General features: G+C 72.3%; 39 protein-coding genes, 1 pseudogene and 1 riboswitch (1 of these 41 running past the window's edge). Of the genes and pseudogenes, 30 read left to right on the top strand and 10 right to left on the bottom strand.

Annotation, left to right across the window (positions count from 1 at the left end):
- From STRAU_RS18500 to STRAU_RS42390, 13 genes are all read left to right on the top strand, one after another.
- Positions 1–696: the 3' portion of a (2,3-dihydroxybenzoyl)adenylate synthase gene (locus STRAU_RS18500; RefSeq protein ID WP_310592258.1), read on the top strand. It extends 726 nt beyond the left edge of the window; 696 of the gene's 1,422 nt are visible here — the last part of the coding sequence; its start codon lies beyond the left edge, outside the window; it ends in the stop codon at positions 694–696.
- 38 nt (positions 697–734) lie between these two features.
- Positions 735–1,448 (top strand): isochorismatase family protein, encoded by a 714-nt coding sequence (locus STRAU_RS18495; protein ID WP_310592257.1) that lies wholly within the window; start codon positions 735–737, stop codon positions 1,446–1,448.
- Complete coding sequence (locus STRAU_RS18490; protein WP_016641881.1) at positions 1,445–1,684, top strand: phosphopantetheine-binding protein; 240 nt, start codon at positions 1,445–1,447, stop codon at positions 1,682–1,684. Before STRAU_RS18495 ends, STRAU_RS18490 begins: the two co-directional genes overlap by 4 nt.
- Positions 1,681–2,529, top strand: coding sequence for a siderophore-interacting protein (locus tag STRAU_RS18485; protein WP_016641880.1), 849 nt, complete (start codon positions 1,681–1,683; stop codon positions 2,527–2,529). Before STRAU_RS18490 ends, STRAU_RS18485 begins: the two co-directional genes overlap by 4 nt.
- 106 nt (positions 2,530–2,635) lie before the next feature.
- On the top strand, positions 2,636–3,631 hold the full coding sequence (locus STRAU_RS18480; RefSeq protein ID WP_016641879.1) for an ABC transporter substrate-binding protein: 996 nt from the start codon (positions 2,636–2,638) through the stop codon (positions 3,629–3,631).
- Complete coding sequence (locus STRAU_RS18475) at positions 3,628–4,650, top strand: FecCD family ABC transporter permease (RefSeq protein ID WP_016641878.1); 1,023 nt, start codon at positions 3,628–3,630, stop codon at positions 4,648–4,650. Before STRAU_RS18480 ends, STRAU_RS18475 begins: the two co-directional genes overlap by 4 nt.
- Positions 4,651–4,661: 11 nt before the next feature.
- Positions 4,662–5,660, top strand: a complete 999-nt coding sequence (locus STRAU_RS18470; protein ID WP_016641877.1) for a FecCD family ABC transporter permease — start codon at positions 4,662–4,664, stop codon at positions 5,658–5,660.
- A complete protein-coding gene (locus STRAU_RS18465; protein ID WP_016641876.1) occupies positions 5,657–6,442 on the top strand; it encodes an ABC transporter ATP-binding protein in 786 nt (261 codons plus the stop codon). Before STRAU_RS18470 ends, STRAU_RS18465 begins: the two co-directional genes overlap by 4 nt.
- 1 nt (position 6,443) lies before the next feature.
- A complete protein-coding gene (locus STRAU_RS18460; protein WP_016641875.1) occupies positions 6,444–13,415 on the top strand; it encodes a non-ribosomal peptide synthetase in 6,972 nt (2,323 codons plus the stop codon).
- 47 nt (positions 13,416–13,462) lie between these two features.
- A complete protein-coding gene (locus STRAU_RS43670; protein WP_016641874.1) occupies positions 13,463–16,672 on the top strand; it encodes a condensation domain-containing protein in 3,210 nt (1,069 codons plus the stop codon).
- Entirely contained in the window at positions 16,669–18,099 is a 1,431-nt protein-coding gene (locus tag STRAU_RS18455) for an MDR family MFS transporter (protein ID WP_016641872.1), read from the top strand. The genes STRAU_RS43670 and STRAU_RS18455 overlap by 4 nt, the downstream gene beginning before the upstream one ends.
- A gap of 392 nt (positions 18,100–18,491) precedes the next feature.
- Positions 18,492–19,571 carry a 3-deoxy-7-phosphoheptulonate synthase gene (locus tag STRAU_RS18450; protein WP_016641871.1) on the top strand — a complete coding sequence of 360 codons (1,080 nt, stop codon included), beginning with the start codon at positions 18,492–18,494 and terminating at the stop codon, positions 19,569–19,571.
- 503 nt (positions 19,572–20,074) lie between these two features.
- Complete coding sequence (locus STRAU_RS42390; RefSeq protein ID WP_203227429.1) at positions 20,075–20,362, top strand: hypothetical protein; 288 nt, start codon at positions 20,075–20,077, stop codon at positions 20,360–20,362.
- Between the two features lie 383 nt (positions 20,363–20,745).
- Here the strand turns inward: STRAU_RS42390 and STRAU_RS18445 are convergent, their stop codons facing one another.
- Positions 20,746–21,519, bottom strand: coding sequence for a DUF2470 domain-containing protein (locus tag STRAU_RS18445; protein WP_016641869.1), 774 nt, complete (start codon positions 21,517–21,519; stop codon positions 20,746–20,748).
- A gap of 339 nt (positions 21,520–21,858) precedes the next feature.
- Here STRAU_RS18445 and STRAU_RS18440 point away from each other — a divergent pair, with 339 nt between their 5' ends.
- The 7 genes from STRAU_RS18440 (at position 21,859) to STRAU_RS18410 (ending at position 32,927) form a co-directional block, all read left to right on the top strand.
- A complete protein-coding gene (locus STRAU_RS18440) occupies positions 21,859–23,325 on the top strand; it encodes a DUF4192 domain-containing protein (RefSeq protein ID WP_016641867.1) in 1,467 nt (488 codons plus the stop codon).
- 504 nt (positions 23,326–23,829) lie between these two features.
- Positions 23,830–25,785: a glycogen debranching N-terminal domain-containing protein gene (locus tag STRAU_RS18435; RefSeq protein ID WP_016641864.1), complete on the top strand. Its 1,956-nt coding sequence runs from the start codon at positions 23,830–23,832 to the stop codon at positions 25,783–25,785.
- Positions 25,786–25,904: 119 nt separating this feature from the next.
- A complete protein-coding gene (locus tag STRAU_RS18430) occupies positions 25,905–26,666 on the top strand; it encodes an NUDIX hydrolase (RefSeq protein WP_016641866.1) in 762 nt (253 codons plus the stop codon).
- 170 nt (positions 26,667–26,836) lie between these two features.
- A complete protein-coding gene (locus STRAU_RS18425) occupies positions 26,837–28,750 on the top strand; it encodes an ABC transporter ATP-binding protein (RefSeq protein WP_016641863.1) in 1,914 nt (637 codons plus the stop codon).
- 162 nt (positions 28,751–28,912) lie between these two features.
- On the top strand, positions 28,913–29,803 hold the full coding sequence (locus STRAU_RS18420) for a FadR/GntR family transcriptional regulator (RefSeq protein WP_203227428.1): 891 nt from the start codon (positions 28,913–28,915) through the stop codon (positions 29,801–29,803).
- Between the two features lie 521 nt (positions 29,804–30,324).
- Positions 30,325–31,875 carry an RNA polymerase sigma factor gene (locus STRAU_RS18415; RefSeq protein ID WP_016641861.1) on the top strand — a complete coding sequence of 517 codons (1,551 nt, stop codon included), beginning with the start codon at positions 30,325–30,327 and terminating at the stop codon, positions 31,873–31,875.
- Positions 31,876–32,102: 227 nt separating this feature from the next.
- Positions 32,103–32,927 (top strand): S1 family serine peptidase, encoded by an 825-nt coding sequence (locus STRAU_RS18410; RefSeq protein WP_037660276.1) that lies wholly within the window; start codon positions 32,103–32,105, stop codon positions 32,925–32,927.
- Between the two features lie 112 nt (positions 32,928–33,039).
- On the opposite strand, the gene STRAU_RS18405 is transcribed toward STRAU_RS18410, so the two are convergent.
- A complete protein-coding gene (locus tag STRAU_RS18405; RefSeq protein WP_016641857.1) occupies positions 33,040–33,267 on the bottom strand; it encodes a DUF7455 domain-containing protein in 228 nt (75 codons plus the stop codon).
- A 441-nt stretch (positions 33,268–33,708) separates the two neighbouring features.
- Between STRAU_RS18405 and STRAU_RS18400 the strand changes: the two genes are divergently transcribed.
- The 3 genes from STRAU_RS18400 to STRAU_RS18390 all read left to right on the top strand — a co-directional run bounded on the left by STRAU_RS18400 (position 33,709) and on the right by STRAU_RS18390 (position 38,470).
- Entirely contained in the window at positions 33,709–35,832 is a 2,124-nt protein-coding gene (locus STRAU_RS18400; RefSeq protein ID WP_016641856.1) for a DNA gyrase/topoisomerase IV subunit B, read from the top strand.
- Between the two features lie 524 nt (positions 35,833–36,356).
- On the top strand, positions 36,357–36,881 hold the full coding sequence (locus STRAU_RS18395; protein WP_203227427.1) for a DUF485 domain-containing protein: 525 nt from the start codon (positions 36,357–36,359) through the stop codon (positions 36,879–36,881).
- On the top strand, positions 36,878–38,470 hold the full coding sequence (locus tag STRAU_RS18390; protein ID WP_037660273.1) for a solute symporter family protein: 1,593 nt from the start codon (positions 36,878–36,880) through the stop codon (positions 38,468–38,470). The genes STRAU_RS18395 and STRAU_RS18390 overlap by 4 nt, the downstream gene beginning before the upstream one ends.
- Before the next feature lie 40 nt (positions 38,471–38,510).
- Here the strand turns inward: STRAU_RS18390 and STRAU_RS18385 are convergent, their stop codons facing one another.
- The 4 genes from STRAU_RS18385 to STRAU_RS18370 all read right to left on the bottom strand — a co-directional run bounded on the left by STRAU_RS18385 (position 38,511) and on the right by STRAU_RS18370 (position 43,255).
- Positions 38,511–39,188, bottom strand: a complete 678-nt coding sequence (locus STRAU_RS18385; protein WP_016641852.1) for a response regulator — start codon at positions 39,186–39,188, stop codon at positions 38,511–38,513.
- Complete coding sequence (locus STRAU_RS18380) at positions 39,185–40,855, bottom strand: sensor histidine kinase (RefSeq protein ID WP_037660272.1); 1,671 nt, start codon at positions 40,853–40,855, stop codon at positions 39,185–39,187. Before STRAU_RS18380 ends, STRAU_RS18385 begins: the two co-directional genes overlap by 4 nt.
- 189 nt (positions 40,856–41,044) lie before the next feature.
- Positions 41,045–41,950 carry a sucrase ferredoxin gene (locus STRAU_RS18375; RefSeq protein ID WP_016641849.1) on the bottom strand — a complete coding sequence of 302 codons (906 nt, stop codon included), beginning with the start codon at positions 41,948–41,950 and terminating at the stop codon, positions 41,045–41,047.
- A gap of 36 nt (positions 41,951–41,986) precedes the next feature.
- Positions 41,987–43,255: a citrate synthase gene (locus tag STRAU_RS18370; protein ID WP_037660271.1), complete on the bottom strand. Its 1,269-nt coding sequence runs from the start codon at positions 43,253–43,255 to the stop codon at positions 41,987–41,989.
- 120 nt (positions 43,256–43,375) lie between these two features.
- Between STRAU_RS18370 and STRAU_RS18365 the strand changes: the two genes are divergently transcribed.
- Positions 43,376–44,599 carry a citrate synthase/methylcitrate synthase gene (locus tag STRAU_RS18365; RefSeq protein WP_016641847.1) on the top strand — a complete coding sequence of 408 codons (1,224 nt, stop codon included), beginning with the start codon at positions 43,376–43,378 and terminating at the stop codon, positions 44,597–44,599.
- 185 nt (positions 44,600–44,784) lie between these two features.
- Here the strand turns inward: STRAU_RS18365 and STRAU_RS18360 are convergent, their stop codons facing one another.
- Positions 44,785–45,021, bottom strand: a complete 237-nt coding sequence (locus tag STRAU_RS18360) for a hypothetical protein (RefSeq protein ID WP_016641846.1) — start codon at positions 45,019–45,021, stop codon at positions 44,785–44,787.
- Positions 45,022–45,184: 163 nt separating this feature from the next.
- Entirely contained in the window at positions 45,185–45,733 is a 549-nt protein-coding gene (locus STRAU_RS18355) for a DUF6082 family protein (RefSeq protein ID WP_016641845.1), read from the bottom strand.
- A gap of 345 nt (positions 45,734–46,078) precedes the next feature.
- Between STRAU_RS18355 and STRAU_RS40360 the strand changes: the two are divergent.
- Positions 46,079–47,272 (top strand): annotated as a pseudogene (locus STRAU_RS40360) (CobW family GTP-binding protein); the annotation flags it as partial.
- Between the two features lie 39 nt (positions 47,273–47,311).
- Here the strand turns inward: STRAU_RS40360 and STRAU_RS18345 are convergent.
- Complete coding sequence (locus tag STRAU_RS18345; protein ID WP_016641843.1) at positions 47,312–49,765, bottom strand: DNA gyrase/topoisomerase IV subunit A; 2,454 nt, start codon at positions 49,763–49,765, stop codon at positions 47,312–47,314.
- 315 nt (positions 49,766–50,080) lie between these two features.
- Here STRAU_RS18345 and STRAU_RS18340 point away from each other — a divergent pair, with 315 nt between their 5' ends.
- From STRAU_RS18340 to STRAU_RS18325, 4 genes are all read left to right on the top strand, one after another.
- Positions 50,081–51,442: a M16 family metallopeptidase gene (locus STRAU_RS18340; protein WP_037660269.1), complete on the top strand. Its 1,362-nt coding sequence runs from the start codon at positions 50,081–50,083 to the stop codon at positions 51,440–51,442.
- Positions 51,439–52,824, top strand: a complete 1,386-nt coding sequence (locus tag STRAU_RS18335; RefSeq protein WP_037660268.1) for a M16 family metallopeptidase — start codon at positions 51,439–51,441, stop codon at positions 52,822–52,824. The genes STRAU_RS18340 and STRAU_RS18335 overlap by 4 nt, the downstream gene beginning before the upstream one ends.
- A 291-nt stretch (positions 52,825–53,115) precedes the next feature.
- Positions 53,116–53,276, top strand: a riboswitch (cyclic di-AMP (ydaO/yuaA leader).
- Between the two features lie 37 nt (positions 53,277–53,313).
- On the top strand, positions 53,314–54,153 hold the full coding sequence (locus STRAU_RS18330) for a M23 family metallopeptidase (protein ID WP_016641840.1): 840 nt from the start codon (positions 53,314–53,316) through the stop codon (positions 54,151–54,153).
- A gap of 330 nt (positions 54,154–54,483) precedes the next feature.
- Positions 54,484–55,170, top strand: coding sequence for a GntR family transcriptional regulator (locus tag STRAU_RS18325; protein WP_016641839.1), 687 nt, complete (start codon positions 54,484–54,486; stop codon positions 55,168–55,170).
- Between the two features lie 170 nt (positions 55,171–55,340).
- Here STRAU_RS18325 and STRAU_RS18320 read toward each other — a convergent pair whose 3' ends face one another.
- Positions 55,341–55,622, bottom strand: coding sequence for an HPr family phosphocarrier protein (locus STRAU_RS18320; protein WP_016641838.1), 282 nt, complete (start codon positions 55,620–55,622; stop codon positions 55,341–55,343).
- 178 nt (positions 55,623–55,800) lie between these two features.
- On the opposite strand from STRAU_RS18320, the gene STRAU_RS18315 reads away from it, so the two are divergent.
- Positions 55,801–57,671, top strand: a 1,871-nt coding sequence (locus STRAU_RS18315; RefSeq protein WP_037660265.1) for a GNAT family N-acetyltransferase, incomplete at its 3' end; no start/stop codon positions are given.

Raw genomic sequence — 57,671 nt, 5'->3', positions numbered from 1 at the left:
GCCAAATGCGGGCGCGAGCTGGCCGAACGCATCGGCCCCGCCCTCGGCTGCAAGCTCCAGCAGGTGTTCGGGATGGCCGAGGGCCTGGTCTGCTACACCCGCCTGGACGATCCCGAGGAGATCGTGCTCGGTACGCAGGGCCGCCCCATCTCGCCCGACGACGAGATCCGCGTCGTCGACCCCGAGACCGGAGCCGACGTGGCGCCGGGGGAGACGGGCGCCCTGCTGACCCGCGGCCCCTACACGATCCGCGGCTACTACCGGGCCGACGAGCACAACGCCACCGCGTTCACCCCGGACGGCTTCTACCGCACCGGCGACCTGGTGCGCCGGGCGCCCGGCGGACAGCTCGAAGTCGTCGGCCGGGCCAAGGAACAGATCAACCGGGGCGGCGAGAAGGTCGCGGCCGAGGAGGTCGAGAACCACCTGATGGCCCATCAAGGCGTGCTCGACGCCGCCGTCGTCGCGGTCCCGGACCCCTACTTGGGGGAGCGGACCTGCGCGTACGTCGTGCCCGCCGCGGGCGCGTCGCCCACCGGCCCCGAACTGCGCAAGTTCGTGCGCGAGCGCGGGGTCGCCGCGTTCAAGGTGCCGGACCTCGTCGAGGTCGTCGAGGAGTTCCCGGTGACCGGCGTCGGCAAGACCAGCAAGCGCGAGCTGAGGGCGGCCCTGGCTGCGCTCGCTCGGAAGCAGTGATGAAGCAGTGATGAAGCAGTGATGAAGGAGTGATGAGCGTGTCCCTGCCCGAGATCCGGCCCTATCCGCTGCCCGCGGCCGCCGAGCTGCCCGCGGGGCGGGTGGACTGGCGGCCCGATCCGGCCCGCGCGGCCCTCCTCGTCCACGACATGCAGCGGTACTTCCTGGCCCCGTACGCCGGGGCGCCGGTGCCCGAGGCGACCGCGAACATCGCGCGCCTCGTCGCGACCGCCCGCGAGCGGGGTGTCCCCGTGTTCTACACCGCGCAGCCCGGCAGGCAGGACCCCGCGGACCGCGGACTCCTCACCGAGTTCTGGGGCGACGGCATCGGCGCGGTGATCGACGCCGACCCGCGGGCCGCGGACATCGTGGACGCGCTCGCCCCGGCCGAGGCCGACACCGTGCTCGTCAAATGGCGCTACAGCGCGTTCCAACGCAGCACGTTCGCCGAGCAGTTGGCCGCGCTCGGCCGCGACCAGCTCCTGATCACCGGTGTGTACGCGCACATCGGCCTGCAGGCCACGGCCGTCGAGGCGTTCATGCGCGACGTCCAGCCGTTCCTGGTGGCCGACGCGGCCGCCGACTTCTCCCGCGAACGCCACGACCAGGCGTGCGCGTACGTCGCCGAGCGCTGCGGCGTCGTGACCACCACCGCCGAGGCGCTCACCGCGCTCACCTCCGCGGAAGCCCTCACTTCCGAGAAGGCCCGCCCCGCCGCGAAAGCCCCCACCCCCGCAGGAGCCGCCCGATGAACCAGACCCTGTCGCCCGAGCGCGTCCGCGCCGACGTCGCCGAGCTGCTCGGCTGCGACCCCGCCGACATCGGGCCCGATGACAACCTCTTCGACCTCGGCCTGGACTCCGTACGGATCATGACCCTTGTCGAGCGCTGGCGTACCGAGGGCGCGGCCGCGCTGGAGTTCCCCGACCTGGCCGAGCAGCCCGAACTCGCGCACTGGACAGCGTTGTTGACCGGGGGCACCGCATGAGTCTCGTCGACCACCGGCACCGGCACCTGGAACGGATCGCGGAGGTCCGCGCGGGCCGCGAGCCAGAGAAGGTGGGCTACCCGATCCGCATCCGGCAGACCGAGGTCGTACGCACCGCCATGGTGGGGGCCGGACTGCTGCGGGTGACCCTCGGCGGGCCCGGTGCCGAGGGCTTCGAGGCGCACGCGCCGGACGAGCACGTGAAGCTGATCTTCCCCGAGCCGGACGGATCGCTGCGGCTGCCCGAGCCGAACGGGACGATGCTGCGCTGGCCGCGCCCCGCGGGCACCTCGCGGGAGTACACCGTGCGCCGCTACGACCCCGTCGCCGCCGAGATCGACATCGACTTCGCCCTGCACGACGGCGGCCTCGCCTCCGACTGGGCGCGCGCGGTCGAGCCGGGCGCCGTCGTGCACGTCGCGGGGCCGCCCGGCGGGCTGATCGTCCCGCACGCCTACGACCGCTATGTGCTCGCGGGCGACATCACGGCGCTGCCCGCGATCGCCCGGTGGCTGGAGGAGCTTCCCCGGAGCGCGCGCGGCTGGGCCTTCGTCGAGGTCGCCGACGCGGCGGAGGAGATCGAACTGTCCGCGCCCGAGGGCGTCGAGGTGCGCTGGCTGCACCGCGGCGACCGCCCGGCCGGCACCGGCGACGTGCTGGCACGCGCCGTGATGGCGGTGACCGTGCCCGAGAACGAGCGGGCGTACGTGTGGGCCGCGGGCGAGGCCGGGCAGATCAAGCCGCTGCGCCGCTGGGTCCGCGACGAACTGCGCCTGGAGAAGGCCGACCACGACATCACGGGCTACTGGAAGCGCGGCGTCGCCGACTTCGACGACGACCACTGACCGGATTTCCCGCCGACAAGGCCGCGCAGCGGCGCGAGCCCTGCCTGACGGCGCCGTACGCAAACAGCGTCGTACCCGAACACCCCTGAAAAACAAGGAGCATCACATGTCCCTACGCAGATCCTCGGGCCTGGTCGGCGCCGTGGCGCTGGCCCTCGCCCTGACCGGATGCGGATCGTCCGACAGCAAGTCGGACTCCTCCGGGAAGGGCAAGACCCGGGTGTTCGCCGCGGACAACGGCAAGATCAAGATCCCGGCCGACCCGAAGCGCGTGGTGGCCACCGGCTATGCCGTGCCCGTCATGATCGAGGCGAAGGCGCCGCTGGTCGGGATCTCGTCGTGGAAGCGCGGCGAGCCGATGATGAACAAGAAGGACCTCGCCACCTACAAGAAGACCCCCAAGGTGGCGGGCGAGCTGGCGACCGAGACCAACTACGAGGCCATCGCCGAGGCCGAGCCCGACCTGATCGTCATCGGCGTGCCCGCCCCGGTGCTGGGCGACATCGACGTCAAGCGTCTGGAAGGCATCGCCCCGGTCGTCGCGATCGGCCCGACCGTGCCGTCCATGTGGCGCGATCAGTCCCGCCGGCAGGCCGACGCCGCGGGCGCGCTCGAGCAGTTCGACTCCGTCAAGGCGACGTACGACGCCAAGGCCGCCAAGCTGGCCAAGAAGTACAAGGACGTGCTGCCCCAGCTCAAGATGGGCCACGTCGGCGCGTACGGCGAGACCGCCAAGGGCACCTTCCAGCGCGAGTTCGGCAAGTCCTGGGGCACGAACATCGCCGAGGACGCGGGCGCGAAGTACTACGGCAAGGTCAAGAAGAAGGGCCCCGGTTCGCGCGCGGTCAGCGAGTACCCCTCGCTCGAGGAACTCCCGGAGTCGCTCGGCAAGGCCGACGCCATCACGTACTCGGTCAACCCCGACGGCAGCGTCCCCGAGCCGGTGAAGTACGTCATGGACTCGAAGCTGTGGAAGAACCTGCCCGCCGTCAAGGCGAAGAAGACCTTCCCGATCCGCTACACCGAGGCCGCCACCTACGGGCAGGGCACGCAGACCCTGGACGCGATCGACAAGTCGTTCGCGCCGCTCCTGAACCGGTGACCGTCGCAGGCCGCACGTCCGAGGCGGCGGGAGAGAGGCGGGCCGCGCCACAGATCGGCCTGCTCGTCGGCGGGCTCGTGCTGCTCGCGGCGGTCGCCGTGGTCAGCATCGGCGTCGGCGCGCGCTCGATCTCGCCGGCCGAGGTCGTGCGCGCCCTGCTCGACTACCGGGGCACCGACGACCACGTGGTCGTGCGCGACGTCCGGGCGCCCCGCGCGCTGCTCGCCATCGCGGTGGGCGCCGCCCTCGCGGTCTCGGGCGCGCTGATCCAGACGCTGGCCCGCAACCCGCTGGCCGAGCCCGGCATCCTCGGGGTCACCGCGGGCGCCGGGTTCGCCATCACCCTCGGGTCGGGGCTCGGCTTCGCCGCCGGGCAGGCGGGCCAGCTCGGCTCCGCGGTCGTCGGCTCGGTGCTCGCGGCGCTCCTCGTCACCGCGGTCGGGCGCCGCTCCCCGCTGCGCCTTGTGCTCACCGGCGTGGCCCTGACGGCGGTGCTCAGCGGCGTCGCCCTCGGCATGCGGCTGATGCTGCCGGACACGTTCGACGCGTACCGCTTCTGGTCGGTCGGGTCCCTCGCGGCCCGCGAACAGGCGCCGCTGGCCTGGCCGTTGACGGCGATCGGGGTGTGCCTGCTCGGCGCGCTGCTGCTGAGCCGCGCGCTCAACGCCCTCGCCCTCGGCGAGACCGTGGCGCACACCCTGGGCGCGGGCGTGGGCCGGGTGCGGGCCATGGCCCTTGTCCTGATCACCGTGCTCAGCGGGGCGGCGACGGCGGTGGCCGGGCCGATCCTGTTCGTCGGTCTGATGGTGCCGCACCTGGTCCGCAAGCCCGCGGCGGGTTCGGTGCCGTGGCTGATTCTGTACGCGATGGTGCTCGGCCCGATCCTGCTGCTGATCGCCGACATGGGATCGCGGGTGCTGCTGCCCACCGGTGAGGTGCCGGTGGCCGTCGTGACCGCGTTCCTCGGTGGACCCATGCTGATCTGGGCCGTGCGCCGCTATGGGGCGGGGTCGCTGTGAGCACACTCAAAATGGCCGGCACGCTCGGATGGCGGGTCGAACGCCGCACGGTGACGCTCGTGGCGGTCCTCGTCGTCCTGATGCTCGCCCTGGGCCTGACCGGCCTCTGCTACGGCACGTCCTGGTCCACACCCCGCGAGGTGTTCGCCGTGCTCAGCGGGGCGGAGCCCTCCGTGGTGATCTGGGACTGGCGGATGCCGCGGGTGCTCGCCGCCCTCGTCTTCGGCGCCGCGCTCGGCGTGGCCGGGGCGCTCTTCCAGAACCTCACCCGCAACCCGATGGGCAGCCCGGACGTCATCGGCCTCGACGCGGGCGCGTACACCGGCGCCCTGGTCGCGATCACCGTGCTCTCGGGCGCGTCCGCGCAGCTCGCCGTCGGCTCGGTGCTCGGCGGCCTGGTCGTCGCGGCCGTGATCTACGTCCTCTCGTACGACCGGGGCTTCTCCGGCCTGCGCCTCGTGGTGATCGGCATCGCGGTCAACGCGATGGTGACGGCGCTCAATTCGTGGATCGTGCTCCGCGCCGACCTGGAGGTGGCGATCGCCGCGGTCGGCTGGAGCGCGGGCTCGCTCAACGGCGTCGGCTGGGACGACCTGGGGATCCCGTTCACGGTGATCGGCGTGCTGCTCGCCCTGATGGCGACGCGGGCGCACGCCATGCACCAGGCGTCCCTCGGCGACGCGATCGCGGTGACCACCGGCGTCGGGCTCGACCGGCTGCGGCTCCTCATGGTCCTCGTCGGCGTGGGCTGTACGGCCACGGTGACCGCGGTGGCCGGGCCGATCGCGTTCATCGCGCTCGCCGCACCGCAGATCGGCCGCCGGCTCGCGGGCGCGGCCGGGGTGCCGCTGCTCCCGGCCGCGCTGACCGGGGCGGTGCTGCTCCAGGGCGCCGACCTCATCGCCCAGATGCTGCTCGCACCCGTCGCGCTGCCCGTCGGCGTCGTGAGCACCGCCATCGGCGGCTGCTACCTGATCTGGCTGTTGACCAAGGAGGTGGGGCGCGCGTGACCGCACGCCTGACCGCGCGGGAGATCACCCTGCGCTACGGAGACCGGGTGGTGTCCACACGGCTGAGCCTCGACGTCCCCGACGGCGCGTTCACCGCCATCGTGGGGCCCAACGGCTGTGGGAAGTCGACCCTGTTGCGCGCTTTCGTACGGCTGCTGCGCCCCGCCGACGGGCAGGTGGAGCTCGACGGCCGAGAGGTCGGCGGCTACCCCGCCAAGGCCCTGGCCAAGCAGCTCGGCTTCCTGCCGCAGGACCCGCAGGCCCCCGACGACATCAAGGTCCGCCAACTGGTCGGCCGGGGACGGTTCCCGTACCAGTCGCTCCTCGCCCTGTGGTCGAAGCAGGACGAGGAGGCCGTGACCGGGGCGATGGCCGCCGCCGGTGTCACCGACCTGGCCGACCGGCCGGTGCAGGAACTGTCCGGCGGACAGCGGCAGCGGGTCTGGATGGCCATGGTGCTCGCCCAGGAGACGCCCTACCTGCTCCTCGACGAACCGACGTCCTTCCTGGACATCACCCACCAGTACCAACTGCTCGGCCTGCTCGCCAAGTTGCGCGACCAGGGCCGCACGGTCATCGCCGTCCTGCACGACATCAACCAGGCGTGCCGGTTCGCCGACCACCTGGTCGCCATGAAGGACGGCCGCGTGGCCGCCGAGGGCGACCCCACGGACATCGTGGACGCCGCGCTGATCAAGGACGTGTTCGACCTGCCGAGCGTCATCGTCCCCGACCCGGTGACGGACACGCCGATGGTCGTCCCCACCCTGCAAGGAGAATGAGTTGAGCACCGCACCGCTCGCCCTGACCGGCGCCCAGGTGGGCATCTGGAACGCGCAGCGCCTCGAACCGGACTCGCCGTACTACGTGGTCGGCGACGTGGTGGAGATATCCGGTGCCGCGCCTGTGGACGTCGACGCCTTGGTCGAGGCGGTCCGGGCCACCACCGAGGAGGCCGAGACGCTGCGGCTTCGGGTGTACGACACCCCGGACGGGCCGCGCCAGGCGGTCAGCGACGAACCGGTCGAGCCGCCCCGGGTGGTCGACGTCAGCGGCGAGGCCGACCCCGTGGCCGCGGCGAACGCGCTCGTCGAGGCCGAGCGGGCGCGGGTGGGGGAGGCGTGCCGGGGGATGGTCGACCGGCCGTTGTACGCCCGTACCGTCATCCGGCTCTCCGAGCACGAGGTCTGGTACACGCAGCTCGGCCACCACCTGATCTTCGACGGCTACACGGCGGCGATGCTCGCCCGCCGCACCGCCGCCCGCTACACCGCCCTGGTGCGCGGGACCGAGCCGCGGCCCTCGGCCTTCGGCTCCTTCGCCGACCTCGTCGCCGCCGACCGGGCCTACCGGGACAGCGACCGGTGCGCCGAGGACCGCGCGTACTGGGTCGAGCGGTTCACCCCGCTCCCCGACCTGGGCGACGCCGACACCGCCGCGGGGCCGCCCGACCGCACCCTCACCGCCCGCACCGTTCTGCCGCCCGAAGAGCTGGCCCGGCTCCGCGAGTTCGCCGACCGGGAGGGCGTCACCTGGGGCGAGGCCCTCATCGCCGGGTACGCCGCGTTCCTGCACCGCGTCCTCGGCCGCACCGACGTGGTGTTCGCGCTGCCGCTGATGTGCCGCACGGGCTCGACCGAACTGCGCACCCCCGCCATGGCCGTCAACGTGCTGCCCATGCGGGTGACCGTGCGCGGCGGCGACGGACTCGGGGAGCTGAGCCGACGGGTCGCCGCCGCCATGAAGGAGATGCGCGACCACCAGCGCTACCGTGGCGAGGATCTGCCGCGCGACCTCGGCGTGCCCGGCGCGGGCGCGCTGCTGCACGGACGCGGGATCAACCTCAAGGCGTTCGACCTGGCGATCGACTTCGCCGGGGCCACCGGCGTGATGCGCAACGTCGCGGGCGGCCCGCCGGAGGACATGGGCCTGAGCGTCCTGCCGACCCGTGACGGCGGGCTCCTCCTCGGCTTCGAGGTCGACGCCCGCACCAGCGACCAGGCCATGGTCGACGCCAAGTTGTCCGGCCTGCGGTCCCTGCTGTCCGGGCTCACCGAGGGCCTGTCCGTCGGACGGGTCGCCCTGGCCGACGACGTGGAACGGCTCCTCGCGGAGTGGTCGCCGCCGGCCGTGCCCGGCACGCCGGTGGACGTACCGACCGCCCTCGACGCGATGGCGGCCGCCGATCCCGGGCACACCGCCCTCGTGTGCGGTCCCGACCGGCTGTCCGCCGCGGAGCTGGCGGGACGGGTGCACCGACTCGCCCGTGCGCTGCGGGCCCGCGGGATCGGGCCCGACGACGTCGTGGCGCTCGCGCTGCCGCGCTCGGCGGACTCGGTCGTCGCCCTCCTCGCGGTCATGGACGCGGGCGCCGCGTTCCTGCCCCTGGACGCGGCGCACCCGGCGGAGCGGCTGCGCGAGTTGATCGCCGACACCCGCCCGGCGCTGGTCCTTGCCGACGGTGGTCTTTCGGCGCTGGTGCCGACCGACGGTGCGATCACCACGCTGCCCTGGGCCACCCTCGTCGACGAGGCCGCCGGCCTCTCCGACGCCCCCCTTCGGGCCGACGAACTGGCCGCGCCCCGCCACCCCGAGCACCTCGCGTACGTCATCCACACCTCCGGCTCGACCGGCCGCCCCAAGGGCGTGCTCGGCCGCGTCGGCGGTCTCGCCGCGCTCCTGCACCACCAGCGCTCCACGGTCGTCGCGGAGACCGAGGGGGCCACGAGGGCCACGGGCAGGCGGCTGCGCGCCGCCCACACCTACTCGTTCGCCTTCGACTCCGCGTTCGAGCACCTGGTGTGGCTGCTGTGCGGGCACGAACTCCACGTGTACGACGCCGAGACCAGCCGCGACGCCGACGCCCTGCTCGCCGCGTACGCCCGCGACGGCATCGACATCATCGACACCACGCCGTCGATGGCCGCGCCGCTGATCGACGGCGGCCTCCTCCGGCGGCCCGCGCCCGCGCTCCTCGTACTCGGCGGCGAGGCCACCCCGCCCGCGCTGTGGCGACGGGTCGTCGAGTCGGGCGTGGCCGCGCGCAACATGTACGGGCCGACCGAGGCGACCGTCACCAGCACCACCGCGCGGATCGCCGCAGGTGAGCCGACGATCGGCCACCCCCTCGCGGGGACCCGTGTCCGCCTCCTGGACAGCGCGCTCCAGCCCGTACCGCACGGCACGCCGGGCGAGCTGTACCTGGCCGGGCCGCACCTGGCCCGCGGCTACCTCGGCAGACCCGGAGCGAGCGCCGAGCGCTTCGTCGCCGACCCGTTCGGCGCGCCGGGTGAGCGGATGTACCGCACCGGCGACCTCGCCCGATGGGTGCCCGGACGCGGCCTGGAGTACCTGGGCCGCGGCGACGGACAGGTCAAGATCCGTGGCCATCGGGTGGAGACGGGCGAGGTCGAGGCCGCGCTCGGGGCGGTGCCGGGCGTGACCGCGGCGGCCGCCGCGGTGCGCTCGTCCCGCTTGGTCGGATACGTCGTGGCCGCATCCGCATCCGCATCCGCACCCGCTTCTGATTCCGCCCCCGCCTCTGCCTCCGCCCCCGTCACCGGTGACGCGGTGCGCGCCCACCTCGCCGAGCGTCTGCCCGAGCACATGGTGCCCGCCGCCGTGGTGGTCCTCGACGCACTGCCCGTCACACCCAACGGCAAGCTCGACCGCGCCGCCCTGCCCGCGCCCGCGTCCTCCGGCGGAGGCAACGGCCGGGAGCCGCGCACCGAGCGGGAACGGCTGCTGTGCGCCGTCCTCGCCGACGTGTTCGAGGTCGAACGGGTCGGCGTCGACGACGACTTCTTCGCGCTCGGCGGAGACAGCATCACCGCGATCACCGTCAGCAGCAGACTGCGCGCCCAGGGCGTCGAACTGCGGCCGCGGGACCTCCTCGCCCGCCGCAGCTTCGCCGCTCTGGCCGCCTCCGCCGACGTGGTGGCCGACGCCCCGCAGGAGTCGGACGACCCGACCGGGCCGGTGCCCGCGCCACCGATCGTGCGCGGACTGCTCGACCCGCACCCGGACGTCGACACCGTCGCCGGCTACGCCCAGTGGACCGCCCTGCGTGTCGCCGAACTCGCGTACGACGACCTGGTCATGGGCGTACAGACGGTCCTCGACCACCATGACGCGCTGCGGTTGCGGGCGGACGACGGCGCGCTGGAGGTCCTTCCGGCCGGGGACGTACGGGCCGTCGTCAACGAGTTCCACGGCGAGGACGCGACCGCCGTCGCCCAGCGCCTCGCCGGGCAACTCGACCCGCGCTCGGGCGACTTGGTGCGCGTCGCGCTGCTCCGTACCGGCGACGGCACGCCGGACCGGCTTGTCGTCGTCGTACACCACCTCGCCATGGACGGAGTCTCCTGGCGCGTCCTGCTGCCCGACCTGCACACGGCCTGCGCGGGCGGCTCGCTCGCCCCGGCCGGCGCGTCCTGGCGGCGGCACGCGCTGCTCCTCGCCGAGCAGGGCGCGTCCGGCGCGCGACGCGGCGAACTCGACCACTGGCGCACCGCGTTGGGCTCCGCGTCCCGTCTGGGCGCCCGTCCGCTGGACCAGACGCGGGACACGGTGTCCACCGCCCACCGCTCCGTCACCGTCGCCTCGCCCGAGGTCACCGAGGCGCTCCTGACCACCCTGCCCGCCGCCTACCGCGCCGGTGTCGACGAGGTGCTGCTCGCCGCGCTCGTGCTCACTCTGCGCGAGTGGGGCGTGAGCGGCGACGCGGTGACCGTCACGATGGAGGGCCACGGCCGCGAACACCTCGATCTGGCCCGTACGGTCGGCTGGTTCACCAGCGAGTACCCGGTGCGCGTGCCGACGCCCGGCGACGTGGGACGGGTCCTCCGCGCGGCCAAGGAGGCCAGGCGCGGCGTCCCCGACGGCGGCGTCGGCTACGGCGTCCTGCGCTCCCTCGACCCGGTGGCAGGCGCCGAGCTGTCGGCCACCCCGCCGCCGGACGTGCTCCTCAACTACCTGGGCCGGTTCGCCCCACTGACCGGAACCGGATGGCGGCTGCCGGAGCGGGACGCCTTCGCGGTGACCGAGCCCGACGCCAAGGCCCTGGAACAGGTCCTCGCCCTCAACTGCTTCGTCCACGAGGAGGGCGCGCCCCGCCTCGCCGTCGAGTGGACGGCCGCGACCGAGGTGCTCGGCACCGACGCGGTGGCGGCCCTCCAGTCGGCCTGGGCCGCGTCGCTGGACGCGCTGGCCGCGCACGCCCTCCACACCCCCGGCGGCCTCACCCCCTCCGACCTGCCGCTCGTCGACCTCGACCAGGCCGCCATCGACGCCCTCGAACGCACCGGCCGCATCGCCGACGTACTGCCCGCCACACCCCTCCAGGTCGGCCTCTCCTTCCACACCCTGGTCCGCGACGAGGACGCCACCGATGTCTACGTCGTCCAGGCCGTGACCACCCTCGTCGGCGACCTCGACCCGGACCGGATGGCCGAGGCAGCCCACGAACTCCTGCGCCGCAACCCGGCGTTGCGTGTGTACCTGGGCACGGCCGGGGACGACGTGGTGCAGGTGATCCCCGCCGACGTGACCCTGGAGTGGCGGCAGGACGACCGGTTCGACGAGGCTGTCCGTACCGAGTTGGAACGAGCGTTCTATCCAGAGCGGCCGCCGTTGATCCGCTTCCTGCTGTCCCGCGTCGGCCCGGCCGAGCACAAGCTGGTGATCACCAATCACCACGCCCTGCTCGACGGCTGGTCCATGCCGCTGGTCGGCCGCACCCTGCTCGCGATCTACGCCGAGCTGGGCGGCGGCCCGGCCGCGCCCGTCGCCCCGCACCTGCCGGAGTACTTCCGCTGGCTGGCGGGCCGGGACCACAAGGCGTCCCTCGCCGCGTGGCAGCACGCCCTGGCCGGCGTCGACGAAGCGACCCGCCTCGCACCCGCGGCCACCGGGACCGGCGTCGAGCGGCCCGGCCGCGTCGGCGTGGGACTCGGCCAGGAGTTCAGCGACCGGCTGCGCGCGTTCGCCCGCGAACAGGGCGTCACCCTGACCACGGTGCTCCAGACGGCCTGGGGCCTGCTCCTCGGCAGGCTCACCGGGCGCCGCGACGTCGTGTTCGGCTGCCCGGTGTCGGGGCGCCCCGCCGAGGTCGACGGCGTCGAGTCGATGATCGGCCAGCTCGGCACCACCATCCCCGTACGCGTCCGGCACACCCAGGACCGGACCGCGCGGGACCTGATGGCGGACGTACACGCCGAGAGCGTGGCCCTCGCCGAGCACCACCACGTCGGCCTGCCCGAGATCCAGCGGGCCGTGGGCATCGGTGAACTGTTCGACACGATGCTGGTGATGGAGAACTTCCCGCTGTCCAGCCGGAAGCGCACTCCCCTCGCCCCCGGCCTCGACCTGGCCGGCGTGGACATCACCGACGCCACCCACTACGCGCTCACCGTCATCGTCATCCCCGACGACGAGATCACCATCGGCCTCGGCTACCAGCCGGGCGCCTTCGCCGAGGCGACCGTGCGCGACTACGGCCGCTGGCTGCTCAACCTGCTGCGGGAGATCGTCGACGACCCGGCGCGCCCCGCGATCCGGCTGCCCGCCCTCGACCCCGACGAGCGGCAGCGGATGCTGCGCACCGGCACCGAGATCGTCTCGGCCAAGGAACGCGGCCACTGGCTGGAGGAGTTCGCCGCCTGGGTGCGCCGCAAGCCGGACGCCGAGGCCCTGGTCTGCCGCGACCGCAGCCTGTCCTACGCCGAGCTGGACGGGCGGGCCAACCGGCTCGCCCACGCCCTGATCGCGCGCGGCGTACGGCCCCAGGACCCGGTCGCGGTCCTGCTCGGACGGGACGTCGAGATGACAGTGGCGCTGTTCGGCGTGGCCAAGGCGGGTGCGGTGTACGTCCCGTTGGACCCGAGCTATCCGCGCGAGCGCCTCGCGTACATGCTCGACGACATCGCCCCGGCGGCCGCGGTGACGACTGGCGCGGTGGCGGGGGCTGGGGTGACGACCGGCGCGGAAGTGCTCGCCGACCGCGAGCTCCCGGTGCTGCGCCTCGACGACCCGGCGACGCTCGCGTCCGCCCCCGACACCGACCCGGCCGACGCGCGCGCCAAGCTCACCGACGACGCCCTCGCGTACGTCATCTACACCTCCGGAACCACCGGGCGCCCCAAGGGAGTCGGCGTCACCCACCGCGGCGTGCCCGACCTCATCGCGCTGCAGGAGGAGGTCGTCGGGATCACCGAGCACGACCGGTATCTGCACTTCGCCTCGACCAGCTTCGACGTCGCGTTCTGGCAGACCATGGTGCCGCTGCTGTCCGGCGGCACGTCCGTCATCGCGCCCGAGGAGGTGCGCGTACCCGGCGACGAACTCCTCGACTACATCGTCGAGCACCGGGTGACCGGGGTGAACCTGCTGCCGTCGTTCCTCGCCGCGATGCCCGACGACCGCACCGTCGACCCCGACGTGTTCTTCGTCGTCGGCGCGGAGCGACTCGACCCCGCCCTCGCGCGGCGCTGGGGCGCCGGCCGCAAGGCGCTCTTCAACGCCTACGGCCCCACCGAGGTCACCATCAACTCCGTGACCTGGCACTACGACCCGGACGACCCCGGGCCGCTGCCGATCGGCCGCCCCGACCCCAACGTCCGCGCCTACGTCCTCGACGGCGGACTCCAGCCCGTCGGCGTCGGCGTGACGGGCGAGCTGTACCTCGGCGGGCCCAGCCTGGCCCGCGGCTACCTCGGCCGCCCCGGGCCCGCGGCTACCTCGGCCGCCCCGCCCTGACCGCGTCGGCGTTCGTCGCCGACCCGTACAGCGCGCCGGGAACGCGGATGTACCGCACGGGCGACCTGGTGCGATGGCGGGCGGACGGGCAACTGGTGTTCCTGGGCCGCGTCGACCACCAGGTCAAGGTCCGCGGCTTCCGCGTGGAGCTGGGCGAGATCGAGTCCACCCTCACCCGCCACCCCGACGTGCGCGCCTGCGCGGTGATCGTGCGCGAGGGCAGGCTCGTCGGCTACGTCATCCCGACCGACGGCGCCGACCTGGACACCGCGAGCGTACGCGCGTACGTCGCCGGGGAACTGCCCGACCACATGGTGCCCACGGCGCTCGTACCGCTCGACCGGCTGCCGCTGAGCCCCAGCGGCAAACTCGACGCGGCCGCGCTGCCCGCCCCCGAGACCGCCGCCGCCGCGCGGCGCGAGCCGGCCACCGAGGCCGAAGCGGTGCTGCTCGGCGTGTTCCAGGACGTCCTCGGCCGCGACGACATCGGCCCCGACGACGACTTCTTCGCCATCGGCGGCGACAGCATCGTGTCGCTGCAGGTCGTGTCCCGGGCCCGGCGCCGGGGGCTCGGTCTCACCGCGCGCGACGTGTTCGAGGGCGAGACGGTCGCCGGGATCGCGGCGCGCGCCCGCGCCCTCGGCGACGGCGACGGCGACGCCCCGGCGGTCGGTGACGCGCCGCTGACACCGATCATGCGGGATCTGCTGCGGCGTGCGGGGACCGCCGCGGACGGTTTCTGCCAGTGGGTGGAGATCTGCGTGCCGGCGGGCGGGGACGAGGCGCGCTGGCGGGGGGTGCTGGACGCGGTGCTGGCGCGGCACGACGTGCTGCGGGCCCGCCTTGCCGGTGATGTGTCGCGGGACGGCCTTGCCGGTGGTCTGCCGCGGGACGGCCTTGCCGGCGGCGTGCTGCGCGTACCGCCGGTCGGCGCCGTGACCGGGGCCGACGTGCTGACCTGCGTACGGACGGAAGGAGATCCGCGTACCCAGGTCGATTCCCACATCGCCGCCGCCCGCGCGTCGATGGACCCCCGCACCGGCCCGCTGCTGCGCGCGGTGTGGGTGGACGCCGGGCCCGAACGGCCGGGCAGGCTCGTCCTGATCGCCCACCACCTGGTCGTCGACGGAGTGTCCTGGCGCGTCCTGCTCGACGACGTGGAGCACGCCTACGGCGGCGGGACCCCGGCCCGGCACGGCCAGTCGTTCCTCGGCTGGGCGCGCTCGCTGCGCGACGCCGACCGGCGGGCCGAACTGCCGCACTGGCAGCGGATGACCGCCACCCCGGCGCTCACCCGGCCGCTCGACCCCGCCCGGGACACCGTGGCCACCGCGGCACACCACGAGATCCGGCTCGACGCCGACCCGACCCGCGCCCTGATCGCGACCCTGCCCGCCGCCCACCGCACCACGCCGGACGCCGTGCTGCTCACGGCGCTCGCCCGCGCGGTACGGGACTGGCGCGGGACATCGCAGCTGTTGGTGGCACTGGAGAGCCACGGCCGCCCGACGCGGGTCGACCTGTCCCAGACCGTCGGCTGGTTCACCGCCGTGCACCCCGTACGCCTCGACGCCGACGACGACGTGAAGGCGGTCGCGGAGCGGCTGCGCGCCCAGGGCGACGGCCTCGGCCACGGCATCCTCACCGCGGCGGGGCTGCTGGACCCCGTGGTGCCCGAGGTCGCCTGGAACTACCTCGGACAGTTCCCCGGCGCCCCCGCCGAGGAGACGCCCTGGCAGGCGCCCCCGGACGCCGACCCGCTCGGCTCCGGCGGCACCGGCGAACTGCCCCTGCCGCACAGCCTGATGGTCAACGCGCTGGTACGCGACGACACACTCGGGGTCCGGATCACCTGGCCGTCCGCGCTGTTCACCGCCGCCGAGATCGAGGAGCTGGGGGAGCGGCTGCGGGCCGCGTTGCTGCGGACCGCCGCCGCGCCGGAGATCCGGGCGCTCGACGCCCTCGACCGCGACCGCGCGGTCGCCGAGGTGCAGCCGCTCACTCCGCTGCAGGAGGTGATGCTGCGGCACTCGCGCGCCGAGCGCCCCGACCCGTACACCGTGCAGTCGGCGTTCTCCCTCGCCGGCGCGCTCGACGTCGACGCGCTGCGCGCGGCCGGCGCCGACCTGCTGGCCCGGCACCCGAACCTGCGCGCGGTGTTCCCCGCGGCCGGCTTGGCGGTGATCCCCGAGTCGGCCCGGCCGGAGTTCCGGGTGGTCGACGGGGCGGCGGGGTCCGATGGGCCCGGGCCCGCCGAGGAGGTCCTCTCCGCCGAGGAGATCCTCGCGGCCGACCTGGCCGAGCCGTTCGACCTCGCCGAGGGCCCGCTCGTCCGCCTGACCGTGATCCGCCGCGGCCCCGAGCTCGCCGACCTGGTCCTGACCACGCACCACGTGCTGTCCGACGGCTGGTCGGCGCCGCGCATCCTCACCGAACTGTTCGCCCTCTACACCGCACGCGTCCAGGGCCGGGAGCCGGACCTGCCCGCACCGGTGCCGTTCGCCGACTACCTGAACTGGCGCGCCGAGCACGAACCCGAACTCGGGGTGTGGGCCGCCGAGTTGGACGGCCTGCCCGAGGGCAACCACCTGGTGGACGGCGCCGCCGAGCCCGGCGCGGCCTGGCAGGAGCCCGAGCTCATCGAGTTCGACACGGCCCTCGTGTCCGACCTCACCGACCTCGCCCGGCGCCGCGGCCTGACGCTCAACACGCTGGTGCAGGGCGCCTGGTCGGTGCTGCTCGCACGCCGCTCCGGCCGCGCGGACGTCTGCTTCGGCGCCATGGTCGCCTGCCGTCCTCCGGAACTGGAGGGCGTCGAGGAGATCATCGGGCTCCTGGCCAACACCGTTCCCGTACGCGCACGACTCGGCGGCACCCTCGCCGAGACGCTCGCCGGCCTGCAGGCCCGCCAGCGGGCGCTGGTCGAGCACCAGCACGTCGCCCTGCCCGACCTGGAACAACTCACCGGACGCCGGAGGCTGTTCGACAGCCTCGTGGTGTTCGAGAACTACCCGGTCGACCCGGACCGCCTCCGCGAACCCGCCCCCGGCCTCACGGTCGTCGGCACTCGCTTCCGCGAGGCCACGCACCACCCCGTGACCCTGACGGTCATGCCGGACGGCGACGGCTGGACGGGCGTGCTCGCCCACCGCGCCGGGGTGGACGTCGCCGGTCTCGCCGAGGAACTGCGGGACCTGCTCACCAACTTGGGCGGCCACCTCGACAAGGACGTACTCGATCTCGTGGAGCACCGATGACCGAGAAAGTCCCGGACGCTCCGGCGGCGAAGAAGGCAGCCGCGCCGCCGGCCGAACGGATCGACGGACAACTCCTGCGCATCGCGTTCATCCTGGTCCTAGGCACCTTCATGGCCACCGTGGACGCGACGATCGTCAGCGTCGCAATGGACACCCTGGCCGGCGACTTCGGCGCCTCCGTCACCGAGATCCAGTGGGTCTCCACGGCGTACCTGCTGGCTGTCGTCGCCGCCGTACCCGCGTCCGGCTGGCTGGCCGACCGGTTCGGCGGCCGCCGGACCTGGCTCGCCGCGGTGGGGGTGTTCCTGCTCGGCTCGCTGCTGTGTGCGCTGGCCTGGTCGGCGACCAGCCTGATCGTGTTCCGGGTGATCCAGGGCCTCGGCGGCGGTCTCCTTCCCGCGACCGGGCAGGCACTCCTCGCCCGCGTCGCGGGACCGGGCCGCACCGGGCGGGTGATCAGCGTCGTGGCGGTCGTCCCGCTGCTGTCTCCCGTACTCGGCCCGCTGGTCGGCGGCTCCCTCCTCGCTGTGGCGTCGTGGCCGTGGCTGTTCCTGGTCAACCTGCCGATCGGCGTGGTCGCGGTGCTGCTGGCCCGTCGGTACGTGCCCGACGTACCGCCGTCGACCCGGCGCACGCCGTTCGACCTGCGGGGGGCCGCGCTGCTCTCGCCCGGCCTCGCCGTGCTGGTGTTCGGCCTGACCGAGGTCTCGCACCACCGCACCCTCCCGGCCGCGATCGGCGTCTCGGCGGGCCTGGCGATGCTGGCCGCCTTCACCGCGCACGGGCTGCGGACCAGCCGGGCACCGCTGATCGACCCCCGCCTCTTCGCCCGGCCGCCGTTCGGCGCCGCCGCTCTCGCGCTGCTGGTCCTGGGCGCGTCGGTGTTCGGCACGATGTTCCTGCTGCCGCTGTACTTCCAGACCGGCCGCGGCCTTTCGCCGTGGGAGGCCGGACTGCTGCTCGCCCCGCAGGGGTTGGGCGCGGCGGCCGGGTCGGTCCTCGTCAACCGCACCATCGACAAGGTCGCCCCCCGGACCCTGGTGGTCACCGGCATCGCGCTCATCGTCGCGGGCACGGTCCCGTTCACCCAGCTCGGCCACGAGCCCCCGGACGCCGTGATCGCCGCGGCGCTCGCCGTCCGGGGCGTCGGGATGGCCATGATCGGCGCGCCCGTCATGAACATCGTCTACAGCCGCATCGAGCCCGAACACCTCCCGCGCGCCTCGGGCGCGCTGAACCTGCTCAACACCGTCGGCGGCTCGGTCGGCACCGCGGCGCTCGCCGTGGTCCTGCAGGACCGGCTGACCGCCCGCGGCCCGGACATCTCGTGGGCGTTCGCCGACACCTTCTGGTGGGTGCTCGGCCTCTGCCTGCTCGCCGCCGCCGGGGCCACGAGGCTGCCCCGCACTCACGTCAGGAACCCATGATGCACCCCCTGCCCACCCCCACCACATCCGATCCCATCCCCACCCAACTGACGGACCTGGCCGCGGACCAGCCCGCGCACGCAACGGGCCGACCAGCAACGGCCCAGTCGTCAACGGCCCAGTCGGCAACGGCCGAGCCCGCGCCGGCACCGGCCGACTTCGCCGGGGCCCAGGCCGTGCCCGCCCCGCGTGCCCGCCCCGCCCGGGTTGGCCGCAACCAAGCCCGAGCCGGCACCGGCCGACCTCGCTGGGGCCCAGGCCGTGTCCACCCCGCCCGGGTTGGCCGCATCCAAGCCCGCGCCGGCACCCGCCGACTTCGCCGGGGCCCAGGCCGTGCCCGCCCCAAGCCCACGCCGACACCGGCCGACCTCGCCACGATTCAGCCCCTGGTCGTGCCGAGGCGCCTCGCCGCAGCTCGCCCTCTGTCCTCCCCGGCGCCCCTCGCCGAAGCCCACCCCCTCCCTTCCCCGGCCGAACTCGCCGCGGCCCACCCCCTGTCCGGGGCGACCGCCGAAGCCATCGCCCAGCACCGCGACACCGTCGCCGCCGTCCTCGCCCGCCGGGACCCCCGCCTGCTCGTGGTCGTCGGTCCCTGCTCGGTCCACGACACCTCCGCCGCCCTGGAGTACGCGGACCTGCTCGCCACCGCCGCCCGGCGCCTCGGCGACGACCTGGTCATCGTTCTGCGTGCCTATCTGGAGAAGCCCCGCACCATCACCGGCTGGACCGGCCTGCTCGCCGCCCCCACCCTCGACGGCAAGGGCGACCTGGCCACCGGCCTGAGACTCGGCCGGTCCTTCCTGACCGAGGCGGCCGCCACGGGCCTGCCCCTGGCCTACGAGTTCGTGGACCCCGCCCTCGCCCCGTACGTGGCCGACACGGTGTCGTGGGCAGCCATCGGCGCGCGTACCGTCGCCAGCCAGCCCCACCGCCACCTGGCCTCCTGGCTCCCCATGCCGGTCGGCATGAAGAACTGCGTCTCCGGCCGTCTCGACACCGCGGTCGCCGCCATCCAGGCCGCCGCCCACGCGCACACCCTGCCCGCCGTCTCCTCCGACGGCCGCCTCACCACCCTCCAGAGCACCGGAAACCCCGACGCCCACCTGGTCCTCCGGGGCGGCCCGACCCCCAACTACGACAAGGCGAGCGTCGCGCAGGCCCGCTCGGCCCTCACAGCGGCCGGCCTGCCCCAGCGCATCGTCGTCGACGCCTCCCACGGCAACAGCGGCAAGGACCACAACCGCCAGCCGACCGTAGTCGCCGACCTCGCCGAGCAGATCTCCCAGGGCGACTCCTCCCTCGCCGGCGTCATGATCGAGTCCTACCTCTCTGACGGCAGACAGGACCCCGAAACGGCGCATCCCCGCCCCGACCTCAGCGTCACCGACGCCTGCCTCAGCTGGTCCCGCACGGCCCCGCTGCTCGACACCCTCGCCCTGGCCTCCCGCCGCCGGAGCCGCCTCGGCGGATGAGCCAGCCCCGACCCGGGCGGTCAGGGCGCCCGGGTCGGCATCCGGCCCGAACACACATCGGCGGTGGGGCCCGTGGCGGCGCGCACGCCGAGTTGCTTACGTGCGAAGGCAGCGAGGGCGCGGGTGGCTGCGGTGTCGCACGCCCGGCTTGCGACACCGCCACCTGGCGTGCGGTCACCGTCGCGTGGGTGAGACGTCTCGCACCAGATCGCGGCAGGCGTCAGCGGCATGGCGCCGAGCAGCGAATCGATGGCTGGCCGGGACGCCGGATCACCGACGGCGAGGCACGGGACCGGCAACCGTCACCGGCAACCCGCCGTCCCCGGCAACTTGTCAGTAGCTGTGCTCAATCCTCGGATCTGTGACGTTCTGTGACCGTTGGCAGAGTCGTTCAAAGATGTGCCGGGATTGGGTGCGTGTTCGGGGGTACCGGGATGGTTCGGTTGCCGGTGACCATCTAGGTTGGTCATCGTTCTCCGGCTATGACCGCTCGTAGGACAACCATGTCGTTGGCGATCACCGCAGCAGGCATCGGAACCGGTCTCATGGCCGCGTCCCCGGCAGCAGCAGGCGGGATCATCGTCATCGGAAGCCCGTCGTTCAACAACGGCTGCGCCAACCACCAGACACACACCCAACCTCGCGGCACCACTTCAGAAGGAAGTGGCCCTGCGCAAGGACTCTTGGCACAGGTCCCAGTCACCGACCCCTTGAACCACTGCGGTGGCGCCGACCTCCCCATTCCTTCCTATGACAATGACATCAAAGTGAAGCTTCTGTCGTTTCCGTGACCTGCGATTACAGTGTTCAAAAACCGCTCTTCAGCGAACTCGCGTCACCGCCACGTCGCGTGCCGACGGCGACCTCACCACGAGCCCGGCCCCGGTCGTCGTCGTGCGCTCCTCCCCGTCATCCGTCCATGCCCGCTGCCCGGGCCTGACCCGGCGGCCAGGCGCGCCACTGCGGCTACGAGGGGGCCCGTCAGCGCCTGGGCCAGCCCGCGTCGTCCGTCAGTAGCTGTGCCATATCCCGTGATCCGAACACCCGTCCATCCCGGCACCCCCGAATGACTCTGCCGACCGTCACCGAACGTCACAGGTCCAGGGATTGAGCACAGCTACTCACCGGCGAACCGTCACCGGGCCGGGTGGACGCGCCCGCCACCGGTCACGGCTCACGACCGCGGCGACGGCGACGGGTGGTGGAGGTGAGCCGTCGCGGCGGGCGCCACGAGGAGGCGGCAGATCCGGTCGCCGGCTTCCGCGGCGTTCCCGGCCGGTGTCGGGAACAGCAGGCGCAGGTCGCAATGGCCGCTGGGGTATTCGTGGCGCAGCGTTATGCCGTGCCGATCCAGGGCCAGGGGCACGGCTCGTATGAAACCGTGCGGCACTCGAGGTGCGGAGAGGGTCACCAGCCCGGCCACCATGTCCTCGTGCGCGTCGGCGAGATGAGTCAGCATCGCCGCCTCCTCGGCCGCGAGCGGATCGGGAGCCGCCAGAGTCATCTCGTCGAGCCCCACCTCCACCGTCTCGGCCGGAGTGCGAAGGGTGACGCGTGCGGTGTCGAGGGCCAGGGCGGTGGGAGCGGTGTCGGCAGTGCCAGTGGCGTCCCCGAGCCGGTCCGGCGACAGCCATCCCGAGACCGTGACAGAGGCCCTGACGCGGGCGCGGACGGCGGTCGGCGCTATGTCCGTGAACTCCAGGAGGGCGGCGAGACCACCGCGCGGGGCTCGCGCCACTTGGGCGGTGAGAGGGCTGTCGGCCTGCGGGTGGAGGGTGATCCGCCCTCTCCGGCTCACGGAGTGCATGCCGATCAGGTCGTACGCCTGACCATCCGTGGTGAGCGACAAGGACTCCGCGCCGGCGATGACGGAGCGGACCCGCTCCGCCGCGGTCGGCTCCGTCGGTTCGCTCGGCTCGGCGGGTGATGTCTCGGCTGCGGTGCTCAACGGGCCTCCATGCGGTAGAGGTTGAATCGGTAACCCTCCATCCGGCGCCGGCGCAGGGCGGTCAGGGTGGTGGACGGCCTTTCGTCCACAATGCGGAAAACCTTCCGGACGGCGGCCTCTTCGGATCACCATCCGCCTAAGTGAGGTAAGGCTAACCTTACTAATTCGGGTGTGTCCATGCGATGCCGCCGCGTGCTGCGAGTCGTGGTTGCTCATGGCTCCATGCAACCCGATGAGTCCGAACACCCGGCGGGGGCTGTGGATAACCCTTGGCGTGCCCCTGATCATGGTTATCCACAGGCTCAACCGGAGCGAGGGATTCCGGTGCAGAGTCGGCGCATGACGAATCACAGCGAACCAGCGGACCCGATCGACGAGCCCCCGGTCACCCTGCGCATGCCCGCCGAACTGGCGGACGCCTTGCCGTACTTGCTCGGGTTCAGGCCCGAGAACAGCATCGTCCTCATCGCGCTGCACGGCCCGCACGGCCGGTTCGGCGGGCGGGTGCGCCTCGGTATCCCGGAGCGCCAGGAGGACTGGCCGGCTGTCGCGGAGCAGCTGGCCCAGTGCCTGGTGAGCGGCTGCGAGCGGCGCGAAGCCCGGCCGGACGGCGTCGTGGCCTACCTCTGCCAGGAGCCGGGAGGGTCCGCGGGGGACGCCTCCGGGCTCTCCGGCAGGCAGGTCATGGAGCGCCTCAGGCCACTGGCCCAGACGCTCCGCACCGCCTGCGGCAGCCTCGACGTCCCGGTCCTGGAAGCCGTGTGCATCTCGGAGGGCCGCTTCTGGACGTACTGCTGCCCTGATCAGCGGTGCTGCCCGGCGGACGGCACGCCGCTGCCTCCCGCGGGCACGTCGGTCATGGCGGCGGCCACCGCGTATGCAGGCCGTCAAGTGGGTCCGGATCAGGGGAAGTTGCGGGCGCGCCTCGCGCCGTGGCGGACCGCGGCCGTGGCGGCCCAGGAGCGCGCACTGCACGCTGCCGCGGTCGCGCTCGTGCCCAGGATTCTGGACGAGGGCGGCCACGACCAAGTCGCAGAGGACACGCTCGACCTCGCCCGCCGCCTCATGGCCCGCCTCGCGGCGGCACCCCCGAGGCCCGACCCGCTGGAAGCGGATCTCCAGGACGACGAACTGCTGGCTCACGACGAGGCCGCCGCCGTGATCCTCGGTCTCCAGGACCGCACGACGCGGGACCGGGCGGCGGAGTGGATGGAAGGGACGGAGGCGAAGTCGGCGCTGCGGCTCTGGCGAGCACTCGCCCGGCGTTGCGTCGGCCCCTTCCACGAGCACGCGGCGGCGCCGCTGACGCTGGCCGGCTGGGTCGCCTGGTCACTCGGCGACCTCATCGAGGGCCAAGAGGCGCTCACCATGGCACTGATCGCCGACCCGCACTACACCTTCGCCCTGCTGCTGCACCCCGTGTGCAGCGCGGACGACGACCCGGAACCGATTCGCCGCATCCTGCGCGGCGAACGGACCCGACGCGAGCCGCATGTCTCCCCAGCCGAGAACCGTGACGGGGAAGAAGTCTCCGAACTCCTGGGAGGTGTCGACCACTTGAGCTCCACGACGCCCAGCCCCACCCCTGCCCCTGCCTCCACCGGTTCCGGCGTCGACGTCGGTGCGGGTGCCGGGGCCCGCGCAGGTGCCGAAGCCAGGACCGACGCGGGCGTCGGCTCGACGTCCCCCAGCCACCGCCGTCGCGTCCGCTCCACCGCCCGTGCGACGCGCCCGAGCGGGGCAGCGGGCACGGCACCGCGGAACCGACGGCCCGCCGTCAGGCGAGGCACGAGGAACGGCCGGTGAGCAGGGGGTCCCGGCGCCACCCACCAGGGCCGATCCTCGTGGTGGCTGTGGTGGCTGTGGTGGCTGTGGTGGCTGTGGTGGCTGTGGTGGCTGTGGTGGCTGCAGTTGCTGCAGTGGCCGGAGTGACTGTGATGGCTGGGGCGACCACAGCGGCCGGGGCGACCTGGGCAGCCGGAGTGATCGCGGTGGTTGCTGCGGTCCTGGAGGCAGCGCACCGCCGTCCGGGCGGCTTCCTGAGACGGGTGCGTGACTTGGGGCGGCCCGCCGCCGTTCACCTGAGTGGCGGTACCCACGTCCGGGTCGCGCCGCTGCACCGCGACCGAGTCTCCGCAGCGCAGACAACGCAGAAGAGGCCGCCCCATGCACGTTCCCGCCCCGTCTCCTGTCTCCGGCCGGTCCGAAGCCGTCGGTCTGTCCAAGAGATCCGACGGCGGGCAGACCGACAGATCACGCCTGCCTGCCCCGGCCTCCCGGCGCCCGCCCGCCGGGCAGGCCCTGGCGCCCGTGGCGCGCCGACCCGGCGCGCTGCCGCCCGCACATGCCTCGCTGGTCTGCGTCGCTCTGCCGGCGCTGGCCGTCTCCACGGACCAGGGACAGCTCAACGGCCGCGGCTTGGAAGGCTTCTACCGCTCGGGTCGACGCATGCTGTCGCGCTGCCAGGTCCGCGTGGCCGGGCGGGAGCCGGTCGCCGTGCAGGCCCGGATGCTCTCGGCCGACAGCGCCCGCTTCGTGGCCACCGTGCTTCCGTCGACGGAGGGCGGACCCGACCCGGACATCGTCGTGGAGCGGATCCGGCACGCCGACGGCACCGAGCGGATCACACTGCACAGCGCGGCCAGCCGCCCCCTTCGGCTGCCCGTCGAGGTGTCGCTCGGCACGGACCTGGCGGAACTGGGCGCGGTCGCGTCGGGCACGGCCGGCCCGGAACTGCCCGCCAGCGTCCACGACTCCGGCATGCGCTGGTCCTCGGGCAGGGGCAATTGCGTGGTTACCGCCGTCCCGGCGCCCAAGGACGCCCTGGCCTCCGCCGGACTGCTGCGCTGGGAAGTGCAGCTCCCGCCCAGCCAGAGCGTGGAGCTGCGCGTGCGCCCCGATGGCGGCGGCCCGGTGAGAGCGGTGGGCCACGGCGCGAGCAGCCCGCTGGCCTCGCCCGGGGCAGCGGGCGACGACCCCACGGTGCAGCGGCTCCTAGAGACGTCCGTGGCGGACCTTCGGGCGTTGCTGCTGCGCGATCCCGCCCATCCAGCCGATGTGTACGTGGCCGCCGGGGCGCCCTGGCGCTGCGGCCTCGCGCCCGCCGAAGCACTCGCGGCCGCCCGGATGGCCCTGCCGCTGGGCACCAGGCTCGCCGTGGGCACGCTGCGCACCCTCGCCCGCAGCCAGCTCAAGAAACCGGGACCGCGGTCCGGCATGATCCCCGGGCCCATGCGGGCCGCCGGGCCCCTGCTGCCCCCCGGATGCACGGGCGTCGAAGCCACCCTCCTGTTCCCTGTGCTCCTCGCCGAAGCCTGGCGCTGGGGCATCCCGGAAGCGGACATGGAGGAGTTGCTGCCCCCCGCGGAGCGGTGCCTGCGCTGGCTCCTCGACGCCCTCGGCGACAGCACATTCCTCGCGGACCCCCACCCCGACGGGCCCGCCCGCTGCGAGACCCAGGCCCACGCGCACCGAGCGGCGCTGCTCGGCGCCGACCTCCTCGACGCCCACGGACGTACGGGCGGCACCGACCTGCGGCAATGGGCGGAGCGACTGCGTGGCCGGTTCCGGGAGGAATTCTGGGTGGCGGACCGGACGGGCGGCAGACCGGCGGCGGCACGCCGACCCGACGGCCGCCCCGTCCCGTACCTCACCGGGAGCGCTGCCCACCTCCTGGACACCGGGCTGCTCGGGGCCGGGGCGCTCGCCCCCGGGCTCCTCGACAAGGTGCAGACGGAACAGCTCGCCAGGCTGCTCGGCGGCCCCGCCATGGACTCGGGGTGGGGGCTGCGCAGCCTGGGTGCGAAAGAAGCCGCGTACAACGCGTTCGGGCACCGCAGCGGCGCGGTCAGACTGCACGAGACGGCAGTCGCCGTGACAGGCATGGCCGCCGCCGGCTACGAGAAGGAGGCCGGCTCGCTGCTGCGCGGAGTGCTCGCGGCAGCCGAGGCATTCGGCCACCGGCTGCCCGAGATGTACGGGGGCGAACAGCGCGTGGCAGGGAGCGCGCCCCTGCCGCACCCGGCGGCCTGCCGTCCGGCGGCCGTGAGCGCGGCGGCCGGGGTGCAGCTCCTGACTCTGCTCGCCGGCATCCGCCCGGACGCGCCGGCCGGCACGGTGACGCTGAATCCCGTCCGCAGCGCGCCCCTGGGCGAGCTCGGCCTCACGGCACTCAGGGTCGCGGGAGCCCCGTTCTCCGTACGGGTGAGCAGGCTCGGGCTCGCCATGGTCGAGGAGGCCGCCGACGGGCTGCAGTTGGGGGTGTGAGGGCGCTGGGCGGCGGGACCGAGGCCACGACGGGCCGGATGGACGGGCCTCCGGGATCGGAGCGGGAAGCAGATGGCGTAGGAGGTGTTTATCGTCAGGCAGACGACTATGATCGCGGCATGTCGCCCTACGACCCGTCGGCCTTCCCGCCCTTCGCTGTCACCGTCGATCTGGTCGTGCTGACCGTGCGCCGCCACGCGCTGTGCGCGCTGGCCGTACGGCGCGGCGAGCCGCCGTTCCAAGGGCGTTGGGCGCTCCCAGGCGGATTCGTGAAGGTCGACGAGGATCTGTCGGCGGCGGCCGCGCGGGAGCTGGTCGAGGAGACGGGCCTGTGCGCCCACGATCCGGACAGCCCGGTCCAGGCCAACGGGGCGCATCTGGAGCAGCTGGCGACTTACGGCGACCCCAAGCGTGATCCGCGGATGCGAGTGGTCAGCGTCGCCCACCTCGCGCTCGCGCCCGACCTGCCCGCACCCCGCGCGGGCGGCGATGCCCACAGCGCGCGCTGGGCGCCGGTCGACGCCCTGCTCACCCAGGGCGGGTACGGCCGCGAGGGCGAACAGGCGGCACCCCTGGCGTTCGACCACGCGCAGATCCTGGCGGACGGCGTGGAACGCGCCCGCTCGAAGATCGAGTACTCGTCCCTGGCCACGGCGTTCTGCCCGCCCGAGTTCACGGTCGGCGAGTTGCGACGGGTGTACGAAGCGGTGTGGGGTGTCGCGCTCGACCCGCGCAACTTCCACCGCAAGGTGACGGGCACCCCGGGCTTCCTCGTCCCCACCGGCGGCACGACGACCCGCCAGGGCGGCCGCCCCGCTCAACTCTTCCGAGCGGGCGGCGCGACACTCCTCAACCCGCCGATGCTGCGGCCGGACGTCTGAGAGCCGGTCCCGCCCACGCGCGTCTGACTCAGCGGCTCGCGTGAAGTCGCCCTGAGCGAAAAGCCAGAAATGTCGCGTTATCTTGCTGCGGTACCCACGGGGTTCGTCCGTCCCCGATCCGGCGGACTCGCCCCGGCCGCCGAGCGGTCGCACATCCCGCGAGAGAAGCGATGATCCAGGCCATCGGACTGACCAGCAATTCCCGCCAGGAGCTCCCGCCCGCCGTCGACGACGTGTCCTTCGAGGCGCGCACGGGCCGTGTCACCGCACTGCTCGGCGCACCGGACGCGGGCAAGACGACGGTGCTCAGACTGATGCTCGAACTCCAACAGGGCCGCGGAATCACCTACTTCAGAGGCCGCCCGCTGCACCGCATCGCCCACCCCTCGAGAGAAGTGGGCGTGCTGCTCGGCGAAGTCCCCGGCCACCCGGCCCGCACGGTGCGCGGCCACCTGCGGATGCTCTGCGCCGCGGTCGGCGTGCCCGTTCTGCGCGCCGACGACGTGCTGGAAGCCGTGGGCCTCGTCAGCCTGCGTGAGCAGCGGCTCGGCACGCTCTCGCGCGGCATGGACCGCAGGCTGGGTCTGGCCTGCGCCCTTCTCGCCAACCCACACACGCTCGTCCTGGACGGTCCCGCCGCCGGCCTCTCCGCTCGGGAAAGCGGATGGCTGCACGGCTTTCTGCGGGCACACGCGGACCAGGGCGGCACCGTTCTGTACTCCACCCAGGACCCCAAGGAGGCCGTGCGGACCGCTGACCGGGTCGTCACGCTCGACTCCGGCCGGCTCGTCGCCGACCAGAGCGCGGCGGAGTTCGCCCGGACCCGGCTGCGCCCCCGGGTCGCCGTACGCACCCCGTACGCCGCGCGTCTCGCCGCCCTCCTGACCAAGGAGGCGCGCGCACGCCGCTGGACCGTCGAGGTGGTGAAGGAGGACGGGAACCGGCTTTCGGTGTACGGCAGCACGTGCGCGGACGTGGGGGAGACCGCGTTCCGGCACGGCATCCTCGTCCATCAACTCGCCGACGAAGTCGGAGACGCGGGCCCACCCACGGCCACGGAGCGGCAGCACGCTCCCGCCCCTGAGCCCAGCTCGGCGCCCGCCGAGCCGCGCGCCCCCAAGGCGCTACCCGAACAGCCCGCGCCGGAGCACGCGCCCGGCGGGACCACGGATACGCCCTCGCGCGATGATCAACGCCCCTCTGAGGACCGGGAGTACGGCAAACAAGGCCCGCCCAAGGCGGAGACGGAATCCCAACCCCAGTCCTCGTCCCGGCCTCAGTCCCCGCTGCCACCCCCCATCACGGTCCGCACCGTCCGCAGCCCCTTGCGTCCCTTGCGCTATGAGCTGCGCCGCGCCACCGGAATCGGCACCGGATACCTCACGGCGGCCGCCGTCCTCGCCGTGTCCGCCCTCCTGGGCGTCTTCCTCGCCCGGACCGGCCACACGCCGCAGCCCCGCCTGCTCGCCGCATGGCCCACCGAACTTCCGCTGCCGCCTGCCGCCCTCGGCGCCGGACTGCTCGGTGCGTTCGCCTTCGGTGAGGAGTTCCGCCATCCCGCCCTCGCCGCGGACCGCGGCACCGTGCCGCGTCGGCTGGGGCTCCTCGCCGCGAAGCTCGCGGTCGCCGCGGCCTCGGCGCTGCTCCTGGCCGCGCTCACCGTGGGATGCGACGCCGCGCTGCTTCATCTTGTATACGGATCGGAGCTCACCGAAGTTCCCGCTGACTGGCTTTCCCTGAGCGCGAGTTGGATCACCCTCATGATCGGCTGCGCCTGGGCGGGTGTTCTGGCGGCGGGGGTGTTCCGGTCCACGACCGCCGGGCTCGCCGCCGTCCTCGCCGTGCCGATCGTCGTCGTACCTCTCGTACAAAAGGCGCTGGAAGGGCCGTCTGTGCGATCCGCAGCCGGTCTGCCGGGCCGGTTGCGCGACCTCGCGCTGGTGCAGTGGCCCTTCGGAGCCGAGCGCTATCTGGCCGGGGGAGTGCGGATGGTGGCTCAACCCGTCGGCAGCGCACTGACGTTGTCGGTCACCGCTCTGCTCTGCGCTTATCTGCTCACCGCCACGCGTGGCAGGGCTCGCTGACGGCTATCTGCCGCCTTTGGTTCCCGCAGTGCGCGCAACTCTCCGGGGAGCGGCCATTTCTTTCCGATAACGCGTCAATTGGAGCGAGGTAAGCGATCACCCTTTCGTGTGCTTTTCACCAAAGACCTCAAGGGACTTGGGGGCCACGCCGACAACTGATCCGTGAGTACCCTTGCGCACACCATGATGACCGCCGCCCGCTCCGCAGACTCCGGCCTCGCCGGTCCGACGGGCGAACTCGACCGCTACCCCTACGTGGAGGCACCCGGCACCGACCGTGTGGTCACGCCCGCGTGGGACGGTGCCGACCAGGACCTGGGCCGCGTGGGCCGACGAGCCGCCGGCAGCCGCGGCCGCGGACTCCACGGCCAACTGGTCCAGCAGCTGGGCCAGATGATCGTCTCCGGTGACCTGGGGGCCGACCGGCCCCTGGTCCCGGAGGAGATCGGCCAGCGGTTCGAGGTCTCCCGCACCGTCGTCCGCGAATCGCTGCGCGTCCTGGAGGCCAAAGGTCTCGTCAGCGCCCGCCCGAACGTCGGCACGCGGGTACGCCCGGTCAGCGACTGGAACCTGCTCGATCCGGACATCATCGAGTGGCGGGCGTTCGGCCCGCAGCGCGACGACCAGCGGCGCGAACTCAGCGAGCTACGATGGACGATCGAGCCGCTGGCCGCCCGCCTCGCCGCCGGCCACGGCCGCGAGGAGGTGCAGCAGCGGCTCTCCGACATGGTCGAGATCATGGGCCACGCGCTGGCCCAAGGCGACTCGATCACCTTCTCCCGCGCGGACGCCGAGTTCCACTCGCTGCTCATCCAGGTCGCCGGCAACCGCATGCTGGAGCACCTGTCCGGCATCGTCTCGGCAGCGCTCCAGGTCTCCGGCGGCCCCGTCACCGGCTGTGACCGGCCGACCGAGGCGTCCCTGGTGCACCACTCCCGGATCGTCGACGCCCTCGCCACGGGTGACGGACCCGGCGCCGAGGCGGCCATGCGCCAGCTCCTCACCGTCCACCCGGAGGTGGAGCGCGTCGTGCCCGCTCCCCGCGAGCACTGACCGCCCTCCGCGTCAGCACGGCAGCCCGTGCGCGCCACGCAGCATCGTTTCGCTGCTCCGATCGCCGCTTCGACATCCGTTGACGCCCGCCCGTGTCGCCGGACTCCCCGCACCCCCTCGGGGGCAGGCGGGTCCGGCGACACGGACGTGGGGGTTCCGCCGATGCCGTAGACGGAGGACGATGCTCCGGTGGCGTCATCGCGTACGCCGCCGCATGCTGACGCACGCCGACGCATACATCCGACTGGTTGATGAGGGAACTCTCGTCGCTTATGGCCGTATCTAGCTGCTTTTGTGCGCTTACGGGGTGTGACTCGGGCCACGTAGATTGGGCGTAACGCTCCTACGGACAGCGCGATGACCTAAGAGGTGATAGCCGAGGAGGGAATACAGCCGTCGTTCACGGCGCTGTGCGAGCTCCACGGTCCCGCCCGCGCCGTCGGCACAATCCCCAGCCGTCGGTCGTCGGCTCCGGTCCACAGTGGACGGGGCCGGAAGCCGTTTTCCAACGTTCCGAGAGGTTGTTCGTGTCGGCCAGCACATCCCGTACGCTCCCGCCGGAGATCGCCGAATCCGTCTCTGTCATGGCGCTCATCGAGCGGGGAAAGGCTGATGGGCAGATCGCCGGCGACGACGTTCGTCGTGCCTTCGAAGCTGACCAGATCCCGGCCACTCAGTGGAAGAACGTTCTGCGCAGCCTCAACCAGATCCTCGAGGAAGAGGGTGTGACGCTGATGGTCAGTGCCGCGGAGCCGAAGCGCCCCCGCAAGAGCGTCGCAGCGAAGAGCCCGGCCAAGCGCACCGCGACCAAGACGGTCGCCGCCAAGACCGCCACGGCGAAGCCGGCCACGGCGGCCGCGCCCGAGGCGCCGGTCGCCGCCGAAGCCTCCGCCGAGGACGGCACGGCCGCCAAGAAGGCCGCTGCCAAGAAGACGACGGCAAAGAAGGCCGTCGCGAAGAAGACCGCCGCCAAGAAGACGACGGCCAAGAAGACCGCCTCCAAGAAGGAGGCCGGTGAGCTCCTGGACGAGGAGGTCACCGAAGAGGCACCCGCCACCGGCAAGCCCGGCGAGGGCGAGCCCGCGGAGGAGGGCGCGCAGGGCTTCGTGCTCTCCGACGAGGACGAGGACGACGCGCCCGCGCAGCAGGTCGCCGCCGCAGGCGCCACCGCCGACCCGGTCAAGGACTACCTGAAGCAGATCGGCAAGGTCCCCCTGCTCAACGCCGAGCAGGAGGTCGAGCTCGCCAAGCGCATCGAGGCGGGCCTGTTCGCCGAGGACAAGCTGGCCAACGCCGACAAGCTCGCGCCGAAGCTCAAGCGCGAGCTGGAGATCATCGCCGAGGACGGCCGCCGCGCCAAGAACCACCTCCTGGAGGCCAACCTCCGCCTCGTGGTCTCCCTGGCCAAGCGCTACACCGGCCGCGGCATGCTCTTCCTGGACCTCATCCAGGAGGGCAACCTCGGTCTGATCCGCGCGGTCGAGAAGTTCGACTACACCAAGGGCTACAAGTTCTCCACGTACGCCACCTGGTGGATCCGTCAGGCCATCACCCGCGCCATGGCCGACCAGGCCCGCACCATCCGTATCCCGGTGCACATGGTCGAGGTCATCAACAAGCTCGCGCGCGTGCAGCGCCAGATGCTCCAGGACCTGGGCCGCGAGCCCACCCCGGAAGAGCTGGCCAAGGAACTCGACATGACTCCGGAGAAGGTCATCGAGGTCCAGAAGTACGGCCGCGAGCCCATCTCCCTGCACACGCCCCTGGGCGAGGACGGCGACAGCGAGTTCGGTGACCTCATCGAGGACTCCGAAGCCGTCGTCCCGGCCGACGCGGTCAGCTTCACGCTCCTCCAGGAGCAGCTGCACTCCGTGCTCGACACCCTGTCCGAGCGCGAGGCGGGCGTCGTCTCCATGCGGTTCGGTCTCACCGACGGTCAGCCGAAGACCCTCGACGAGATCGGCAAGGTCTACGGGGTGACGCGCGAGCGCATCCGCCAGATCGAGTCGAAGACGATGTCGAAGCTGCGGCACCCGTCGCGCTCGCAGGTCCTGCGCGACTACCTGGACTGAGCCGGAGCCGGACCTCTCCGGCACCCGCGCGCAGCGCTCAGAAAGGCCCGGAGCCCCGTACAGGAGGCTCCGGGCCTTTCCTCTGCCCGCGCGTAGGCGTGGTCCTCTGCCCGCGCGTGGGCGTGTGGGCGTGTGTGCGGCTGTCTCCACCCGCGTGGCGCGCGTGCGGCGAGTGGGGCGGTGATTGACTCTGGGTGTGCGATTGCAACCCAGAGTGAGGAGATCGCATGCGTCCTCCCATCGTCCGAACGCTGGCGCAAGCGCTGGTTCTGGGGGCCGCGGCAGCGGTGCTGCCCCTGGCCTCGCCGGCCCCAGCGGCGGCCGACAGCGTCGTCATCGGAGGCAGGCCGGTGCGGGTGGCCGACAGCCCCTGGACGGTGGCTCTCGCGAGCCGTGACCGATTCGGGGGTACGCGGTCCGGCCAGTTCTGCGGCGGCGTCCTGATCGCGCGCACGACGGTCCTGACCGCGGCGCACTGCATGCGCGAGGAAGTCCTCGGCGTGCCGCTCAAACGGGTGCGGGACCTGAAGGTCATCGCCGGCCGTGAGGATCTGACCACGAACACGGGCAAAGAGATCTCCGTACGTCGCGTACGTGTCAATCGGGAGTACGACGCGTACACGAATGCCGGTGACTTCGCGGTCCTGACCCTCTCGGAGCCCCTGCCTGAGGCGTACACGATCCGGACGGCAGGCGCCGGTGACGCGGCGTACGAGCCCGGCACGGGCGCCGCGGTGTACGGCTGGGGTGACACCACCGGAGGCGGCGACTACGCCCGGGCGCTGCACGCCGCGGATGTGACAGTGCTGGCGGACAAGGTGTGCGAGAAGGCTTACCCGGGCAGTGCGGACGGGACGTACACCCGCGCTTCCATGGTGTGCGCGGGCGAACCCGAGGGTGGCCGGGACGCCTGTCAGGGGGACAGCGGCGGCCCGCTGGTCGCACGGGGGCGGCTCATCGGCCTGGTGTCCTGGGGGGACGGCTGTGGGCGCCGGGGCAGCCCTGGGGTGTACACGCGGATCTCGGACGTCGTGCGGGCGATGGACCGGTAGCCCTGAGTGATCGGGCGGGCGAACGAGAGAGGGCGGCTGTCCCTGGGGTGCAGGGGCAGCCGCCCGGTCGCCGGTCTGGTGGTCCGGCGCTCGCTCGTCGTGGTGTGAGGCTTCAGTCCTCTTCGGATGCGTTTGCCGGTGCGGCGGTCAGGCGCTCCGTCTCATCCTGTATCTCAGCGGCGATCTTCTTGAGTTCCGGCTCGAACTTGCGACCGTGGTGGGCGCAGAAGAGCAGTTCACCGCCGCTCAACAGGACGACACGAAGGTACGCCTGGGCGCCGCAGCGGTCGCAGCGGTCAGCGGCCGTCAGGGGGCTCGCGGGGGTCAGAACAGTAGTCACGTCGCCTCTTCTCTAGCTCGACGAGCTGTCGTACCAGGGTCAACATCCAACCAGGCCGAAAACGTTCCCGCTCGTGGCTTTTCCTCGAATTTTTCTTTCGGGGTGGCTGTCTGCTGCCGGTTGGCGGCGAATGTGCCGTATTGCGTCTCTTACGTGTCGTACGGTTTCGCGCTGTCTGTCAGGTCAGATCCTCGCCGGCTGGCTTGCCGGTTGTTCATGAGGACGTGCCCGGAGCCTAAATGGTTCATGCCTGGAAGGGAACGTGACGTGTGCTTCACTCCAACGAGGGATCGAACATGCGTACGTTTCTGGTTTAGTGTGAGCCGAGACGAGGGTGGCGTGACAACGGCTCTACCAGGCGTCGGTACCCTCTGACGGGCAGCAGAAGCCGGGTCCTTACCCCAAAGGGCCTCCCTTGAAATTCAGCGAGGAGCGAACCGCGTGACCGCCGAGACGTCCGTGCCGTCCACAGCGTTGCTGACCGGAGCAGATCGTGACGGTTCCAACTACACCGCGCGGCACCTGCTCGTCCTGGAGGGGCTCGAGGCCGTCCGTAAGCGTCCGGGCATGTACATCGGGTCGACGGACAGCCGTGGCCTGATGCACTGCCTCTGGGAGATCATCGACAACTCCGTCGACGAGGCCCTGGGCGGTTACTGCGACCACATCGAGGTCATCCTCCACGACGACGCCTCCGTAGAGGTCCGCGACAACGGCCGGGGCATCCCGGTCGACGTCGAGCCGAAGACCGGCCTCTCCGGAGTCGAGGTCGTCATGACCAAGCTGCACGCGGGCGGCAAGTTCGGCGGCGGCTCCTACGCGGCCTCCGGCGGCCTGCACGGCGTGGGCGCCTCGGTGGTGAACGCCCTGTCGGCCCGCCTCGACGTCGAGGTGGACCGCGCCGGGCACACGCACGCCATCAGCTTCCGCCGCGGCGTCCCCGGAGCCTTCTCGAAGACCGGGCCGGACGCGCCCTTCGACCCGGCGGCACGGCTGACCAAGGTCAAGAAGATCCCCAAGGCCCGCAGCGGCTGCCGCGTGCGCTACTGGGCCGACCGCCAGATCTTCCTCAAGGACGCCAAGCTCAGCCTGGAGAACCTGCACCAGCGCGCCCGCCAGACGGCCTTCCTCGTGCCCGGACTGACCATCGTCGTGCGCGACGAGTACGGCCTCGGCGAGGGCGGGACGAAGGGCGAGGAATCCTTCCGCTTCGACGGCGGCATCAGCGAATTCTGCGAGTATTTGGCCCAGGACAAGGCCGTCTGCGACGTCCTCCGCTTCTCCGGCCAGGGCACCTTCAAGGAGACGGTGCCGGTCCTCGACGACCACGGCCAGATGGTGCCCACCGAGGTCACCCGCGAGCTTGGCGTGGACGTCGCGCTCCGCTGGGGCACGGGGTACGACACGACGGTCAAGTCCTTCGTCAACATCATCGCCACGCCCAAGGGCGGCACGCACGTGACCGGCTTCGAGCGGTCGCTCACCAAGACGGTGAACGAGGCGCTGCGCGCCCAGAAGGTGCTGCGCGTCGCCGAGGACGACGTCGTGAAGGACGACGCCCTGGAGGGCCTGACGGCCGTCGTCACCGTGCGTCTCGCGGAGCCGCAGTTCGAGGGCCAGACCAAGGAAGTCCTCGGCACGTCCGCGGCGAACCGCATCGTGGCCAACGTCATCGCCAAGGAACTCAAGGCGTTCCTGACCTCCACCAAGCGGGACGCCAAGGCGCAGGCCCGCGCGGTCATGGAGAAGGTCGTCGCCGCGGCGCGCACGCGCATCGCCGCCCGCCAGCACAAGGACGCCCAGCGCCGCAAGACCGCGCTGGAGTCCTCCTCGCTGCCGGCGAAGCTCGCCGACTGCCGCAGCGACGACGTGGACCGCAGCGAGCTGTTCATCGTCGAGGGAGACTCCGCGCTCGGCACCGCCAAGCTCGCCCGGAACTCCGAGTTCCAGGCGCTCCTGCCGATCCGCGGCAAGATCCTCAACGTCCAGAAGGCCTCGGTCTCGGACATGCTCAAGAACGCCGAGTGCGGCGCGATCATCCAGGTCATAGGAGCTGGGTCCGGCCGGACCTTCGACATCGACGCGGCGCGCTACGGCAAGATCATTCTGCTGGTCGACGCCGATGTCGACGGCGCGCACATCCGCATCCTGCTGCTGACGCTCTTCCAGCGCTACATGCGGCCCATGGTCGAGGCGGGCCGCGTGTTCGCCGCCGTCCCGCCGCTGCACCGCATCGAACTGGTCCAGCCCAAGAAGGGCCAGGACAAGTACATCTACACGTACTCGGACCGTGAACTGCGCGACACCCTGCTCGAGTTCGAGCGCAAGGGCGTGCGCTACAAGGACTCGATCCAGCGCTACAAGGGCCTGGGCGAGATGGACGCCGACCAGCTGGCCGAGACGACGATGGACCCGCGCTATCGCACCCTTCGCCGGATCAACATCTCCGACCTCGAATCGGCGGAGCAGGTCTTCGATCTGCTGATGGGCAACGAGGTCGCGCCGCGCAAGGAGTTCATCACGAGCTCGGCGGCGACGCTGGACCGGTCGCGCATCGACGCGTGAGGTCTCTGTCGGGCGGGTGAGGTACCGCCCCCGGAGCTGCGGGAGGTACCACCCCCGGAGCTGCGGGCCCAGCCGCTGCTCGCCTGCGCCCGGCGCGCGCAGGTCGTGGCCGCGCAGGTCGTGGTGCTCACCACGTATGCCGAGGACGAGTCGCTGCTTCCGGTCCTGCGGGCGGGGGCGCGGGTACCTCACCCAGGACGCGGGCGGTGACCGTGCGGGCCGTCCGCGACGTGCTCTCGGGGGAGGCGGGGCTCCCTCGAAGATCCAACGGCGCCTGCGCGAGCGGCTGTCGGAGCCGGAACCGGCCGCGCGCACGGCGGAGCCGGGTCTCAAGAACCGTGCGCAGGCGGTGCGTTACGCCTGCCGGCACGGTCTCGCGCGGCCGCCGGGGAGAAAGAGCGGGTGAGAGGCCCTGCGCCCTTCACCTGATGGGGTGAAGAGCGGGGAGAGCGGAGTCAGGGATCTTCCCGATCTGCCCATCCTTGGGCACGCGGCCGGATGAGGCCGCGGGCAAGGAGAGTTCGGTGGAGAAGCACGACGGCCGCGATGCCCGGCAGATCCGGGCCGGTGATCTGAAGGATCCGTGGTACGACGAGCTGGCCTCCGGATGGGGCGAGCTGGACGGCACGGGCACACCGACGACGCCCGCCGTCCCCGCGCCGGCCGCCCCACCGGAGCGGAGCGTGTGCGCGGCCGACATCTATCTGGAAGTGCAGGCGAGCGCCGCCTTCCAGGAAGTGCGCCGTCGCTACCGAAGGTTCGTGATCCCTGGGGTGGCCGCCTTCTTCACCTGGTACGTCGCGTATGTCGTGACCGCGACGGCGGCGCCGGAGCTGATGGCCCGGCCGGTCAGCGGAGCGGTGAATGTCGCGATGGTGGCGGGGCTCGCGCAGTTCGCAACAACGTTCCTGCTGACGTGGGCGTACGCGCGGCACGCCCGGCTGCGGCGGGACCGAGCGGCGCTCGATCTGCGGTGGGCCTTCTTCGAGCAGAAGCGGGAGCAGGAGCAGAAGCGGGAGCAGGAGCTGCAGCGGAGGGCCGAGCGATGACGGGGGACCACCAGACCCTGGCACTGGTCCTATTCGGCGTGTTCGTGGCGGTCACGCTCGCGATCACGACGTACGTCAGCCGCAACCGGCACGGATCGGCGGAGGAGTTCTACGCGGGCGGGCGGCTGTTCTCCCCCATGGAGAATGGTTTTGCCATCGCGGGCGACTACATGTCCGCCGCCTCGTTCCTCGGCATCTCCGGGCTGATCGCGCTCTACGGCTACGACGGGATGCTCTACTCCGTGGGCTTCCTAGTGGCATGGCTCGTCGTGCTGTTCCTGGTGGCCGAACTGGTCCGCAACTGCGGCCGGTTCACGCTCGCCGACGTTGTCGCGGCGCGGATGCGGGAGCGTCCGGTGCGGATCGCCGCGGGAACTTCCTCGGTGACCGTGTCCGTTCTCTATCTGGTGGCGCAGATGGTGGGAGCGGGCTCACTGGTGGCGCTGCTGCTGGGCGGGACGAGCGAGGCGGCGCAGGCGTGGACGGTGATCGGCGTCGGCGCGCTCATGGTCATCTATGTGTCGTTGGGAGGGATGCGGGCCACCACGTGGATCCAGATCGTCAAGGCGGTCCTGCTGATGGCCGGGACGATCGCGCTGACGGTCCTGGTGCTGACGCGGTTCCACGGCGACTTCGACCAGCTGCTGCGCACGGCCGCCGACCGCAGTGGGCACGGCGGACAGTTCCTCGCGCCCGGGCTGAAGTACGGCGGGGACTGGACGGCGCGGTTCGACTTCATCAGCCTCGGCCTGGCCCTGGTGCTCGGCACGGCCGGACTGCCGCACATCCTGTCGCGCTTCTACACCGTGCCGACCGCCCGCGCCGCCCGCCGTTCGGTCGTCTGGTCCATCGGCCTCATCGGCAGTTTCTACCTGATGACGATCGTGCTCGGCTTCGGTGCCGCGGCCATCGTCGGCACCGACGCGGTCCGTGGTTCGAACGCCGCGGGGAACACGGCGGTTCCGCTGCTCGCGCTCGATCTGGGCGGCGGCGCGGATTCCACTGGCGGAACGGTTCTCTTCGCCGTCGTGGCCGCTGTCGCGTTCGCCACGATCCTCGCCGTTGTCGCCGGGATCACGCTCGCGTCCTCCGCGTCCGTGGCCCACGACCTCTACGCCTCGCTGCGGCGCAAGCACGCGAAGCAGCGCAGCGAGGTCGCGGTGGCGCGGGTCGCGGCGGCGGGGATCGGCGCGGTCGCGATCGGACTCGGCCTGGTCGCCCGGGACCTCAACGTGGCGTTCCTGGTGGGCCTCGCCTTCGCGGTCGCCGCGTCCGCCAACCTTCCGGTGCTGCTCTACTCACTGTTCTGGCGGCGGTTCACCACGCGCGGCGCCGTCTGGTCGGTGTATGGCGGCCTGCTGCCGGCCCTGCTGCTCGTGGCGCTGTCGCCCGTGGTCTCCGGCAGCGCGGGCTCGCTCTTCCCCGGCGTGGACTTCCAGTACTTCCCCCTGGAGAACCCGGGACTCGTCTCGATCCCGCTGGGCTTCCTCGCCGGGTGGCTGGGCACGGTCACCTCGCCGGACAGCGCGGACGAGGCCAAGCACGCGGAGACGGAGGTGCGGTCGCTCACCGGAGCGGGCGCCGCGTAGCCGGTCAGGGGGCTGATCAGACGGTGGATCAGAGGGCTGATCAGAGGGTTGAGGTCCACTCGTAGCGGTGCTCGGGGCGGCCCGTGTCGCCGTACTTCAGGCTCAGCCGCACCCTGCCCGTGCGCTCCAGAAGCTTCAGATAGCGCTGTGCGGTCTGTCGGCTCAGCCTGGTGTGCTCCGCCAACTCCTGGGCGGAGATCGGCCCTTCAGCGGTCATCAGAGCCCTGCGGACCAGCTCCGCGGTAGTGGGGGAGTGCCCCTTCGGCAGCTCCGGCGCCGGCGTGGCCGAGAGGGCGCCGAAGATGCGGTCGACCTCGGCCTGTTCCGCCTCACCGCCACCGTCGAGGGTGCGGCGCAGTGTCGCGTACGCGTCGAGCTTGGCGCGAAGTCCCGCGTACGAGAAGGGCTTGACCAGGTACTGCAGCGCGCCGTGGCGCATCGCGGCCTGCACCGTGGCCACGTCGCGCGCCGCCGTCACCATGATCACGTCGGTCTGGTGACCGCGCTCGCGCAGGGAGCGGACCACGGCGAGGCCGGTCTCGTCCGGCAGATAGTGGTCGAGCAGCACCAGATCGACGGCCAGTTCGTCGATGAGCCGCAGCGCCTCGGCGGCGCTGTGCGCGCGCCCGGCCACCCGGAAGCCGGGGACCTTCTCCACGTAGGCCGCGTTGACGTCCGCCACGCGTGTGTCGTCGTCCACGACCAGTACTTCGATCATCGTGTCTCCTCCGTGGCGACCGGTCGGGGCTCCGCGAGCCCTTCGGGCAGTACGACGGTGAACTCGGCGCCGCCGTCGGGCGCCGCGCCGACCGCCACGCTGCCGCCCTGCCGTTCGGCGAGCCTGCGCACCAGGGCGAGGCCGATGCCGCGCTTCCCGTGGGCCGGCGGCTCCTTGGTGGTCCAGCCCTCCGTGAAGACCGACTCACGCCGATCCGCGGGCACACCGGGACCCGTGTCACGAACCCGCAGGACAACCGTGCGCCCTTCCAGGCCCTCGATACGCAAAGCGACCTCTACGCGCGCGTGCTCGTTGCCCACAGCTCCGTCGCGCAGCCCCGTCGCGGCGTCCAGCGCGTTGTCGACGAGGTTGCCGACGATCGTCACGAGGCCGCCGGGGTCGACGAGCCGGTCGGGCAGAGCGGTGTCTTCGGAGACGGCAAGGGTCACACCGCGCTCCGCTGCGACGGTGGCCTTGCCGACCAGCAGAGCCGACAGGAGCGGATCGTGGATCTTCTCGGTGATCTGCTCGGCGGTCACCCGGTGCGCCCCGGCCACTTCGCCGACGAACTCCGCGGCCTCCTCGTACATCTCCAGTTCGAGCAGGCCGAGCAATGTGTGCATGCGGTTGGCGTGCTCGTGGTCCTGGGCGCGCAGGGCGTCGATGAGGCCGCGCGTGGAGTCGAGTTCGCGGCCGAGTTGCTCCAGCTCGGTGCGGTCGCGGAGAGTGGCGACGGCGCCGCCGTCGTCGGTGGGCATGCGGTTGGCGACCAGGACGCGCCGGCCGCGCACGGTCAGCAGGTCCGTACCGGCCACCCGGCCCGAAAGGACATCCGCGGTGCGGCCTTCGCCGAGCGCCGCCTCCAGAGGCTGCCCGAGCACCTCCGTGCCGAGGCCCAGGAGACGCTGTGCCTCGTCGTTGAGCAGCCGTATCCGGCCGTCGCGGTCCAGGGCGACGACGCCCTCACGGATGCCGTGCAGCATCGCCTCGCGCTCCGCGAGCAGCGCCGAGATGTCGGAGAACGCGAGGTCCCGGGTCTGGCGGTGCACCCTGCGAGAGATCAGGTAGGCGGCGAGCGCCCCGACGGCGAGCGCCCCGCCCGCGTACGCGAACAGGCTCGGGATCGTATGGATCAGCCGGGCGCGCACGCTGTCGTACTCGATGCCTACGGAGACAGCGCCCACGATCGTCCCGCCCGCGTCCCGCAGCGGTACCTTCCCGCGCGCGGAGCGGCCGAGTGTGCCGTTGTCGATCTCCATGACGTCGCGGCCCGCGAGCGCGTCGCTGGGGTCGGTCGAGACGACCCTGCCGACCTCGTCGCGGTCGGTGTGCGACCAGCGCACGCCCTTCTTGTTCATGATCACGACGTACTCGGCGCCGCTGGCCTGGCGGATCCGCTCCGCCGCGGACTGCACGGGACCGTCGGCCGTCGGGCGCGAGGAGCTCAGGTCCTGGGCGATCCGCGGCTGGGCCGCCGTCGTCTGTGCGATGGCCAGGGCCCGGCGCATCGCCTGGTCGTCGAGCTGGTCGCTGAGCGGCGCGAGAAAGAGCCCGGTGGCGAGCACGGCCACCCCGGCGGCGATCGCCACCTGCATCAGCAGCACCTGCGAGAAGACACGCCGCGGCAGGCCGAGGCGCAGACGTCGGGCAGGGGGAGTGGGGCTCATGTGTACGAACGGTACGGCGAGGGGCGGGCCACTCCGAAGCCAGTGTGGTGTGTATCTCCTGGTGGGCGGTATTCCTGGGTGCGGGTGCGGGTGCGGGTGCGGGTGCGTGCGGTTGCGGGTGCGGGTGCGGGTGCGGGTGCGGGTGCCGATGGCCGTGCCCGTGCCCGTGCTGTGCGGCCCCGCGTCGCCCTACGTGGTCTCCCGCACCGCCATCACGTCCATCCGCGCCGGTGACGCCAGGGCCGCCCCGCAGCTCTCCGGGCGCGGTGGCAGCGAAGCGCCCTGCGCCACGGTGACGCGCCAGCGGCGGCCGTCGGTGTGGGCGACCGTCACGTCCCAGCGCGGAGCGTCACCCGTCGTGCGTACGACGCTCAGCGCGCCCGCGGCGTCCTCCCGCGCGGCCCTGCGCACCGCCAGCTCGGCGGCTTGTCCGGGGCGTTCCCAGGCGGAGCTGCCCCGGCACCCTTCGGTGACGACACGCCCTTCACGCACTCCCTGAAGGATTTCCTTGACGGCGGGCGCGGCCGTGCGGCCGTACGCGTAGCCGTGCGGCAGGACGAGCAGCGTGGGGGAGAAGCGATGACCACCCAGATGAGTGACTTCCCAGACGCCTTCCTCTCCGGAGGCGACCAGTTCACCGGCGAGCGGCCTGCCGAGCAGCGCACAGCAGCGGTCGCGTTTGCCGTTGGTGCACACGAGCGCCAGCGGATCCCCGGTGTGCGGGACGCCGAAACCGCCGTGGTCGCCCGCGCCGAGGCCCGCGAAGTCCAGGTCCAGCAACTGCCGTGGATCGTCCACCACGTGGGAGCGCAGCCAGGCGTTCCCGGGAACGGTGTGGGCGGCGTACACCCGGGGCCGCGCGGGCGTGTGGCAGTCGGCGTGGCGGCCCGGGCGCCGGATGAGCGCGATCCGCACGCCGGTTGTCTCGACGGCCGCCTCCAGGGCGCGGCCCACCTCAGGATCCAGATGGCTCGATGTGAGCGCCTTGGCGCCCCAGGGGCCGGGCTGTTCCAGGAGCAGCCATGTCCTGGCGGTGGCCGCGGTGCCCGCGAGAGGTTCGTCCAGATCCCGCGAGGCGGTCGCGCACGTACTCACGGAGGTGAGCCTAACCTGCCCCCGGCCTGGCCGGTCTCATTCGCCGGGCAGCGGCTGGGGCGGCCGCACCCCGGTGTACTGCCCGACGGGGCGCATCCGCATCGGCCGTTCCCCGTACTCCTCCAGGGCGTGTGCGATCCAGCCGGCGGTGCGCGCCACGGCGTACACCGTTTCGCCCGCCTCCGCGGCCATGCCGGACGAGGCGGTGAGGACGGCCAGGGCGAGGTCCACGTTGGCGTGCAGGTCGGTGTGGCGGGCGGTGGTGGCCACCACGTCGCGGGCCGCGGCGAGCGCGGGGCCGGCCTTCGGCATCGTCTCCAGGAGGCCGAACAGGGCCCGCGCGCGGGGGTCCTCGCCCGGGTAGAGGCGGTGGCCGAGGCCCGGGACGCGGCGGCCCGCGCGCAGTTCGCCGGCGACGACCGGCGCCGCCGTGCCGCGGTCCAGGACCTCCAGGAGCATGCGGTGGGCGAGACCGCTCGCCGCCCCGTGCAGCGGGCCCTCCAGGACGCCGAGGCCCGCCGACACGGCCGCGTACGGATGGGCGCGTGCCGACGCCGCGACGCGGACCGCGAGCGTGGACGCCGCCAGGTCGTGGTCGACGAGCAGGGCCAGCGCCGTGTCCAGGGCGTGCAGGGAGGCGTCGTCGGGCTTGTGGCCGCTCAGCCGCCCCCATAGGCGACCGGCGAGCGGGCCGCCGTCCCGGTGCGTGGGCAGGACGGGCGGGAGCGCGGCCACGAGCGTCGGGATCAGGGCGCGGGCCGCGCCGATGACGGCCTCTTCGGAGAGGTCGAAGCGGAGCGGGTCCGCGGCCGCCGCGGCGATCGCCGCCACCCGCAGCCGGTCCGTGGGGCCGCAGTGCTCCGGCAGGGCGCGCACGGCCAGGCGCGCCGCTCCGGCCGACTCCGGAGGCGGCGTGAAGTGGATGCCGGGACGCAGCACGCCGGTCCACAGCCACTCGGCGACCTCTTCGTAGGAGTGGCGCAGGGCGAGTTCGGCCGCGTCCACGCCACGGAAGTAGTAGCGGTCCTTGTCGATCAGCGTGATGCGCGTGCGGACGGAGAGCTCGTTGGCGCCGGTCGCGGCCGCGGGTTCGCGCCTGTTCCTGCGCGCCAGAGCCTGGACCTCCTTGGGGTCGAAGGTGCTGCCGCGCGCTCCGGGGCCGCGGCGGCTGCTGAGCTGGCCGCGGCTCACGTAGGCGTACACCGTCTCTGGCTTCACGCCGAGCACTTCCGCGGCCTCCTTGGTGCTGAGGCGGCGGTCCTGGCGGGCGGACGCGCCGTGGCGGCCCGCTTCTTGATCCGTCATGGGCGTCACCGTATCCACGTCCCGACATCTGGATGAAGGTATTGATCCAATCAATATTGACAGAGTTCAAGTCAAGCATGGACAGTCAAATCAAGTCCAGGGAGGAAGTCGAGGAACAACATGTCGATCAATGGCTCCACCGCCGCCCCCACCGAGGTCGCCGCCCCCACCGAGGTCGCCGCGCCCGCCGCCCCCGTCGAGGTCCCCCGCGGACTCGCGGGTGTCGTCGTCACCGAGACCCAACTCGGTGACGTCAGGGGACGCGAGGGCTTCTACCACTACCGCCAGTACTCCGCCGTGGAGCTCGCGCAGACCCGCAGCTTCGAGGACGTCTGGCACCTGATGTTCCACGGCACGCTGCCGGACGCCGCGCAGCGCGCCGCCTTCGCCCAGCAGACGGCCGCTCTGCGGCACCTGCCGGAGGAGGTGCGCGTGGCGCTGCCCGGCATCGCCCACGCCAGCGCGCTGTCGGGCCCGCTCGCCGGGCTGCGCTCGGCGCTGTCGCTCTTCGGCGCCGCCAAGGGCTTCCGACCGGTGTACGACATAGACACGGACCAGCGGCGCGCCGACGCGCTGGCCGCGTCCGCCGTCGTGCCGACCCTGCTCACCGCGCTGTACCGGCTCGGCCAGGGCCTGGACCCCGTGGAGCCGCGCGACGACCTCCCGTACGCCGCCAACTACCTCTACATGCTGACGGGTTCGCAGCCGGACGCCGAGCGGGCCAGGGCGGTCGAGCAATACTTGATCTCCACCATTGACCACGGCTTCAACGCGTCCACCTTCACGGCCCGGGTCATCACCTCGACCGGCGCGGACGTCGCCGCCTGCCTCGTGGGGGCGGTGGGCGCGCTGTCCGGGCCCCTGCACGGCGGCGCCCCGAGCCGGGCCCTGGACACACTCGACGCCATCGGCACGCCCGACCGCATCGACCCCTGGATCCGTGAACGTGTCCTCGCGGGCGAGCGGATCATGGGCTTCGGGCACCCCGTGTACCGCACCGAGGACCCGCGCTCGCGCATGCTCCGCGGGATCGCGCAGGGGTTCGGCGGCGAGCTGGTGGAGTTCGCGGTGGAGGTCGAGCGGCAGGTCGAGGCGATCCTCGCGGAGCTCAAGCCCGGCCGCGAACTCCACACGAACGTGGAGTTCTACGCGGGCGTGGTCATGGAGCTGTGCGGGCTGCCGCGCGAGATGTTCACGCCGACGTTCGCGTCGGCACGCGTGGTCGGCTGGGGCGCCAACATCCTGGAACAGGCACAGGACTCGAAGATCATCCGCCCGGCGGCGCGGTATGTGGGGCCGGTGCCGCCGGTTCCGGTGCCCGAGCCGGAGGCGCCTGCGGGCTGAGACGGCGGAATCTGGGCCTGAGACGGCGGTGAGGCCCGGCGCCGGTCGGGCGCGGGCCTCACGGAAAGCAAAGTCGGTGGAGCGGGCGAAGGAGTTCGTCTTCCGGAGGTGGGCCTCAACGGGGTGGCCGGAGGACCTCGACGGAGAGGGCGCGGTGAGCGCCGGTCGTCACTCCGCGCCGCGGATCAGCTGTTGGGAATGTCGGCTTTCGCACGGACGAGTGTCTCGCGGCTGACGATCACGATGCGTTCGTGGTCGGCGCGCGCGGCGTCCGGGGGCAGCTCGCTGTCGAGCGCCGCTGTGGCTTCTGTCCCGATGACTGCGAAGTCGCCAGTGCTGAGTTCGAAGATGTCTGGGCAGGTGTCGCCTGCGAGACTGCCTCGTTCCCGTGGTGACGCACCGATGCGGCGCACGATCTTCAAAGTGGATCCCGGTCCTTTGAGGAGTGAGGGTGATGAGGAGGGTCTGTCGGTGCTCCGCGTTGCGGGCGCGCGGGCGCGCCCGCCGCCGCGCGCGGAAATACGGAGCGGGGACGATTAAACACCCTCCCAATTACACCTCGGTCACAGGCTGCTCCAACTGGACCTATTCAGGCGGGGGTTCACCCACGACCCACCACTCGTCGGAGTCGGCCTCGTCCAGGTCGCGGATGATGGTGTCCGTCATCCGGCCCACCCGGGCCTCGTCCGAAGCGTCCTTGAGGCTGGCGCGCTGGTGGCGGGTGGCGTGCCAGTACTGGCGGAAGACCGGGTTGGTGCAGATCCAGCGCAGGTGGCCGTGGAGTTCCTCCCAGGTGACGACGTTGCTGCGGTAGGCCAGTAGCGCGTTCGTGTAGAGCGCGTTGGCGAAGAGGAACTGGCGGCGCTGAGTGGGCGACTCGGCCTCCGCGATGCTGTAGACCGCCGCGAGATCGGGGTCCTCGATTGCCTTGCGGAGCAGATAGAGCTGGAGCTCCTGCTGCTCCGCCATCATGGCGCGGCGCCACTCCGCGCGTTCCGCGCGGTCCACCTGGGCGCGAAGCTGGGTGTATTTGCGCTGCTGAGCAGCCAGGAGCAGGAGACACCCGGCGGCGAAGGCGAGCCCCGCCCCGGCCGCGGAGCGTAGCTCCCCTGTCCATAGTTTCTGTGTGGCCATGTCAACCCCCGAATCAGGCGACCGTCCGCCGGTCGTCGGGTGCGGGGCGACAGGGTGCGGACCGGCGAGCGATGGGCGGCGCTTGCCGTCTCCCAGAGTGCCGAGCGGCTCTGATCGGCTGGGAGGCGGAGAGGAGGCGCACGGAAGGAAAGGGGGCCCACACATCCCTGCGCCGTGCCCAATGTGTGCCCCGCGAGCGCCGCTAACAATCGTTCACCAACCGGCGCGTCTACGCGCACATATCCTGGGGCGGTCTTCAATCGTCGTACACCTTCGTCGCCGCGATGTGTACGCGTCTTGAGCGACTTGATCCAGCTTGATGCGAGTTGACGCGAGGGGCCGCACGTGCGTGAGCAGCAGATTCCGGTTGTCGTACTCACGGGCTTTCTCGGCTCGGGGAAGACGACACTCCTGAACCACCTGCTCCACCGCAGCGGCGGCAGCAGGATCGGCGCGATCGTCAACGACTTCGGGTCCATCGAGATCGACGCCATGGCTGTCGCCGGAGCGCTCGGCGACTCCACCGTCTCGCTCGGCAACGGCTGCCTCTGCTGTGCCGTGGACGCCAGTGAGCTCGACGAGTACCTGGAGCGGCTCGCCCGCCCCTCCGCCCGCATCGACGTCATCGTCATCGAGGCGAGCGGGCTCGCGGAGCCGCAGGAGCTCATGCGGATGGTGCTCGCCAGCGAGAACCCCAACATCGTGTACGGCGGCCTCGTGGAGGTCGTCGACGCCGCCGAGTTCGACGCCACCCGGCAGCGGCACCCCGAGGTCGACCGGCATCTGGGCATCGCCGACCTGGTCGTCGTCAACAAGGCCGACCGCGTGAGCGACGCCGAGCGGGAGCGGATCCTCGCCGAGGTCCACCGCCGCACCGACCGCGCGGCCGTCGTCCCCGCCTCGTACGGGCGCGTCGACGTGGAGCTCCTCCTCGACCGCAAGCCCGTGGAGGAGCGCGTGGGGCAGCTGTCCTTCGACGATCTGCACGACCACGGGAGCGAGCAGGACGGCGGCCCTGACGCGGAGGGCGCCCCTGCCGCCGACGGCCGCGACAGCCACGACGCCCACGACAGCCACCACGACGGCTCCCGCGGCTGCGGCGACCCCGCCCACACCCACCTGCACTCCGGCTACGAAAGCCTCGCGTTCACCTCCGACGCGCCCCTCAGCCCGCGCCGGCTGATCGCCTTCCTCGACAGCAGGCCCGAAGGGCTGTACCGCATCAAGGGGTACGTCGACTTCGGCGCCGCCGACGCCCGCAACCGGTACGCCGTGCACTCCGTGGGGCGGTTCCTGCGTTTCTACCCCGAGCCGTGGGAGCCCGGTGAGAAGCGGCTCACCCAGCTCGTCCTCATCGGTTCCGGCATAGACGTCACCGCGCTGGACGAGCAGCTGACGATGTGCCGGGAGAACGACGAGGACGCCCCGGGCACCGATGAGTTCGGCATGTGGGGCGTCCTGCGCTACGTACAGGAGCCGGAACCGCAGCAGCCTCCCGCCGAAGCCGAAGCCGAAGCCGAAGCCGAAGCCGCGGAGCCGAAGCCGAAGCCGAAGCCGAAGCCGGCTGAGCCGCGTCGGCTACGCCGGCCCGGCCACCGCCACCACCGGCTTCGCCAGCGACACCCCGGAGCCGTCCCGGCGCGGATCGGGCTCCGGCAGCTCGGCCGGCATGCCGTTGCGCTGGGCCGCGCGCGGGGGCGTCGGACCCGCCCAGGCGAAGCTCAGGCAGTCCTCGCCCTTCAGGAGCCGCTGACAGCGCACACCACCCGTGGCGCGCCCCTTGCGCGGATACTGGTCGAACGGCGTGACCTTGGCCGTCGTCTGCACCGAGTCGTCGAGCGTGCCGCGCGAGCCCGCGACCGTGAACACCACGGCGTCCACCGCGGGGTCGACTGCCGTGAAGGTGATGACCTTCGCGCCGTCGGTGAGCTTGATGCCCGTCATGCCGCCCGCAGGACGTCCCTGCGGACGGACCTGCCCCGCGGGATAGCGCAGCAGCTGCGCGTCGTCCGTGATGAAGACCAGGTCCTCCTCGCCCGTGCGCAGCTCGGCCGCGCCGACGATGCGGTCGCCGTCCTTGAGGGTGATGACTTCCAGCTCGTCCTTGTTCGTGGGGTAGTCGGGAACCACGCGCTTGACGACGCCCTGTTCGGTGCCGAGCGCCAGGCCCGGCGAGGACTCGTCGAGCGTCATCAGGCAGATCAGCTTTTCGTCCGCCTCCAGGGAGAGCAGTTCGGAGACCGGGGCCCCGCCGGAGAGATTGGGCGCCGACGCCGTGTCCGGGAGCTGCGGCAGGTCGACCACGGAGAGCCGGAGCAGCCGGCCCTCGGACGTCACCGCGCCCACCTCGCCGCGCGCCGTCGCGGGCACCGCCGAGACGATCACGTCGTGCTTGACGCGCTTGCCGTCGCTCTCGCCGAACGGCTCACCGTTGGCCGTACGCGCCAACAGGCCCGTCGACGACAGGAGCACCCGGCACGGGTCGTCCGCCACCTGCAGCGGCACCGCGGCGGCGGGCGCGCCGCCGGACTCCAGGAGCACCGTGCGCCGGTCCGTGCCGAACTTCTTGGCCACCGCGGCCAGTTCGGAGGAGACCAGCTTGCGCAGCTCCGCGTCCGACTCCAGGATCCGCGTCAGCTCCTCGATCTCCGCGTTCAGCTTGTCGCGCTCGGACTCCAGCTCGATGCGGTCGTACTTGGTGAGGCGGCGCAGCGGCGTGTCCAGGATGTACTGCGTCTGGACCTCGCTCAGCGAGAAGCGGCCGATCAGGCGCTCCTTGGCCTGCGCGGAGTTCTCGCTGGAGCGGATGAGGCGGATGACCTCGTCGATGTCCAGAAGGGCGATGAGCAGGCCGTCCACCAGGTGCAGCCGGTCGCGCTTCTTGCCCCGGCGGAACTCGCTGCGGCGCCGCACCACGTTGAAGCGGTGGTCCAGATAGACCTCGAGGAGCTCCTTGAGGCCGAGCGTCAGGGGCTGGCCGTCGACCAGCGCGACGTTGTTGATGCCGAAGGACTCCTCCATCGGCGTCAGTTTGTAGAGCTGCTCCAGGACGGCCTCCGGGACGAAGCCGTTCTTGATCTCGATGACCAGGCGCAGGCCGTGCGCGCGGTCCGTGAGGTCCTTGACGTCGGCGATCCCCTGGAGCTTCTTCGAGCCGACCAGGTCCTTGATCTTGGAGATGACCTTCTCGGGGCCGACGGTGAAGGGCAGCTCCGTGACGACCAGGCCCTTGCGGCGCGCCGTCACCGCCTCGACGGAGACCGTCGCGCGGATCTTGAAGGTGCCGCGCCCCGACTCGTACGCGTCCTTGATGCCGGACAGGCCCACGATCCGGCCGCCCGTGGGCAGGTCCGGGCCCGGGATGAACCGCATCAGCGTCTCGAGGTCGGCGCCCGGGTGCTTGATCAGGTGCCGGGCGGCGGCGATGACCTCGCCGAGGTTGTGCGGGGCCATGTTCGTCGCCATGCCGACCGCGATGCCGGAGGCGCCGTTGACCAGGAGGTTCGGATAGGCCGCCGGGAGGGCGACGGGCTCTCTCTCCTGGCCGTCGTAGTTCGGCTCGAAGTCGACCGTGTTCTCGTCGATCGACTCCGTCATCAGGGACGTCGCGTCCGCCATGCGGCACTCGGTGTACCGCATCGCGGCGGGCGGGTCGTCGTTGCCCAGGGAGCCGAAGTTCCCGTGGCCGTCGACCAGGGGGAGGCGCATCGAGAAGGGCTGCGCCATGCGCACCAGGGCGTCATAGATCGACGCGTCGCCATGGGGATGCAGCTTTCCCATCACTTCGCCGACGACGCGGGCACATTTGACGTAACCGCGCTCGGGGCGCAGGCCCATCTCGTTCATCTGATAGACGATGCGGCGGTGCACCGGCTTGAGGCCGTCCCGGGCGTCGGGCAGGGCACGGGAGTAGATGACCGAATAGGCGTACTCGAGGAAGGAGCCCTGCATCTCGTCGACGACGTCGATGTCGAGGATCTTCTCCTCGAACGCGTCGTCGGGCGGCGGGGTCTTCGTGCTGCGGCGGGCCATCGCTGCTGCGGCTCCTTCACCAACAAGTGCGGGATCTGACGCCGACCATTGTGGACTGTCCCACTGACAACCCCGACCACGACCCGGTTCTGTGCGGGCGTCAACCGCGTGTCAACCGGGCGGCACACCGGCACCACCATGATCACGGGCCGCCGCGCCGGGTGGCCGGAGTCCACCCACCCCGGCCGATCACGCCGAGGGCGAAATCCGACTACGCGCAGGGCGGACCGGGAACTTCGCCAGGTGTCCGCGGCCTTGCTTACAGTGGCAGGACTTGCAGCACTTATCGAGGATTTCGCGATCGAAGGGACGTACATGCCCATGGGTCACACGGCCACAGCCGAGGCCGGCTCCGGCGGCCTGACAGCGACCGAGCACCGGCTGGCCAATGGCCTGCGCGTGGTGCTCTCCGAGGACCACCTGACCCCGGTCGCCGCGGTCTGCCTCTGGTACGACGTCGGCTCTCGCCACGAGGTCAAGGGCCGTACGGGCCTGGCTCACCTCTTCGAGCACCTGATGTTCCAGGGGTCGAAGCAGGTGCAGGGGAACGGCCACTTCGAGCTGGTGCAGGGCGCCGGCGGGTCGCTGAACGGCACCACCAGCTTCGAGCGCACCAACTACTTCGAGACGATGCCCACCCACCAGCTCGAGCTCGCACTCTGGCTGGAGGCCGACCGCATGGGCTCGCTCCTGTCGGCGCTCGACGAGGAGTCGATGGAGAACCAGCGCGACGTCGTCAAGAACGAACGCCGCCAGCGCTACGACAACGTCCCCTACGGCACGGCCTTCGAGAAGCTGACCGCCCTCTCCTACCCCGAGGGCCACCCGTACCACCACACGCCGATCGGCTCCATGGCCGACCTGGACGCGGCCACCCTCGAGGACGCACGCGCCTTCTTCCGTACGTACTACGCGCCGAACAACGCCGTCCTGTCGGTCGTCGGCGACATCGACCCGGAGCAGACGCTCGCCTGGATCGAGAAGTACTTCGGCTCCATCCCCTCGCACGACGGCAAGCAGCCCCCGCGCGACGGCTCGCTGCCCGAGCGCATCGGCGAGCAGCTGCGCGAGGTCGTCGAGGAGGAGGTCCCCGCGCGCGCCCTGATGGCCGCCTACCGCCTCCCGGAGGACGGCACGCGCGCGTGCGACGCGGCCGACCTGGCGCTCACGGTCCTCGGCAGCGGCGAGTCCTCGCGCCTCTACAACCGCCTCGTACGGCGTGACCGCACCGCCGTGACGGCCGGGTTCGGCCTGCTGCGGCTCGCGGGCGCGCCCTCCCTGGGCTGGCTGGATGTGAAGACGTCCGGCGACGTGGAGGTCCCCGTCATCGAGGCCGCCGTGGACGAGGAGCTCGCCCGGTTCGCCGAGGAGGGCCCCACCCCGGAGGAAATGGAGCGCGCCCAGGCCCAGTTGGAGCGCGAGTGGCTCGACCGCCTCGGCACGGTCGCGGGCCGCGCCGACGAACTGTGCCGCTTCGCCGTCCTGTTCGGCGACCCGCAGCTCGCCCTGACCGCCGTCCAGCGCGTCCTCGACGTCACCGCCGAGGAGGTCCAGGAGGTCGCCAAGGCCCGCCTGCGCCCGGACAACCGCGCGGTGCTCGTGTACGAACCCATCAGCTCCGAAGACGCCGCCGGTGCTGCCGAGGACGACCAGGACGACGAGGAGGCGGCGAAGTGACCGAGGCCGCAACGATGCAGTTCCACCCGCAGCCCCAGGCGGGCGCCGCCAGGCCCTGGGCCTTCCCGGCCCCCGAGCGCGGCGCGCTCGACAACGGCCTGACGGTGCTGCGCTGCGACCGCCCGGGCCAGCAGCTCGTCGCCGTGGAGATCCACCTCGACGCGCCCCTGGACGCCGAGCCGCAGGGCCTGGACGGCGTCGCCACGATCATGGCGAGGGCCTTCTCCGAAGGCACCGACAAGCACTCCGCGGAGGAGTTCGCCGCCGAGCTCGACCGCTGCGGCGCCACGCTCGACGCGCACGCGGACCACCCGGGCGTCCGGGTCTCCCTGGAGGTGCCGGTCTCCCGCCTGCCCAAGGCGCTCGGCCTGCTCGCCGACGCCCTGCGCGCGCCCGCCTTCGCGGACAGCGAGGTCGAGCGCCTCGTACGCAACCGCCTGGACGAGATCCCGCACGAGACCGCCAACCCCGGGCGGCGGGCCGCCAAGGAGCTCTCCAAGCAGCTCTTCCCGGCGTCCTCGCGCATGTCGCGCCCGCGCCAGGGCACGGAGGAGACGGTCGCGGCCATCGACTCCGCGGCCGTGCGCGCCTTCTACGAGAAGCACGTCCGCCCCGCCGCGGCCACCGCCGTCGTGGTCGGCGACCTCACCGGCACCGATCTGGACGCCGTCCTCGCGGACACCCTCGGCGCCTGGACCGGCGGCGCGGCCGAGCCCCGCCCGGTGCCCCCGGTGACCGCCGACGACAGCGGCCGCGTGGTCATCGTGGACCGCCCCGGAGCCGTACAGACGCAGCTCCTCATCGGCCGCGTCGGCCCGGACCGGCACGACCGCGTGTGGGCAGCGCAGGTCCTCGGCACGTACTGCCTGGGCGGCACCCTCACCTCCCGTCTGGACCGCGTCCTGCGCGAGGAGAAGGGATACACCTACGGAGTGCGTGCCTTCAGCCAGGTCCTGCGCTCCGCCCCGGACGGGACGGGCGCCGCGATGCTCGCCATCAGCGGCTCCGTGGACACCCCGAACACCGGCCCGGCCCTGGAGGACCTGTGGAAGGTCCTGCGCACGCTCGCCGCGGAGGGCCTCACGGACCCCGAGCGCGACGTCGCCGTGCAGAACCTCGTCGGGGTCGCCCCGCTGAAGTACGAGACGGCGGCCGCCGTCGCCGCCACCCTCGCCGACCAGGTCGAGCAGAACCTGCCGGACGACTTCCAGGCGCGCCTGTACCGCCAGTTGGCGGAGACGGGCACGGTGGAGGCCACCGCGGCCGTCGTGAACGCCTTCCCGGACGACCGGCTCGTGACGGTCCTCGTGGGGGACGCGGCGCAGATCGAGGAGCCCGTCAAGGCGCTCGGCATCGGTGAAGTGACGGTGGTCACCGGCTGATTGCCGGGGCGACCGGCAGCGGCGGTCCAGCGGCCGTCCAGCAGCCGTCCAGCGGCCCGGCGGAGCAAAGCCGGGCATAGCGGCTTCAACGCCCCGCGAAAACAGGGACCCCAGTGGCGCAGGAAGCCACTGGGGTCCCTGCATGCCGCCATATGTCCGAATTGGCCAGGAGGTTGTGAGTCTGCCCTGTGGCGTGCGCTACAAAAGGGCCGATCCGTTTGTCGATTGAAAGATGAGACGTTTAGCGTCGGTCCGGCTGTCCGTCAGGCACCACGCCGCGTCCGCGGCACCGGACAGTCATCGCCGAGTCCCCGTACGGCGCGAGCCAGGGGAGCCGGGGACCCACACGTCCCTGGGGTGAATCGGACGCCTTGCCGCGAGGCGAGGAGCCCGTAGGAGACCTTCCTGCTCCGAACCCGTCAGCTAACCCGGTAGGCGAGAAGGAAGGAAACCCGGTAGGCGAGAAGGAAGGAAAGGATCAGCCGCTTCATGGCGTTCACCCGCCCGACCGGCAAGCACCGCCGTCCGAGCCGTCTGTCGCGTACGACCGCCAGTGCCGCGGGCGTCGCCGCGCTCACCACCACCGGCGTCATCTCGGGCCTGGCCGCCCCGGCGCTCGCCGCCGAAGGCTCCTCCGCCGAGTACGCGCACACCGGCCTCACCCAGTCCATCTCCATCGGCGACTCCCTGGCCGACGAGATCGACGCCCAGGCCGCCGCCCAGAAGCAGGCCGCCGACGAGGCCGCCGCCAAGGCGAAGGCCGAGGCCGAGGCGAAGGCCAAGGCCGCGGAAGCCAAGCGCAAGGCCGCCGAGGCCAAGCGCAAGGCCGAGGCGAAGGCGAAGGCCGAGGCGCGGGCGAAGGCCGAGAAGGAGCGCGAGGCCAAGGAGCGCGCCGCCCGCGCGGCCGAGCGCAAGCGTCTGGGCTCGTACGTCGCGCCGATCGACGGCAGCTACGTCTCCACCGGCTACAAGACCGGCGGCGCCATGTGGTCCTCCGGCAGCCACACCGGCGTCGACTTCCACGCCGCGTCCGGCACCCAGGTCCAGGCGGTCGCCGCGGGCACCGTCGTCGAGGCCGGCTGGGGCGGCGCCTACGGCAACAACGTCGTGATCCGCCACAACGACGGCACGTACACGCAGTACGGCCACATGTCGTCCCTGAGCGTCTCGGTGGGCCAGACGGTCACCCCGGGCCAGCAGATCGGCCTCTCCGGCTCGACCGGCAACTCCAGCGGCCCGCACCTGCACTTCGAGGCCCGCACCGGCCCCGACTACGGCTCCGACATCGACCCCGTGGCGTACCTGCGCTCGCACGGCGTCAACGTCTGAGGCGACCGGCCCCCGAGGCCAGGACCTCCCAGGTCAGCACCGCCGAGGTAAGCACCCCGGCCGCACGAAAGCCCCGGCTCACCCGAGCCGGGGCTTTCCGCGTATGCATGCCTTTTGGCCAAAAGATATCCATGGATTCCGCCCGCCCGTCGGAAAATGCGGCCCCTTGCAATAGAGTCCGTGTCGACAGGTCCGCAGGGATCCATAAGGTCCGTACCGGGATCCAAGGGGTCCGTGCGGAGTCCATGGAGTCGTTGCACGAGCGCCATTCGACGCGTCGGCCGACGCGTCGACCGACGCGTTTCGCGGGCATTAAAGCGGAGGTCCGTCATGCGCATTCCCGCGCACTCGGTGTGCACAGCCATTCGGGACGACATCGTCTCCGGTGTCTACGAACGCGGCACGCGCCTCACCGAGGAACTGCTCGCCCGCCGCTACGGCGTCTCCCGCGTCCCCGTGCGCGAGGCCCTGCGCACCCTGGAGGCCGAGGGCTTCGTCGTCACCCGCAGACACGCCGGCGCGTGCGTCGCCGAGCCCACCGAGCAGGACGCGGCCGACCTCCTGGAGATCCGCGCGCTCCTGGAGCCACTGGCCGCCGCGCGCGCCGCGCAGCGCCGCACCGACGCGCACCTGAAGGTCCTGCGCGGCCTCGTCCGGCTCGGCCAGGAGCGCTCCCGGCGCGGCGGCACCGAAGACCTCCGCTCGCTCGACGGCTGGTTCCACGAGACGCTCACCCAGGCGTCCGCGAGCCCCGGCCTCATCACCCTGCTCACCCAGCTGCGGCACAAGATCGCCTGGATGTACGTCGCCGAGCCGCAGGCCGCGCCCGTGGAGACCTGGTCCGAGCGGGCCGCGGTCGTCGACGCCGTCGCCCGCGGCGACGCGGAGCGGGCCCGCGCGCTCACGATGCTGCACGCCGAACGGGCGGCCGCCGCGCACCGGCCGCGGGCCGGCTCCCGCGCCGGGCGCGTGAGGGATTCGCAACATGCCGTAAACACGGTGAGCGCCCGGAATTAACGGCGGCGCCGTATACAAAGAGGGGCGCACCTGCAGAAATTGGTTTTCGCTGCCTACATTTCGACTTCGAATACCTGCCGGATACGCAAAGGGCCCGCCCTGGATTTCCGGGCGGGCCCTTCACTTTTTATGCCGGTTGGTGTTCTCCGAGTGCGGAGCACCGTCACCGATTAAACAGTCTCGGGAAGCTCCTCGAGCCCCTCGGCGACCAGCTTCGCCAGACGGTCGAGGGCGACGTCCGCGCCCTCGGCGTCCGAAGCGAGCACGATCTCCTCGCCGCCCTGCGCACCCAGACCGAGCACCGCGAGCATCGAGGCGGCGTTGACCGGGTTGCCGCCGGCCTTGGCGATCGTCACGGGGACGCCGGCGGCCGTGGCCGCACGGACGAAGATGGAGGCGGGCCGGGCGTGGAGGCCCTCGGCCCAGCCGACGTTGACGCGGCGCTCAGCCATGTGTTGCTGCCCTTCCAGGTGTCTCACACTTGTCTAGACCACTATCTCATGCCGACCCGGGTGCTCCCGCCGGACGATCGCCGGGCAGTCCGCGGACGGACGTCCCGCACCCGAGCGCCGCGCGGCCCCTCCTACACTGCCCCGGCCCGGGCGGCCGCGCGACCCGTACCCTGGCCCCATGCAGACGCCGCCGGACCGGCACCCCTACCCCTCCCACTGGGAGGCCGACGTGGTGCTGCGCGACGGGGGCACGGCCCGGATCAGGCCCATCACAGCCGAGGACGCCGACCGCCTGGTCAGCTTCTTCGAGCAGGTGTCGGACGAGTCGAAGTACTACCGCTTCTTCGCACCGTACCCGCGCCTGTCCGCCAAGGACGTGCACCGCTTCACCCACCACGACCACGTGGACCGGGTGGGCCTCGCGGCCACCGTGGGCGGCGAGTTCATCGCCACCGTGCGCTACGACCGCATCGACGCCGAGGGCCGCCCCGCCTCCGCGCCCGCCGACGAGGCCGAGGTCGCCTTCCTCGTCCAGGACGCCCACCAGGGCCGCGGCGTCGCCTCCGCGCTGCTCGAGCACATCGCGGCCGTCGCCCGCGAACGCGGCATCCGCCGTTTCGCCGCCGAGGTCCTGCCCGCCAACACCAAGATGGTCAAGGTCTTCACGGACGCGGGCTACCAGCAGCAGCGCAGCTTCGAGGACGGCGTCGTACGCCTCGAACTCGACCTCGAACCCACCGACCGCTCCCTGGCCGTCCAGCGCGCCCGCGAACAGCGCGCCGAGGCCCGCTCCGTACAGCGCCTCCTCGCGCCCGGCTCGGTCGCCGTCATCGGCGCGGGCCGCTCCCCGGACGGCGTCGGCCGCGGCATCCTGCGCAACCTGCTCGGCGCGGGGTACACCGGCCGCCTGTACGCGGTGAACAGCACGCTCCCCGAAGGCACCGCCGAGGTCGACCGCGTGCCCGCCCATCGCTCCGTGCGCGACATCGGCGAACCGGTCGACCTCGCCGTCGTCGCCGTCCCGGCCGAGCGCGTCCCGCAGGCCGTCACCGACTGCGGCGAACACGGCGTCCAGGGACTCGTCGTGATCTCCGCCGGATACGCCGAGAGCGGCCCCGAGGGACGCGAGCGGCAGCGCGAACTCGTCCGCCAGGCACGCTCGTACGGCATGCGGATCATCGGACCCAACGCCTTCGGAGTCATCAACACCTCTCCGGAGGTGCGCCTCAACGCCTCGCTCGCGCCCGAACTGCCGCTCGCCGGACGCCTCGGCCTGTTCACCCAGTCCGGCGCCATCGGCATCGCGCTCCTGTCCCGCCTGCACCGCCGCGGCCGCGGTCTGTGGGGCCTGTCCACCTGCGTCAGCGCGGGCAACCGCGCGGACGTCTCCGGCAACGACGTGCTCCAGTACTGGTACGACGACCCGGACACCGACGTTGCCCTCATGTACCTCGAATCCATCGGCAACCCGCGCAAGTTCACCCGCCTCGCCCGCCGCACCGCCGCCGTGAAGCCCCTGGTCGTCGTCCAGGGCGCCCGGCACAGCGGCATCGCGCCCACCGGCCACGCAGGCGCCGCCACCCGCCTCCCGCACGCCACGGTGTCCGACCTGCTGCGCCAGGCCGGGGTGATCCGCGTGGACACGGTGACCGAGCTGGTCGACGCCGGACTGCTGCTCGCCGGGCAGCCCCTGCCCGCCGGACCGCGCGTCGCCATCCTCGGCAACTCCGAGTCCCTCGGCCTGCTCACGTACGACGCCTGCGTCGCCGAGGGCCTGCGGCCGCTGCCGCCCCGCGACCTGACGACCGCCGCGTCCCCGGACGACTTCCGCGCGGCCCTCACCGCCGCGCTCGCCGACGACGCGTGCGACGCCGTGGTCGTCACCGTCATCCCATCCCTTGGCGAGTCCACCCGCAGGGGCGAGGACGAGTCGCTGGCCGCCGCCCTCCGCGCCGCCGCCGCGAGCTGCCCGGCCAAGCCGGTCACCGTCGTCCACGTCGAGCTGGGCGGCCTCGCCGAAGCGCTGTCCGCCGCGGCGAGCACCGGCCC

This window comes from Streptomyces aurantiacus JA 4570 (genome assembly GCF_000414115.1).
In the GTDB taxonomy this organism is placed as follows: domain Bacteria; phylum Actinomycetota; class Actinomycetes; order Streptomycetales; family Streptomycetaceae; genus Streptomyces; species Streptomyces aurantiacus_A.
The sequence above is the reverse complement of the archived record's forward strand: the minus strand, read 5'-3'. Positions and strand labels throughout refer to the sequence as shown.

Excerpts from the sequence above, each read along its gene's own strand:
- STRAU_RS18345 (WP_016641843.1), bottom strand. The coding sequence starts at position 49,765 with ATGGCCCGCCGCAGCACGAAGACCCCGCCGCCCGACGACGCGTTCGAG.
- STRAU_RS18485 (WP_016641880.1), top strand. The coding sequence starts at position 1,681 with ATGAGTCTCGTCGACCACCGGCACCGGCACCTGGAACGGATCGCGGAG.
- STRAU_RS18340 (WP_037660269.1), top strand. The coding sequence starts at position 50,081 with ATGCCCATGGGTCACACGGCCACAGCCGAGGCCGGCTCCGGCGGCCTG.
- STRAU_RS18365 (WP_016641847.1), top strand. The coding sequence starts at position 43,376 with ATGTCGATCAATGGCTCCACCGCCGCCCCCACCGAGGTCGCCGCCCCC.
- STRAU_RS18370 (WP_037660271.1), bottom strand. The coding sequence starts at position 43,255 with ATGACGGATCAAGAAGCGGGCCGCCACGGCGCGTCCGCCCGCCAGGAC.
- STRAU_RS18380 (WP_037660272.1), bottom strand. The coding sequence starts at position 40,855 with ATGAGCCCCACTCCCCCTGCCCGACGTCTGCGCCTCGGCCTGCCGCGG.
- STRAU_RS18470 (WP_016641877.1), top strand. The coding sequence starts at position 4,662 with ATGGCCGGCACGCTCGGATGGCGGGTCGAACGCCGCACGGTGACGCTC.
- STRAU_RS18355 (WP_016641845.1), bottom strand. The coding sequence starts at position 45,733 with ATGGCCACACAGAAACTATGGACAGGGGAGCTACGCTCCGCGGCCGGG.
- STRAU_RS18430 (WP_016641866.1), top strand. The coding sequence starts at position 25,905 with ATGTCGCCCTACGACCCGTCGGCCTTCCCGCCCTTCGCTGTCACCGTC.
- STRAU_RS18385 (WP_016641852.1), bottom strand. The coding sequence starts at position 39,188 with ATGATCGAAGTACTGGTCGTGGACGACGACACACGCGTGGCGGACGTC.
- STRAU_RS18490 (WP_016641881.1), top strand. The coding sequence starts at position 1,445 with ATGAACCAGACCCTGTCGCCCGAGCGCGTCCGCGCCGACGTCGCCGAG.
- STRAU_RS43670 (WP_016641874.1), top strand. The coding sequence starts at position 13,463 with ATGTACCGCACGGGCGACCTGGTGCGATGGCGGGCGGACGGGCAACTG.
- STRAU_RS18410 (WP_037660276.1), top strand. The coding sequence starts at position 32,103 with ATGCGTCCTCCCATCGTCCGAACGCTGGCGCAAGCGCTGGTTCTGGGG.
- STRAU_RS18325 (WP_016641839.1), top strand. The coding sequence starts at position 54,484 with ATGCGCATTCCCGCGCACTCGGTGTGCACAGCCATTCGGGACGACATC.
- STRAU_RS18455 (WP_016641872.1), top strand. The coding sequence starts at position 16,669 with ATGACCGAGAAAGTCCCGGACGCTCCGGCGGCGAAGAAGGCAGCCGCG.
- STRAU_RS18320 (WP_016641838.1), bottom strand. The coding sequence starts at position 55,622 with ATGGCTGAGCGCCGCGTCAACGTCGGCTGGGCCGAGGGCCTCCACGCC.
- STRAU_RS18330 (WP_016641840.1), top strand. The coding sequence starts at position 53,314 with ATGGCGTTCACCCGCCCGACCGGCAAGCACCGCCGTCCGAGCCGTCTG.
- STRAU_RS18440 (WP_016641867.1), top strand. The coding sequence starts at position 21,859 with ATGACGAATCACAGCGAACCAGCGGACCCGATCGACGAGCCCCCGGTC.
- STRAU_RS18425 (WP_016641863.1), top strand. The coding sequence starts at position 26,837 with ATGATCCAGGCCATCGGACTGACCAGCAATTCCCGCCAGGAGCTCCCG.
- STRAU_RS42390 (WP_203227429.1), top strand. The coding sequence starts at position 20,075 with ATGTCGTTGGCGATCACCGCAGCAGGCATCGGAACCGGTCTCATGGCC.
- STRAU_RS18480 (WP_016641879.1), top strand. The coding sequence starts at position 2,636 with ATGTCCCTACGCAGATCCTCGGGCCTGGTCGGCGCCGTGGCGCTGGCC.
- STRAU_RS18390 (WP_037660273.1), top strand. The coding sequence starts at position 36,878 with ATGACGGGGGACCACCAGACCCTGGCACTGGTCCTATTCGGCGTGTTC.